Here is a 57,671-nt window from a genome sequence, read left to right as displayed (position 1 = left end):
CGGCGGAGTTCTGCCTCGTCGGTATAGGTGTAAAAGATATTCTGGAGCGGGAAATCCTCGTTGATGGGCACCGGGGCGATCACCGGTACGCCCAGGTCGGATGCGCGGGCTGCCACTTCCTGAATGGAGCGCGGCTCCAGCGGGCCGATAATGGCACTGACATTGCCCAGGTCTTCACTCAGGAGCATGTTCCGGACCCGGTCGGCGCTCAACTGGGTATCGAAGGTCCTGACGTCCACGGAGATCCCCATGTCCGCCACCGAGTCCAGGGCTACCAGCAGGCCGGAATAGAGGCCCAGGCTGTATTTGAGTGCATTGTTGTTGCGGATGCGTTCCCGGGTTTTTTCCTCGTCCTGCAGGTCCAGGCGGTCCAGGCGGAAGGGAAAAAGGACGAGCAGCCGGGGCCGGTTAGCCGTATTGATGCTGTCCCTCAGGTTGAATTCGTCCAGCACCAGGGCATTCTTTACTTCCAGGCCTTCGGCCCGGTCCCTGGGCAACTTCAGCACCATCCCGGCTTTCAGGCCGGTGGCCAGGTCCGGGTTCAGGGCGCGGAGTTCGGGCCAGCCGATTCCGAGTTTCCGGGTCAGGGAAAATTCCGTTTGTTTGGGCTTTACCTCATAAAAAATAAAATTCGAGGCATTCACGGCGCTGGTGTCCGCTTTCTTTTCCGGCAGGCGCAACCGCATACCCTCCTGCAGGTTGCCCCGCTCCAGGATTTCCGGGTTGAGCCGGATGATCTCTTCCCGGCTGATGCCGAATTCCTGGCTCAGGCTGTAGAGCGTTTTTTTGGGCGGCACCGTATAAGACCGGTAAACCTCGGATTCCTGCTCCTCGATCCCGGAACCTGCCAGCCTGGGTACCCGCAACTCCTGCCCCTCTGCCAGGTAGCTGGTACTGCTGGGCAATTCGGGGTTGAGTTGCAGCAGGCTGTCGATGGTGATGCCGAATTTATGGGCGATGCTCCAGCGCGTTTCCTTGGGTTGCACCATATAGGTATCTAGTAATTCCTCGAGTTCCTCGGCTTCCCGGTAGGCTTCCGAGAATCGGGGAACCCTCAGGACCATGCCCTTTTGAAGGGACCGGGAATAGAGGTCCGGATTGTATCGTTTGAGTTCTTCCTCGCTTACCCTGTAACGCTGGGTGATGCTGAACAAGGTTTCCTTTCGGCGGACCCTGTGGGTGAGGAAAGTTACCTGGGGTGCCCTGGCCGTAGAGTCCTGGGCACTACCCACGGCAGGGCGGTTGGCCAGGGTGTTGTTGCCCGATGAGGGGATGACCAGGATCGTATTCGGGCGCAGGGAACCGTCCGGGTCCACCTCCTTGTTGTATTTGAGCAGGTCCTGGGGGCTTACCTGGTATTCACTCGCTATGGAATAGAGGGTTTCCCCCCGTTTCACGGCGTGGGTACTGAATTGCTGTGCCTTGGCCTTGCATCCGATGGCCAGGCAGCATAGCAGCAGCAGCAGGTACTTTAAGACAACGTTCATGTTATTCCCATTCTATGGTCGCCGGGGGTTTGGAACTGATGTCGTACACCACCCGATTTACCCCGGGCACCTTATTGATAATGTCATTTGAGGTCTTCTGCAGAAATTCGTACGGCAAATTGACCCAGTCGGCCGTCATCCCGTCGGTGCTTTCCACTGCCCGTAAAGCTACGCATTTTTCATAAGTGCGTTCGTCCCCCATTACCCCGACGCTGTTCACCGGAAGCAGCATGGCGCCCGCCTGCCAGATCTTGTCATACAGCCCCCATTCGCGGAGCCCGCTGATAAAAATATGGTCTACCTCCTGCAGGATCGCAACCTTCTCCCGGGTGATGTCGCCGAGGATCCGAATGGCCAGGCCGGGGCCCGGGAAGGGGTGGCGGCCGAGGCGTTCCCCCGGGATGCCAAGGCTGGCACCCACGCGGCGCACCTCGTCCTTGAACAGCATCTTTAAGGGTTCCACCACTTTCAATTTCATAAAGTCCGGCAGCCCGCCCACGTTGTGGTGGCTTTTGATCGTTGCCGACGGCCCACCAGTGGCGGATACCGATTCGATGACATCGGGGTAGATGGTACCCTGACCGAGCCACCTGGCATCTTCCACCAGGTGGGCCTCGTCGTCGAACACCTCGATAAAGACGCGGCCGATGATTTTGCGTTTGGCCTCCGGGTCCGATTCCCCTTTGAGGGCATCCAAAAAGCGTGCCGAAGCGTCCACACCCTTGATGTTGAGCCCCATGTCCTCATATTGGTGGAGGACTTCCTCAAATTCGTTTTTTCGCAGCAGGCCATTGTTGACAAAAATACAGTGCAGGTGCTTCCCGATCGCTTTGTGCAGGAGCACGGCTGCCACGGTGGAATCCACCCCCCCGGAAAGGCCGAGGATCACCTTTTCGGTCCCGATTTTCTCCCGCAGTTCGTTGACGGTGGTCTCCACGAAGGCGGCCGGCGTCCAGCTCTGCTCCAGGCCGGCAATATCCACCAGGAAATTCTTGAGGATGATGCTCCCGGCAGTGGTGTGGTATACCTCGGGGTGGAATTGTATCCCGTATATCTTTTCCGAGGCGATCTTGTAGGCTGCGTTGGGCACGTCGTGGGTGCTCGCGAGCAGCTCCGCCCCTTCCGGCAGCTCCTGTATCGTATCGCTGTGGCTCATCCACACCTGACTGTTCCGCGGCACCTCCTTCAGGAATGGGTCCAGTGCCACGTGGGCCAGTTTGGCCCGGCCGTACTCCCGGGTATTGGACGGTGCCACATTGCCGCCGTTGAAATGGGCAATGTACTGGGCTCCGTAACAAATGGCCAGGATGGGTTTATGCCCTTTGATCCGGCTCAGGTCCGGATGGGGAGCGTCTTCCGCACGGGTCGAGAACGGGGAACCCGAAAGGATTACCGCCTTGTAGGGAGAGAGGTCCCCGGGCAGTTTGTTGTAGGGTTTGATTTCGCAGAAGATATTCAGTTCGCGCACCCGCCTTGCGATAAGCTGGGTATACTGGGAACCGAAATCGAGGATGAGAACGTTATTTTGCATGGGCAAAAATAGCAAAAACCCACAAGGTGCAACGGGGTTTTTACCGGAGAGTTTTCCCAAGGTTATCGACAGGCACAGCAGCCCGGCGGGTAGAAAGGGCGTTAAAACGCAGAAAAGTATACATTTAAACCAACACTATCATTTAAATTACATAATTATCTGGTTTAAATACAATTAAACCTTTTCCTACAAAATGATTTTGGTTCGTTTTGACGGGATTCGGCGGCCATTCCCGGCACCTCCGGGACCCGGAAACGAAAAACCCCGGCGGAATCCGCCGGGGTTTTCGTTCTCCCGGTCTCCCGGGACAAAACCAACCTAAACACATGAACTAATTATGACACAAAATATGCTAATTCAAAATTGCATTTCGCTGAGGAAATTACCCCCGCTGCAGCTTGTTGCAGCGGGAGGCAATTGACTCCTTTTTCATAGCAACTTTGATTATATAACAACCAAAGGGAACAATACCCTACCTCCCTCCCGAATTTTTTTTAATTTTAAGTAAAATCCTCCTGTCATGACCGAACGGTACTGGAATAAAATTACTGCGGAACTCCTGGCCGGGACCCGTGAATCTGACCATCCTTTCCGGTATGCCACCCTGGCGACGGTCGGCCTGGAGCAGGTCCCCCGACTCCGTACGGTCGTCATCCGGGAGTTCGACCCGGAGGAGGTTCAACTTATTTTCTACACGGATTCCCGCTCCAAAAAGATGCTGCACATCAAGGAGAACAACAAGGTAAGCCTGCTTTTTTACCATCCGGAGAAATTGTTGCAACTGCGTATGGAGGGGATTGCGATGAAGGAAAGGGACGGAGGGACCCTGGCAAGGCACTGGTCCGGGATCAAACCGGAATCCAGGAAGGACTACACCGTCAGCCAGACCCCCGGGACGGAGATAAAAGGGCCGGACCAGCTCGAATACGTGGAACGGGATGATTTTTTCACGGTGATCAATGTACACCCCTTCCGCATCGAGTACCTGCAACTGAAGCGCCCGAACCATATCCGGGTGCGGTTTTCCAAGGACGCCGACAACTGGCGGAGTGAATTCCTAGTCCCCTAGCGTATCCAGGATGATCCGGATGTCCTCCTCCGTGGTGTCCGGGTTGATAAAGCAAAAGCGGAGTACGGTCTCCACCCCCCCAACCCCCCGCCATTTGGTCGGGGTGACCAGGGAAATCCCTGCGCGGTGGTTCCGGTAGGTCCATTCGTAGTAGTCCTGTGGCTCCCATCCCTCGCGCCGGAACAAAACGCACGACAGGCTCGGCTCCCGGACGAGCTCCAGCCCGGGGTACTCCCGGATGAGTTCCCCGGCCCGCACCGCCAGCCGGATACCTTCTTCCACCGCCTCTTTGTACTTATCCGTACCGTGGGTCGCCAGGGAAAACCACAGGGGCAGCCCCCGCAGGCGACGGGTGAGTTGGATCTGGTAGTCGGCCGGATTAAACCCCCGGGCACCCTCGTCCTTGAATATATCCAGGTAGGATCCCTCCTGGGAGTGCACTTTCCGCGCCTGTTCCGGGTGCCGGTAAATGACTGCCCCGCAGTCGTATGGCGTAAACAGCCATTTATGCGGGTCAATGGTCACACTGTCGGCCGATTCAATGCCCTTGAAGAGGTGGCGAACCGAATCCGCTGCCAGTGCACCGCCCCCGTAGGCAGCATCCACATGGAACCACAGGCCCCGCTTCTTGCAAACCCCTGCAATCCCTTCCAGGTCGTCCACGATCCCCGCATTGGTAGTGCCCCCGGTTGCCACGACCCCGAAAAGCCGTCCGCGTTCCGATTCGGATAGGCCCGAAATGGCTGCGTCCAGGGCCTCCCCGCTCATCCGGTCTTCTGTGTCCACCAGGCAGACCTCGGCGTCGATGACCTTGGCCATGGCCTTGATGGAGCTGTGTGCCCCGATGGAGGCCATGACAATGCCCTTCCCGCTGCGCGTCCCCCCGCCATCGCGCCAGACTTCCCGGGCGGTGACCATGGCCGACAGGTTGGCTGCCGTCCCCCCGCTGGTAAAGACACCAAAGGCGCCTTCCGGCAGGCCGGTGAGGGAAACCAGCCAGTCCATGGCCCGGTTTTCGCAAAAGATCCCCCCGGCTCCTTCCATCCAGTAGGCCCCGTGAATAGAGGATGCGGATGTCACCAGGTCGAACATGATGGCGGCGCGGGTGGGTGCGGCTGGGACAAAGGCCAGGTGGCGCGGGTGGTCAATGGGAACTGTGGCCTTGACCAGCACGTCCCGGAACAGCTTGAATGCCTGTTCCCCCCCGATGCCCTTTTCGGTCACCGTCTCCCCCACCAGCTTCCGGAGGTCCTCTTCCTTGCGCGGGATCCCCAGTTCAGGATCCCGGACGGTGATCCGGTTGATCGCAAATTTCATGACGTCCAGGGTCATTTCGACCGTATCGATATCCAGCGTATGCATAAAACGGTTTTTGGCAAAGATAGGGTTCCCGGTTTCTCAGCCGGTGCCTCAGGGACGATAAATCAGTACTGTGAAATCGGGTTCGAGGGGTTCAAAGGCGTCGAGGAGGGAAGGGACCCACCGGTTGCCCAGTTCCATGTAGAAGTCCGAAAAATTCCGGGTCCGCTCCTGCAGGTTGCCATTCGGGAACAATGCTCCTTTGAGGGCAGTCAACCGGTTGACGTGGTCACGGAGTTTGCGTTTCTGGGCCTTCAAAAGGCGTTTTTCCAGGTGGTCCAGACCCTTGAGCTGTTTTACTTCCTGGGCCTTGACCGCCCCCAGGAAGGACGGGTCCGTCTTTTCGGCCAACCCGTACAAATCGCGGAATTGTTTTTTGAGGTGCTCCCGCTGCGGGCTGAAATCGATATCGATGTCCGAAATCTGCCGGATCTTCCGGTTGATCAACTCGTGCTCCTCCAGGAACAGTTCCGGGAGGGTCACCCCCAGCTTCGCCGCCTTGTCTGCCTGTTTCTCCGACAAAAGCAGGGCGGAATTCCGCAACATGAGTATCGGAAAGGGGATTCCTGCGGCCTTGAAATAGGCCCGGAGTTCCAGCCAGTAGGCGATTTCCCCTCCCCCGCCTATATAGCCGATATTGGGAAGGATCACCTCCTGGTACAGGGGCCGGGTAATGACATTGGGCGAGAACCGCCCCGGATGAGTATGCAGTTCCTCTTCCAGCTCCTCCCGGCTGAACCGCAGGTTCGTGCCAAGGACCCCGTAGGTCCCCTCCTCCTCCACGATCCTTTCCCGCAGGCCGTCCTCCATGTAAAACAGGTTGATTTCCCTGGGGTTCACCTGCACCGGATAGGCGTCCTTCACTGCCTGGAGTTGCTGTGTAGTCCCGGATACGCAGCGGTGGGCGAGGCCCTCAAACAGGTCCTTTTCCATTTGGGGCACAAAAAGGGCTTTCAGGCGGGGGTCGTCCGCATCCAGGATGACCAGGCCTTCCCGACCGAAAAGCCGGTTGACCAGAAAGCGCGTTGCCGCGGCCAGACTGGGCTGCTCCAGGTAGGCCGATTCGAATAATTCCCTGAGTTCCCGCGCATACTGCCCCGGCCCGAGGTCCTGGGCAAACTGCCCGGCGAGCTCCTCCAGGCCGTCTGTCGCCATCCGGCCAACGGGGCCCCCGGATTCCCGGTTCCACCGAAATTCCTTTCCCTTGAAATTAAAGTGGTTGATCTCCTCAAAATCGTGGTCCTCTGTGGCCATCCAGTAGACGGGGACGAAGATATGGTCTGGGTAGGCAGCCTGCAATTGCCGGCAAAGCGCAATGGTGCTTGCGATCTTGTAGTGAAAATAAAGCGGTCCGGTAAAGAGGTTCAGCTGGTGACCCGTCACCACGGTTACGGTTGCCGAATCGGCAAGGGCACCCAGGTGGCCGCGGGTGGCTTTGGAAAGTTCCATCCCACGGTATTGCTCTTCCAGCACATCGCACAGGATGCGCCGGTGGTCTTCCGGGTAGGCATCCAGTTTTTCCAGGAGCTGTTCACGGAATGAGGGCAATCCGGGGTACCGTCCGTAAAATGGCTCCAGGCCCGGGGATGCCTCCAGGTAGTCATTGATGAGTCCCGAGAAGAAGCCCGTATCTTTAAAGGGGATGCCTTCCTTGCGCATGAGTTGGTTTGTCGGACTCAAAGATACGGTTCACGGGTATTGGAATTCCTAAAAATTCGTTAAGAATCCCCGGCCCGGCTGGCAAAAAACCAGCCGACTCCGCCGGAAACCACAATGGGGGACTAGGAGGATTTGGGGAAGATTCCTTAGATTTGGGCACCCGGAAAAACCGGGGCCAAACCCATCCCTATGAAGCATTTTATCCTCATGGCTTTGTTCCTCCTGGCGTTGCCCGCCGGAGCCCAGGACCTGCAATCGCCGTCCGAATTCCTCGGCTATGAACTGGGAACCCAGTTTACCCGCCATCACCGGGTAATGGATTATTTCCGGTATGTAGCCGCAACCCGCAGCGGGGAGGTAACCCTCAGCCAGTACGGGGAGACCAATGAACGCAGGCCCCTGGTAACGGCCACCGTATCGTCGGCTGCCAACATGCAGCAGCTCGCGGAGATCCGGGAAAACCACCTGGCTGCGCTGGAAGGCGGTGGATCCGGGGGACCGGCCATCGTTTGGCTGAGCTACAACGTGCACGGTAATGAAAGCGTGAGTACTGAGGCTTCCATGCAGACGCTTTACGAACTGCTGACTTCGCGGAACAGCTACCTGGAAAACACCGTGGTCATCCTGGACCCCTGTATCAACCCGGACGGGCGCGACCGGTATGTCAACTGGTACAACCAGTTTAAAAACACGCCCTACCAGGCCGACCCGAACAGCAAGGAACACCACGAGGGCTGGCTGAGCGGAAGGAGCAACCATTACATGTTTGACCTCAACCGGGACTGGGCCTGGCTCACTCAGAAGGAGAGCCGGGAACGGCTGGCGGCCTATAACCTCTGGATGCCCCATGTGCATGTGGACTTCCACGAACAGGGGGTGGATTCCCCCTATTATTTTGCACCGGCCGCAGAACCGTACCACGAAGTGATCACCGATTTCCAGCGGAGCTTCCAGGAGACCATTGGCCGCAACCACGCAAAATACTTCGACGCCAACGGGTGGTTCTACTTCACCCGGGAAGTATTTGACCTGTTCTACCCGAGTTACGGGGATACCTACCCGACCTATAACGGGGCTGTCGGGATGACCTATGAACAGGGGGGCAGTGGCCGGGCCGGCCTCGGGATCCGCACTTCCATCGGGGATACCCTGACCCTCAGGGACCGGATTGACCACCACCTTACCACCGGCCTTTCCACAGTGGAAGTCGCTTCCGCCAATGCGGAAACCCTGAGCCGGGAATTCCGCAAGTTCTACAGCGAACCCGGAGATTTCACCTATAAGAGCTATGTACTGAAGGGGGACGCGGATAAGATACAGGCCCTCCGCACCCTGCTGGAGGCACACCGGATCCGCTCCGGCTTTGCCAGCGGGGGTACGGTACGCGGCTACGATTATCTATCGGGCGGGACCGGCAGCATGCGGACAGGGCAGAATGCCCTGGTGGTTTCCACCAACCAGCCCAAAGGCACCCTGGTCAAGGTCCTCTTTGAGCCCGATGCGCGCCTGAGCGATTCGCTCACCTACGACATTACGGCCTGGTCCCTCCCCTATGCCTACGGCCTGGAGGCCATCGCCTCCGAATCCCTGGTCCCATCCGGGGAGGCATCGATGCCCGGGGAAGCCCCCCGGACGATCCAGGCCGCAAAATCCTACGCCTACCTCACGGACTGGGACAGCATGAAGGACGCGCGTTTCCTGGCGGACCTCGTGGGTGAAGGCATCCGGGTGCGCCGCGCCTCGAAGCCCTTCCGCATCGAGGGAAACAATTGGGGGGCAGGCACCCTGATCATCACGGCGGGGGATAACCAGCATTTGCCCGGGTTTCAGAATACCCTTGAATCGGTCCGCAACCGGCACAACAAACACCTGACCCCGGTATCCACCGGGATGGTGGAATCCGGCAAGGACTTCGGGTCGGGTTATGTGGATGTTATCCGGAAGGCACGGGTCGCCGTGCTGTCGGGCGAGCCCACTTCCACGCTTTCCTTTGGCGAGATCTGGCACTTTTTTGAACAGCAACTGAATTACCCCCTCACGGTGGTGGATACAGACTATTTTGACCGGGTGGACCTGAGCACTTATGACGTACTGGTGCTTCCGGACGGGCGCGGATACAGGCGTTTCCTGACAGAAAGCCGGGTAAAATCGCTGAAGGAATGGGTGGCCGCAGGCGGCCGGCTCATCGCGATGGGCAATGCCCTGGATGCCATGGGCGGGGACAGCGGGTTCTCCATCAGCCGTAAGGAAAATGCATCCGTGAATGACGAAGAAGACACTGAGGAACCCCTGTCCTACGAGTCGGGTCAACGGGAACGTATCCGCAGTGCAATAACCGGGGCGATCTTCCGGACCCGCGTCGACCCCACCCACCCCATGGCCTTTGGATATGGCGATTCGTATTTCAGCCTGAAACTGGGCAGTGACGCCTATGAACTCCTGGATTCCGGCAATGTAGCCTACCTGCAGGACAAACCGGTTCCTTCCGCGGGCTTTGCAGGAAGCGAAGCCCTGAAACAAATCCCGAACAGCCTGGTGTTCGGCGTGGAAAACCACGGACGCGGACAGGTGGTGTATTTTGTGGACAACCCGCTATTCCGCGGGTTCTGGGAGAATGGCAAGCTGTTCTTCGCCAATGCACTTTTCATGCTCAACTAAGAACCTAAAAAAAACCGGCCCGAGGGCCGGTTTTTCTGTTTTATCCCACCAGGTCCGGGGCAAACTGCCCGATTCCCGGGGGACTGTAGCACAGGGCAGCATCCAGGTCCACCCCTTCGATGGGGACCACCCGTTGGGCTTCCCGGTCCCATTCGATCCGGCGTCCGAGTTTCCAGGAGAGCCCGGCCATATGGGCCGAAATTGCCTCTTCGAAGCCCTCCTGAATGCCACAGCTTACTTCTCCCCCGTTGCGGATGGCACTCAGCCACTCGCGCATATGCAGGAAGGTGGAATCCACACGTTTGCCGTCAATATACGTCCACATCAGGCCCTTGTCCGCAAAATACTGGGAAGTAGCCGAGGAGACCCCGTCAAGGGCTGTAGCTGCAGGGTTATAATGGTAAATGGGGGACTGAGGCTCCATCTTGCCCGATTCCAGCATCTCTGCATACCGGGTGGACCTGCCGTCCGGCCAGACGGTCAGCTGGTTCCCCAACTCCATGCTCCCGTCGTGGCCCATGAGCATGGTAGGCCGGCTCAACCCGTTGCCGAGCGTGGCGCTGTATACGAAAGTCATCCCTTTGGCCTTGCCCGAGGGTTGGCTGCCCCGTGTGTTGAAATCCGGGAATTCCATATTGGCCTGGAAAACATCCGGCACATTGCGACCGTCCCGGTGGGTATAGATCCCGCCGGAAGCCATGACCGAGGAGGGAATACCCATGCCCAGCACACAGTTAAGGCGGTCGTAATCATGGGTGAGCAGGTCGCCGGAAAGCCCGGATCCATATGCCCACCATTTCCTCCAGCGGAAGAAGTGATTTTTGTTGAATGGGATTTCCGGGGCGTTGCCCAGGAATTGGGACCAATCAATCGTATCCGGGCTGGCGTCGGGATGGATGTCGTAATTCCAGGCGCCATTATCGTCGTTCCGGTTGGTATTGGTCGTAATCAGGGAAACGTGTCCGAGGATCCCTTTATCCACTATATCCCGTGCCGTCTTAAAGCTCAGGGTCTGCCGGTGTTGGTGCCCTACCTGGAGGACGGCCCGGGAATTCCGGGCTACCTCCCGGAGCTCATAGGTCTCCGAGAGGGTATGGGTCATGGGTTTTTCCACGTACACATGGACATTGTTCCTGAGGGCTTCCATCGCCATGGGCGCGTGCCAGTGGTCCGGGGTCGCAATGACTACCGCCTCCACTTCCCCGCTGGCAATCATCTCCTGATGGGTAGCGTAGCGTTTTACCCTGACCTCCTCATCGGAGAACGACCGGATCGCTTTTTCCGCCCGGACGTCGAAAATATCGCAAACCCCGACAATCCGGATATTGAGCGGCTCCTGGTTGTGAAAATCCTCCAGGGCGGTAAAGGGCCTGCCTTCCTCCCTGGCCAGTGCAGCTTCTTCCTCCATTGCCGCAATCCATTCGTCGGTGGCATAGCCGAGGGACCGGCACAGCTGTTCGCCCCGTATGCCAAAGCCGATAATACCCAGTTTTACAGGTTCTCCGCCGATCCCCTGTACGGCGGCGGGAAGGCTGGGTTGAATATTCAGGGTTTCCAGGATCGCGTTTCGCGCCCGTTTTTTACCCACGGTCCCGGCGGCACCTGCCCACCATACGGCACCAAGGATGGGGATGCCCCCCAGCCCCAACAAGGCTTCTCTGCGTGTCCAGCTCATGATAATTCGGTTTTAGAAGTGGTTTTTACAAATACCCGGTTCAGGCCAAAAAGCTGGCCCGTGGGCTGCAGGAACAGGATCCAGCAAGCCGCAAGTTCAATCAGGTTTTTATTGACCAGCCAGTAGCTGCCCTCCGTGTTTAACTGTGTCAGACCCGGCAGGGAGGGATGCGCCAGATAATACAGGGCGAGCAGTCCCATCCCGGCAATGGCCCCGGCTTTCTCGAAAATCCCGAGTATCAAAGTGATCCCTACAAAGACCAGGGCCAGCCAGTTCAGCGTGTCTACCCAGGGCAGCAAGGAATCCGAAGCCAGGGAGGCAAAAACCTCCTTAAACGGCCCCTGGGCGGATGCCAGGTACCCGAAACTGGTCCAGTCCGGGTTGTAAAGCTTGACGATCCCCTCATAGAGGAAATGCCAGCCAATTAAAATCCGCAGGAGGACGAGTGCGCCGCCCAGCCTCCGGTTCATTTGAAGATGCGACATAATGGAAAGGGTTTAAGTGAATAGTCGGTTTTACAGCGGTCCGGAAGGGGTCCGATCTACAAATCTACCCCTCGTTACGGTCCAAAACTATGACAGGTGTCAGGTTTTAAGGGATTGGGAACCCCGAGGGTCAGCCGCGTGCAGCCAGGGTGGTGATTGCCTCTACAAGGTGTTCCATTTCCGCCTCCGTATTGAAGACGTTGGGGGTTATGCGGCAACCCCGGACCCCCGCCCCATCGATGGCTACCGTATAGATGCCGAATTCATCGAACAGGACGTCTGCCAGCCCGGCAGGGGTCAGGTGGTCGACCCCCACATTGGCGATGGCACAACTTCGCCTGGGTTCCTCCGGGGTATTGATGCGGACGCCTTTCACACCCCGGAGGGGCTCGGTCCAGGAGCGCTGCAAATGGCGGAGCCTATCCGATTTTCGCTCAAGGCCCAGTGCCTCGAGATAATCCAGGGCCGCATCGATGGCCAGGTCGGTGTGTACCGGGTGGGTCCCCGTATGGTTCAGCCTGCCGATGTCGGTCGGTTCCCGGTGGTGTTCGGCCAGCAACGGCCAGATCCTGGGGATGTGTTCTTTCCGGACATATAACATGCCTGCCCCGAGTGGGGCCGCCAGCCATTTGTGCAGGCTGGAACCGTAATAATCGCAATCCAGCGCTGGGATATCCACCGGGAAGTGCCCCACGCAATGGGCCCCGTCGACCAGTACTTCCACACCGTGGCTGTGGGCCATCTCGCATATTTTCCGGATCGGCAGGATCTGCCCGGTGATATTGACCATGTGGCATACCATCAGCAACCGGGTCCGTGGGGTAATGGCCGATTCATAGAGGTTGACGATTTCGGCATCGGAGGCCGGGTGCAAAGGAAGCGACACCACCCGGTTTACGACACCGAAGCGGGCGGCCACCTGCCCAAACTGCATTTGCATGGCCCCGTAGTCCTGTTCGGCGTAAACGGCCTCATCCCCGGCCTTCCAGGGATAACCCCCGATGATCATGTCCAGGGATTCGGTGGTGTTGCGCGTCAGGATCAGCTCATCGGCCCCGCAGCCCAGCAATCCGGCCAGGCGGGCAGCTATACGGGCCTTGTTCTCCCATTGGACGGTACGCATGTAATAGGCTCCCTCCCGGTTGACCATGCGGACCTTTTCCAGGAAGGCCTCCAGGGTTGGGCGGGGGATAATATTGTAATAACCGCTCTCCAGGTTGATGTATCCCTCCTTGAGTTCGTAGTCGGCGCGTACCCGTTCCCAGAGCTCGTTGCCCTGCAGCCCGCGCAGGGCAGCCGGGGACCCGGAGCGGGACCCCGTCACGAAAGGCTTTGGGGGGTGGACTCCGGTACCGGAAGGAAATGCCGGGCCAACTTCGTGGGCGGTCGCATCCAGGGAACGGGCCGCTGTTGCCCCCGGGTGCATCAAAAAGGGAGAGGCTGCAGCCAGCTGCCCCATGCGTTTCAGGAAGGTGCGTTTTTCCATCGGGAGGTAGTTTGAATTCCGGATAAGTTAAGAAATCTTTGGCTTCCGGATATGGCCGGAAAATGGTAACTTGGATAGGCATTCCGGGCCAAGGGTAAAAACCGGTCCCGGGGGTCGCCAGCGTAAGAAAAAAGACTTTTATAATAATTGCATCCCATGAAAATTTTAAGGCTCCCCATTTTACTGGGCATTTGTTTATCGATGGCACTGCCCCTGCTGAGCCAGGAAGCCCAGGGGGACGAAGCCGGTTTCAGGCAGTACAGGGGACAGGTCCTGGACGCGGAAACCAACGATCCGCTCGTTTTTGCAACCCTCACCCTCGACCAGTACAATATCAGTACGGTTACCAATTCGGAAGGCGGATTCCTGTTGAAGGTGCCCGAATCGGTCACCGATGCCATGGTGGAAATCTCCTTCCTGGGGTATAAGAGCCGGCAGGTTCCCCTGCTGCAATTCAGTCCGGAGGACAATGAATTGCTGCTCGAGGTGTCGGTGACCTCCCTGCCCGAGGTAGATGTGGTGGTACCCCGGGATGCGACCACCCTGGTCAAGGAAACCCTTCGCAAAGTGGGGGACAACTATTTTAACAACCCCACGAAGATGACGGCCTTCTACCGGGAAACCATCCGGAAGCGCAGGCGCAATGTCTCCCTTTCCGAAGCGGTGGTCACCATTTACAAAACCCCCTATATGTCTCCCCGCCAGGATGCCATGGAATTGTACAAGGCCCGCAAGAGCACTGATTACGACAAACTCGACACGGTCGCCCTGAAATTGCAGGGGGGTCCCTTCAACGCGCTGTTTGTCGATATCATGAAATATCCGGAATACATCTTTTCAGAGGACTATATAGATGATTACAATTTCTATTTTGAACGGAATACGCGGATAGACGACCGGCTGATCTTCGTAATCGGTTTTGAACAAAAAAAGGATGTGGCAGAACCCCTGTACCGGGGCCGGCTCTTTATCGACGGGGAAAAGAAGGTCCTGACCAGCGCCATCTTCTCTTTAAACATTACAGACCAGGATATGGCCAGCCGCATGTTTGTAAGGCGGAAACCTGCCAATGCCAGGGTGTATCCCACCGAGGTAGCCTACCGGGTGGACTACCGGGAGAAAGACGGACGATGGTATTACGGATACAGCAATGCCCTGCTCGAATTCAAGATAGACTGGGACCGGAAGCTTTTCAATTCGGTCTTCAGCCTGAGCTGTGAGATGGCCGTTACCGATTGGGAACTCAATGAAGCGGGTATGCCGAGGAATCGGGAGCGGGTGAAAACCTCCATTATCCTGAGCGATGAAGCCCTTGGGTTTGCCGACCCGGGCTTCTGGGGCGAATATAATATCATAGAGCCGGACAAGTCCATCGAATCCGCCATCCGCAAGATCCAGCGACAACTCAGGAGGGAAGACCGCAACAGCCCGGGCAAGCTTCCGTAGCCACCTCTCTCTACCTCTTTTGGATATCAACAATTGTTAATATCTAACGTTTATAACGTGTAAATTTTTTAAAGTGTTAATTTTTTGGAAATGAGAGGGTTTCGACCTATATTTATTCTGTGATCTAGTAGAAGTTGCCAGTCCATGGCAACGGCGAAAGGTCATTGCGAAGCCAGCGTTCTTTGTATTGTTGATTAACCTGAAGTTCGGAAGGCAGGTATGCCTGAAGGCTCAAAGGTGAGCCGCTCTAAGGAGGCTGTAGCTTCCGGAGTCGGTGGGGACTTATGCGTTACATGGAAAACCCAGGTTTGCCCTGTAAGTCAAAAGGACTAAGCAACAAAAAAGTAACGGCCAACGGACCTTGTTTTAGAAATAAGCCCCGGATGTCGTTGCAAACGTCAAACAGCTCAACGGCAACCCCGCGTTGCCTTGGAAGGCTTCAAGCCTGACAGAGAAAGTTGCAAGCTGTTTTAAAAAGCCATATCACTGTACCCGTTACGATGATATGGCTTTTGTTATTTATATAACCGGCCCGCCTTCACTTCCTCACAGGGCCCCCGGGGACATTCCCCAGAGCGGGGCTGTCTTTGCCCGCTTAAAATTGTATATTTGCTCCGCTTAAAAAAGATCGAAAATTCATGGCGACCATCCATTATACCAAGACCGACGAGGCTCCGGCCCTGGCAACCGCATCCTTTCTCCCTATCGTACAGTCATTTGCCCGTACCGCCGGGATCGAAGTAGCCACCAAGGACATCTCCCTTGCCGGTCGCATCCTGGCTGCCTTCCCGGATTTCCTGACCGAGGCCCAGCGCATCCCGAACGACCTCGAATTCCTGGGGAACCTGGCCAAAAAACCGGAAGCCAATATCATCAAACTGCCAAACATCAGCGCATCCATCCCCCAGCTGGAAGATGCAATCACCGAACTGCAGCGCCACGGATATGCCATCCCGGATTACCCGGCAGAGGCAACCACCCCGGAAGCCCGCGATATCAAGGGGCGCTACGACAAGATCAAGGGGAGTGCCGTGAACCCGGTCCTGCGGGAAGGAAACTCGGACCGGCGTGCACCGCGTCCGGTAAAGAACTTTGCCCGGAAGAACCCGCATACGATGGGCGCCTGGAGCGCCGACTCCAAAAGCCATGTGGCCACCATGTCCTCCGGGGATTTCAAGTCCAACGAGAAATCCGTCACCCTGGAAAAGGGGACCAAACTTCGGATTGAATGGGTTGGGGCCAACGGGGACAAACGGGTTTTGAAAGAAGATATTTCCACCCTGGACGGGGAAATCGTGGATGCCACCGTCATGGAAAAAGCGGCCCTTCTGAGGTTCCTGGACGAACAGGTTGCGAGCGCGAGGGAAAAAGGGGTGCTTTTTTCGGTGCACCTGAAAGCCACCATGATGAAGGTCTCCGACCCGATTATCTTCGGACACGTCCTGCACACGTACTTCAAAGAGGTATTTGACCGGTTTGGGGATACGTTCGAATCCCTGGGCATTGACGCGAACGACGGCCTGGAGAGCCTGCTGGACGACCTCGGAAAACTCCCGGAGGAAAAGGCGGCGGCCATCCGCGAAGCCATAGGGGCTGCCATGGAGAAGGGACCGGCCCTGGCCATGGTAAACTCCGACAAGGGGATCACCAACCTGCACGTCCCCAGCGATGTGATCATCGATGCCTCCATGCCAGCCATGATCCGGAACTCCGGACAGATGTGGAACGCCCAGGGCAAGCCACAGGACACCAAGGCCGTGATACCGGACAGCAGCTATGCGGGGGTCTACCAGGCGACCATAGAAGACTGCAAAAAAAACGGGGCGCTGGACCCCCGGACCATGGGAACCGTGCCCAACGTAGGCCTGATGGCCCAAAAAGCAGAGGAGTACGGCTCCCACGACAAGACTTTTGAAATTGCCGGCACCGGTACGGTACAGGTGGTGGACCAGGCCAGCGGGAAGGTGTTGCTGGCGCACCCCGTGCAGGCGGGCGACATCTGGCGGATGTGTCAGGTCAAGGACCTGCCGGTGCGCAACTGGGTGGAGCTCGCCGTTGAGCGGGCCCGGCTTTCCGGTACCCCTGCGGTTTTCTGGCTGGATCCCGAGCGTGCCCACGACCGGGAACTCACTAAAAAGGTCCATGCGTATCTGCCCGAAAAGACCATGGATGAACTGGACATCCGGATTATGTCGCCTGTTGAAGCAACCCACTATACCCTGGACCGGATCCGGGAAGGGAAGGATACCATCTCGGTAACGGGCAATGTGCTGCGCGACTACCTGACGGACCTCTTTCCGATCCTGGAGGTGGGCACCAGCGCCAAGATGCTCTCCATCGTGCCGTTGATGAACGGCGGGGGGCTCTTTGAAACGGGTGCCGGGGGTTCGGCCCCCAAGCACGTGGAGCAATTCCTGGAGGAAGGCCACCTTCGCTGGGACTCCCTGGGCGAATTCATGGCCCTGGCCGTGTCCCTGGAGCATTACGGGCAGAAAAACAAGAGTCCCCGGGCCAGTATCCTGGGGCGCACCCTGGACGAAGCCACGGAAAAATTCCTGGAGGAAAACCGGTCGCCTTCCCGCAAGGTGAACGAACTGGATACCCGGGGCAGCCATTACTACCTGGCGCGTTACTGGGCGAATGCGATCGCCTCCCAGGACCAGGATGCGGACCTGGCAGCAGCCTTCAAAAGTATTTCTAAGGACCTGGAATCCAAATCGGCGGACATCCTGCAGGAATTACTGGATGCCCAGGGGCTTCCCCAGGATATCGGGGGCTACTACCGTCCGGATCCCGCAAAAGTAAGCCGTGCCATGCGGCCGAGCGCTACCTTCAACACCATCCTGGAAAAGCTCTGAGGCTATCGGCACAACCCGACTGCAGGTACTTCCGGCAAATGGGCCCGCATCCATTTTTTACCTATTTTTAGGCAAAAGAAATTGCATGCGTTTTCCCTACCGGTTCCTGCCGGCCTGCCTCCTTATACTGCTGGCTGCATCCCCCCTCCTTGCCCAGGAGCAGCGCTATACCCTGAGCGGCACCATTTCAGATGCCGGATCCAATGAGAGCCTTATCGGGGTGAGCATCCTGGTCCCCGATTTAAGGACCGGGGCAACCACCAACGAATACGGGTTCTACTCCCTAACGCTGCCGGCCGGGACCTACGACATCGTTATCCGTTACCTCGGCTTCAGCGATATCCGGCAAACGGTTGACCTGACCACGGACCGCCGCCTGGATTTCAACATGGCGGAGGAAGCGGAACAACTGGACGAGGTGGTGGTTACCGAGCAGGCGGAACAACTGGACATCCGGCGTCCCCAGATGAGCGTTGCCACCCTCAAGACCGAGACGATCAAGCAGATCCCCGTGGTGCTCGGGGAAGCTGATGTAATCAAATCCATCCTGCTGCTGCCAGGGGTCACCAATGCCGGGGAATCCTCCTCTGGATTCAACGTACGGGGCGGTGCGGCCGACCAGAACCTCATCCTGCTCGACGAGGCCACTATTTTTAACTCCTCCCACCTTTTCGGTTTCTTTTCCGTTTTTAACCCGGACGCCATCAAGGATATCAAACTCTACAAGGGGGGGATACCCGCCCGTTACGGCGGCAGGGTTTCCTCCGTACTGGAAATCTACCAGAAGGAGGGGAACAGCCGGGAATTCCACATGAACGGTGGCATTGGGGCGGTGGCGAGCCGGCTGCTGGCCGAAGGACCCATTGTGAAGGACCGTGCCGCCTTCCTCGCCGGGGGACGTGCCTCCTATGCCCACCTGTTCCTCCCCCTGTTGGACATAGACAACAAGGCCTATTTCTACGATCTGAACACCAAACTGAATTACCGGGTGGACGACCGGAACAGCCTGTACCTGTCCGGCTACTTTGGCCGCGACCTCTTCAGCATCAACGACCTGTTTGTGAACACCTATGGCAACGCCGTGGTCAATTTCCGGTGGAACCACCTGTTTTCGGACAAGCTGTTCTCGAACCTGTCCCTGATCTATTCCGACTACTATTACGGACTGGAGCTCGATTTTGTCGGGTTTGAATGGGATTCGGGGATCCGGAATTTCAACCTGAAATACGACCTGAAGCATTACCTGAGGGACGGGTTACAGATCAACTACGGCCTGCACAACACCTATTATGTCTTCAATCCGGGGAAAATATCGCCCAACAGCCCAGAATCGGGTATTGTGGAAGAGCAGCTGACCAAAAAATACGCCAACGAAAATGCCTTGTATGTGGATGTTTCCCACGACATCTCCTCCAGGTTGAGCCTCGGGTACGGGCTTCGGATAAGCCAGTTCAACCGCCTGGGGCAGGACGAGTTCTACGTGTACGAAAATGACAACCCGGTGGCATTCGACGAATTCAGTCTGGTCTACCAGGAGGCGACCCCCATCGATACCCTGAGCACAGACCGCCTGGAAACCCTGGACAAGTTCCTGAACCTGGAGCCCAGGGTATCTCTGGCCTACGTACTGGGGGAAAACAGTTCCGTGAAGGCCAGTTATACGCGGATGGCCCAGTACCTCCACCTGTTGTCCAATACCAGCTCCCCCACCCCCCTGGATGTCTGGACCCCCAGCGGCCCCTATACGCGCCCGCAGCTCGTGGACCAATACGCCCTGGGCTACTTCCGGAACATCGCGGACCGGGACTACAGCCTGGAAACAGAAGTCTTCTACAAGGAAGTCCAGAACCGGATTGACTATATAGACGGGGCCAACCTGATCGCAAACAACGCCATCGAACAGGTCATCCTCAACGGGGAGGCCAGGGCCTACGGATGGGAAGTCCTGCTCCGGAAAAATACCGGTGCCCTGACCGGCTGGATTGCCTATACCCTGGCCAAATCGGAGCAGCGCACTCCCGGCAGGCAAACGGTAACCGGGACCGGGCGAACGGTTCAGGAACCCGGCATCAATTTTGGCGAGTGGTACAACACGCCATACGACAAACGGCACGACCTGGCCATTTTCGGCAGTTACGAGATCGACGACCGGTGGAGCCTGAATTCCAATTTCATCTTCCAGACCGGACAACCGACCAACTATCCCGTGGGGCAGTTCGAATTCGAGGGCCTGGTGGTCCCCTATTATGGGCTGAGAAACCAGGAACGCCTGCCTGCATACCACCGCCTGGATATTTCGGCAACCCTGCGGCCGCGCCGCTCCCGGGAGAAGAAAGTCCGGGGGGAATGGATCTTCAGCGTATACAATGTCTACAACCGCATGAACGCCGCTTCGATCAATTTCCGCCAGAACCAGGATACCGGCCGGAACGAGGCCGTACGTACCTCCATTTTCGGCATTGTCCCCTCGGTTACCTATAACTTCAGCTTCTGAAATGAAAAAGACCCGACACATCTTTGCCTTCTTTTTACCCGCACTGGCGGCCGGCTTATTGCTGGCACTGGCGGCCTGCGAGGAAGTCATCGAGGTGGAAACCCCGGTGGAGGACCCGCGGCTCGTGGTGGAGGGCCTGCTCCGCGTGGATACGACCCAGGAGTTTGTACCCGTCGAGATCCGGCTCACGCAAACGGCCGGCTTTTTTGATGAGGTGCAACCGGCCAGCGGGGCAGAAGTGATCATCATCCTCCAGATAATGGAAGATGGCATCCCGGTAAGTACGGGCACCAAAGCCCTGACCGAACTCGACCCGGGGAGCGGTATTTATTTCCCGGATCCGAGTTTCGATTCCGACCAGCGGCTTCGTGTGGACACAGTGGTGGAAAACGACATCCTCTACACCCTGGTCATTGCCTGGCAGGGCCGCAGGTATGCGGCCCAGACCCGTTATGTACCCGCAGTTCCCATTGATGCGGTTACCCAGGGCGATAAGACCCTCTTTGAAGAAGATGAAACCGAGGTGATCGTCAGCTACACCGACGCTGCAGACCGGGACGATTATTATGTGTTCGATTTTGGGTTCGGGGAATTCCTGCCCACGGAGGACACCTTCTACAAGGGGCAGGCCTTTTCTTTCTCCTATTTCTACGACCAGGGCTTCCCGCCCGGGACCGAGCTGGACATTGCCCTGCTGGGGGCCGACCAGCAGTTCTTCAATTATATGAACCTGCTCGTCCAACAGACCGAGGGGCTCAACAACCCCTTCCAGACACCGGTAGCCACGGTCCGGGGGAATGTCTTTGACGTCACCGGGATCGATAATATCGAACAGTTCGACAACACGGGCCAGCCCGGGGTTTTTGCACTGGGGTACTTTGCCATAGTTCAGGAATTCACAGCCAGCCTGATCCTTGAATGACATGCGCAAATCTTCCCAAATAGCGATTTATTTGCCGGCCTTTCTGCTGCTCCCTGTCCTGGGCCTCCTGCTTCTGGGAGCGTGCGAGGAGGTGGTGGAGGTGGAGACCCCGCAGGAGCCCCCCCGACTCGTAGTGGGCGGCCTGTTGCGGGTGGATGCGTCAGAACCCTTTGTGCCCGTCCGAATCCAGCTGTCGGAGACGGCCGGATTTTTCGGGGAACGCCCGGTCACCGATGCGGAAGCCGCAATCATCACCGTCAACCGTTTTGACGGGGAAACCCTGATTGAATCTTTCAACTCCAGCCTGGCCGAGGAGGCGCCCGGTACAGGCGTGTATATCCCTGACCCGGATGCGACCTCCGACCAGCGCATCCCTACTGTTTTCCTGAATGAGGAGGTACAGTTCATCCTGCAGATCCGCCATAAAGGGCGGCAGTACGTGGCCGAGACCTGGTATCAGCCGGTGGTGCAGATCGACTTTCTGGTTCAGGGCAGGCGCACGTTGCAGGAAGGGGACGAAACCGAGCTGATCGTCTCCTTTACGGATCCGGCCCGGGTGGACAACTTTTACCTCTTCGACTTTGGTTCGGCGGAATACCTGGTTACGGAGGATACGTTCTACCGCGGGCAGTTCTTCCAGTTCTCCTATTTCTACGAGGACCCGATCCCGGAAGGGACAGAGCTTCGGGTGAGCATCATGGGGGCCGACCAGCAATTTTACAATTACATGGACCTGCTCATAGAACAGAGCGCCCTTGAAGGCCCCTTCCAGACACCCGCAGCCACCGTAAGGGGCAACCTGGTGGACGCGACGGACATCGATAACCGGGACCGCTTCGACAACACGGACCGGCCCGATACCTTTCCCCTGGGCTATTTTGCCGTGGTCCAGGAACGCGTCCGCACCATCACGATCCGCTAGGGGGATTTTCCCTGAAATAACCCGCCATGGCTTCCTGCACCAGGTCATAGGCATTTGCCATGTTCCACTCCAGGCTGCGGGCTGGATCGGCAGCCTCGATCACCGCAGTCAGGCCCGCCCGGGCGAGGGCTTCCCGGTCGGCGGTACAACTCCCGCAAACGGCAATTACGGGGATGCCATGCCGGCGCCCCAGGTCGGTTACCCCCTGGATGAGTTTGCCCTGAAGGCTCTGGGAATCGATCCGCCCCTCGCCCGTAACCAGGTAGTCGACCGTTTCCCCTTTTAAATAATCCCGGATGCCGTTGAGGCGGAACACAAAGTCCGTCCCCCCCATAAACCGCGCCCCGAGGAATACCTGCAGACCAAAGGCCGTGCCCCCTGCCGCCCCGGCACCGGCCTCCTCCCCTGCCGAAATACCCAACTCATCGGCCACCCGGCGATCCAGGTGGCGAAGCCCCCGATCCAGGCGGGCCACCGCTTCGGGCGTGGCCCCCTTCTGGGGGGCATAGACATGGGCAGCGCCCTGTTCCCCCCACAGGGGATTGGAAACGTCGTTGATGGCCACCACTGCGGACCCCTCGGGAAGAACCTGTTCAGGTGCGATTATCCGGGCCACCCGTTCCAGGTTTTTGCCAACCGGTTCCAGCAACTCGCCGCTGCTGTCCCGGAATTCATAACCGAACTCAGAGGCAATCCCCATCCCCGCGTCGGTGGTGGCACTCCCGCCCAGGCCCACGTAGATCGTGCGTGCCCCCTGATCGAGCGCAGCCCGGATGAGGCGGCCGGTACCCCGGGTGGAGGTGGCAAGGGGATCCCTTTCCGATTCCGCAAGGAGTACCATCCCGGAAGCGAGCGCCATCTCGACGAAGGCCTCGCCGGACTTACCGTCGTAAAGGTATTCGGCGGTAATCTCCCGGCCCAGGGGGTCGGAGGTGGCCACGGTCCGCGTGGCTACCTCCCGTGTAGCCCGGACGGCAGACAGGAAGCCATCCCCCCCGTCAGAGGCGGCAAACCGCTTGAAGATTGCAGCCGGGCAGGACTGCCTCACCCCACCGGCAATGGCATCGCATACGGATTCGGCGCTCAGGGAGCCTTTGAATTTATCGGGTATCAGGACCAGCTTCATATTTGGGAGGATCGGTAACCGGAATATAACTATTCTGGTTATTTTTACCGCCGAATCCCCTTGAAAACCCGGCAATGGCAACGGATAAAAAGCTTCTGATCAAAGGCCTGCAACGGCTGGTTTACACCCTGGGCCTGATGTTTGCGGGCCCGGTTGTGCTCTACCAGGCCTTCAAAAACGAAGACCACCCCTTCTATATCCCCGTGCTGGTATTCGGAGCCATCCTGGCGATCGGGGCCGTGGCCATGGGCTTCTACAGTATCAAAACCCTCCTTGACGCCCTGTTCGGCTCTAAAAAATAGGGGGAGACCCCGGCGGTCCCCGCCGTTGGTTGCCCAGTAGCCCGGCAGGTAGTATCTTTGCGCTCTCAGAGTACCAGCGATATGATAGAAATTACGCTCCCGGACGGCAAGACCGTCGAATATCCCAAGGGATCCACCCCCCTGGACGTAGCCCGCGGCATCAGTGAAGGGCTTGCCAGGAACGTGATCAGCGCCCGATTCAACAACCGGAAGGTAGAGGCTTCCACCCCCCTGGAAACCGACGGGAAACTGATCCTCTACACCTGGAGCGACGAAGAAGGCAAAAAGGCCTTCTGGCACTCTTCTTCCCACGTGCTGGCGCAGGCCCTGGAAGAACTCTACCCGGGTATCAAGCTGACCATCGGCCCGGCCATCGACAGCGGATTTTACTACGATGTGGATTTCGGGGAGCACACCCTGTCCGAAAAGGATTTTCTGGCCATTGAGAAAAAGGCCCTTGAAATTGCACGGGGGAAACACGATTTCCGCATGCGGGAGGTTTCCAAAAAAGACGCCCTCGGCTATTACGAAAAAGAAGGCAACCCCTATAAGGTGGAGCTTATCGAAAACCTGGAGGACGGGGACATCACCTTTTGCGACCACGATACCTTTACGGACCTGTGCCGGGGTGGCCACATCCCGAATACAGGCCTGATCAAGGCCTTCAAGGTACTCAGCGTTGCCGGCGCCTACTGGAGGGGAGATGAGAACCGGCCGCAACTCACCCGGGTATACGGTATTTCCTTTCCGAAACAAAAGGAGCTGACCGAATACCTGGAAATGCTTGAGGAAGCCAAAAAGCGGGACCACCGCAAGCTCGGCAAGGAACTGGAACTCTTTACCTTTTCCCAAAAAGTCGGCCAGGGGCTGCCGCTCTGGCTGCCCAAGGGGGCTGCCCTGAGGGAGCGCCTGGAGCAATTCCTTAAAAAAGCCCAGAAAAAAGCGGGATACGAAATGGTGGTCACCCCCCACATCGGGCAGAAGGAACTCTACGTCACCTCCGGGCATTATGCAAAATATGGCGAGGACAGCTTCCAGCCCATCCATACCCCCAGGGAGGACGAAGAATTCCTGCTCAAACCCATGAATTGCCCGCACCATTGCGAGATTTACCGGGCCACCCCCTTCTCCTACCGGGAATTGCCCAAGCGCTATGCGGAATTCGGTACGGTCTACCGGTACGAACAAAGCGGGGAGCTCCACGGCCTGACCCGGGTCAGGGGCTTTACCCAGGACGATGCGCACATCTTTTGCACCCATGACCAGGTAGAATCCGAGTTCATGAATGTCATTGACCTGACGCTCTATGTCCTGGGATCCCTGGGCTTCGATAAATTTACCGCCCAGGTATCTATCCGCGACCCTGAAAACCCGGATAAATATATCGGGGATACGGCAAATTGGGAAAAGGCGGAAGCAGCCATCATCAACGCAGCTACCGAGAAAGGCCTGGACTTTGTCATCGAACCGGGGGAAGCCGCATTTTACGGGCCAAAACTGGACTTCATGATCAAGGATGCCCTGGGGCGCCAATGGCAATTGGGAACCATACAGGTAGATTACACTTTGCCGGAGCGCTTTGACCTGACCTATAAGGGGAGCGACAACGAACTGCACCGGCCGGTCATGATCCACCGGGCCCCGTTTGGCAGTATGGAGCGCTTTGTGGCCCTGCTCCTGGAGCATACGGGAGGGAATTTCCCGCTCTGGCTCACGCCCCAGCAGGCTATCGTTCTGCCAGTCAGTGAAAAGCATGAAAAATATGCCCAAAAAGTTTTAAATTCCCTGGAAAATCACGAAATTCGCGCCCTCCTAGATGCCCGCAGCGAGACCGTAGGCAGGAAAATACGGGAAGCAGAAATGGGAAAATACCCGTTTATGATCATCGTGGGGGATCAGGAACAGGCAGACGGTACGATTTCCGTGCGCCGGCACGGGGGCGAGGACCTCGGGTCCATTACGGTGGAAGCCCTGTCCGGCTTGGTAAACGCGGAAATAAATAGTACCTTAAAGTCGTTTTGAATTACGTTTAATTAAAATTTGTAGCCATAGCAATACGCAGAAGATTCAGGCCCAGGCCGCAGAGGGAAAACAAGACCCCTCACAATATAAATGAAAAGATTAAGGCGCCTCAAGTGCGCCTTGTGGGAGATAATGTCGAAATGGGGGTATACCCGATACGGGAAGCCCTTGCCAAGTCAGACGAAATAGGCCTCGACCTGGTGGAAATCTCCCCTACCGCAGATCCACCGGTCTGCAAGATCATGGATTACAAAAAGTTCCTTTACGAGCAGAAAAAGCGCGAAAAGGCAATGAAGGCCAAAGCCAGCAAGGTGGTGGTCAAGGAAATACGGTTCGGCCCGAATACGGACGACCACGATTACGATTTTAAGAAGAAGCACGCGGAGAAATTCCTCAAGGAAGGGGCCAAATTAAAGGCCTACGTATTTTTCAAAGGCCGCTCCATCGTGTACAAGGACAAAGGAGAAATCCTGTTGCTCCGCCTGGCCCAGGATCTGGAAGATTACGGGAAGGTGGAACAAATGCCGAAACTGGAGGGCAAGCGGATGACCATGTTCATCGCCCCGAAGGGAGGCAAAAAATAAAGTGAGAAAGTAACCCTAATACGTAACAAGCGAGACAATGCCCAAGATGAAGACAAAGTCCAGTGCCAAGAAGCGGTTTAAGCTGACCGGCACCGGAAAGATCAAGAGAAAGCACGCTTACAAGAGCCACATCTTGACCAAGAAGTCGAAGAAACGCAAGCTGAAGCTTACGCATTCTACGCTGGTGCATCCTTCAGACGAGGATAACATCAAGGAACAACTGCGGTTGAAATAACATCCCGCAAAGGTATCGGTTTAACCATGGAGTCAGGCCCTGAAAAGTCCCCGCACAACCGGGGCGCCTGCTACAAAAAAACAAAAAGAATATGCCAAGATCAGTAAATTCAGTTGCCTCAAGAGCCCGCCGCAAAAAAGTGATGAAGCAGGCCAAGGGGTATTTCGGCCGGCGTAAGAACGTCTGGACCGTAGCCAAGAACGCAGTGGAAAAGGCGATGCTTTATGCATACCGCGACCGCCGCAACAAAAAACGCAGTTTCCGCTCCCTGTGGATTGCCCGTATCAACGCCGGGGCCCGCATGCATGGGATGTCTTATTCCCAGTTCATGGGGCGGGTAAAAGCAAACAATATCGAACTCAACCGGAAAGTCCTGGCCGACCTGGCCATGAACCACCCGGATGCCTTCAAGGCAATTGTCGATAAGGTAAAATAGATATACGGAAACTTTCTCACCGGACCCCGTCGCCCTGCGACGGGGTTTTTTTATGCCTTTTTCCGGGGGACCATTCCCCTCAGATACCCTGACAGTTGATCATTCCCCGCTCAGGGTCAGCACCAACCAGCGCCCGGATGCGGCATCCCGGTGCTCACACAGGTAGATCCCCTGCCAGGTCCCAAGATTGAGGCGCCCCCCCGAGACGGGCAGGTGGACGGAGACACCCATCAGGGAGGCCTTGATGTGGGCGGGCATGTCGTCCGGTCCCTCCAGGGTGTGGCGGTAGTAGGGCGCATTCTCTGGCACCATCTGGTTCATGTGCTGCTCAAAATCTTCCCGTACCGTGGGGTCCGCATTCTCATTGACCGTAAGGCTGGCCGAAGTGTGCTTAATAAATAGGTGCAACAGGCCGGTTTCCACGGAATGGATTTCCGGCAGGGCATCGAGGATTTCTGAGGTGATCAGGTGGAACCCGCGCGGGCGGGCCTTCAGTCTTATTTCGCGTTGCGTCCACATCGGCTTAAGGTTATTTTAGATATTGTAGGACCCATTCTGCCGGGTAGGCCTCCGGACCCATCACCCTTGCTTGGGTGTGAAAAGTATGTCAAAGTAGTTTTTTAGGTGCGTCAGGTGATCCGCTGTCTGGTCCCGTCCCGCGAGCGCTTTGGATACGATGAAGGCCCCTTCAAAAATGACGAAGGTATGATCGGAGAGGGACTTGAGGTCAACTTGTGAGGTGGTGTCGTATTTCTCAAGCACCTCGGTGATCAGCTTATTCATGGTGGTACGCCAGGTCAGGATGGTATCCCGTATCGTGTCCAGGGTTTCCTTGTCGAATTGCTGGGGCTCGTAGAGATATGAGGCATACAGGCAACTATAGGGTTCACCTTGCCCGGACATCATGTCGATAAACTCCTGGATAAATTGCAACAAACGCACCTTGGGATCTTCCCTAAGGGCCGCAGTTTTTTCCAGCGCCAGGTTCATGTGGTGAATATCCTCCTCTGCAAACACATCAATTAGCGCCTTGGCCAGGGCATTCTTGGTTTTAAAATGGTAAAAGAAAGCTCCTTTGGTGATCCCGGTACGCTCCAGGATCTGATCGATACTGGTTCCCGAAAAGCCGTATTCAAATACCAGCGCTTTGGACTCGGCCAGAATCTTGTCTCGTGTTGGTTTTCCATCTCTTGGCATGGTGTAAAGATAAAAATTTAAACAAACTAGTTGGTACAATTAAAAATTATTTTATATTTGCACCAACTAGTCTGTATAACTAACAGATAGCTGTTATTCATCAATCAAATAAAATTTTTAAAAATGGAACAGTTCATTTCACAATTACCCTCGCCTTACGAGTTGATTTTCAACCCCATATCCTATTTCGTCTTTGCGATTTATGGAGGGTTGATGCTTTGGGAGGCAGTTAGGCCCGCAAGGAAACTTCCCCATGTAAAATTTTGGAAACTGCGCGGGATCAGCGCCTTTGTACTTTTCTTTTTCCTCTCCTCCTACCTGCCTTTTGTATGGGATGGATTCTTTGCAGAATATCAACTATTCGACCTGACCGGACTCGGTACGTTGGGAGGGGCCTTTGTTGGTGTGATGCTGTACGAATTGGGGGAGTACGTTTGGCACCGCACCATGCACAACAGTGACTTCCTGTGGAAAAGTATGCACCAGATGCATCACAGTGCGGAACGGTTGGATAGTTACGGGGCGTTTTACTTCAGCCCCCTTGATATGGCCGGATGGGTAGCCGTAAGCAGTATCTGCCTGGTCCTGGTGGCCGGTTTTACCCCTGAGGCCACCTCCCTGATTATACTGGCAACTACCTTTCTGACCATCTTCCAGCACAGCAACATCCGCACGCCGAGATGGGTTGGTTACTTCATCCAGCGCCCGGAAGCCCATACCGTACACCATGCCAAGGGGATCCACGCTTATAATTATGCGGGCATCACCCTGTATGATATCCTGTTCGGAACCTTCAAAAACCCAAAGGGATATGAGCACGAAACGGGCTTCTATCACGGGGCTTCGGCCAAAATAAAGGATATGTTGCTTTTTCGGGATATTTCCAGACCTGAAAAATGATACGTACTGACAGATTCCGCTACCTGATTTGGTTTGGGTGGGGTGGCGGAATCCACGACCAATCCGGCCGATAAATCATCGGGGAGGACTCCTCCCCGATTTTTAATGTACATTGAGGTATGAAGTCCATCCATTTGAAGATCCTAATACTCACCGTGGTAACAACTTCCGGTTTTTTACAGGAATTTTCCCGGGATGCCTCCCAAACCCTGCAGGTCAACGACCTGCCTATACACTTTGAAGTTTACGGGGAGGGAGCGCCTTTGCTGCTCCTGCACGGGTGGACCCAGTCCTCCAGATTCTGGCGCCCGTATATTCCGGCATTGGAGGAACACTTCAGAGTGTATGTCCTCGACCTCCCTGGGCATGGCAGGAGCGGCGGGTTGGGAGATGATTTCTCGATTCAGAAAACCGCCCGGGACCTGGATGCCTTCCTGAAATTGCTGGAATTAGGCCCTGTCCGGGCGATCGGATTGAGTTATGGGGGGCTCGCCCTTTTGGAACTGGCCCACCTCCGGGACACTGCTGTGGAGGCTATGGTCCTTATCGGTGTATCCCAGGCCTATAATGGATCGGAGAACGCCGATGTCCAAGCCGCCTTTACCTATGAGGACCTGCCAGCAGCCTTCGTGGAAGAACTCAAGCGGAATCACCCGAGGGGCGAAGGCCAGATTCGCGCCTTATTCAACCCGCACCTGGACTACCAAATCGATCTGAGCGATGAGGAAGTAGCCCAAATTCAGGCGCGGTGCCTGATCGTTCAGGGCGACCGGGATGAAGTCGTCGGGGTGGAACCGGCCTTCCGGCTCCACAGGCACCTGCCCCATTCGCAATTATGGATTGTCCCGGACACCGGGCACCTGGCCATAGGTTCGGATCCAACAGCGGCATTTCTCACCACCTCTATCCGATTCCTCCGGGACGGGGAATAGCTGCGGGTCGAATTTCCCTTAGCCGGCTTGCCCATCTGCCTGGTGGCTTACAGGAAACCGGCATGCGCATACCCGAATTCCGGATATAACAAATACCTTTGCACCTTAAATCCGGCCCAATGGACTTACGCAACATACGCATGGTGGTTACCGACATGGACGGGACGCTTCTCGACCCCGACCACCGGGTAAGCGATCGATTTTTTGAACTGTTCCATGAGCTCCGGGGCAAGGGGATCCGCTTTGTAGCCGCCAGCGGGCGTCAGTACAACAGCATGGTCGACAAGCTGGAGCGGATTGCGGACGATATTTTATTCATCGCCGAAAACGGGGCACTGGTGCGGGAAGGCGACCAGACGTTGCTCAGCACCCCCCTGCCCGGTGAACGCCTGCAGGAAATCATGGCCCGGGCGATGAGGATCGAAAATGCCCATCCGGTACTCTGTGCGGCCAACAACGCCTATGTGCGAGGAAATTCGGAGGCATTCCTGCGCGTTCTCGGGGAGTACTATTCGGAGTTTTCGGTTGTGGACCGCCTGGAAACCGTGGAGGACCCGGCCCTCAAAGTCGCCATCTACCATTTTGAGAGTTCCGAGAAATTTATCTACCCCCCGATGCAGGACCTGGAATCGGAACTGCAGGTAAAGGTGTCGGGTTCCAACTGGGTGGATGTATCCCACCCGGATGCCCACAAGGGTTTTGCTCTCTCCCGGGTCATGCGGGATGCCGGCATTACCTCGGACCAGCTCATGGTCTTCGGGGATTACAATAACGATCTGGAGATGCTGGAGCTATCGGAGTTCAGTTTTGCCATGGCCAATTCCCACCCGAATGTCCTGGCCAAAGCGCGCTTCCGCACCGGCAGCAATTCGGAACAGGGGGTAGAAAAAATTCTTGAAAAACTGGCGCGCCAGCTCTGAGGGGCCGGTAGCGGGACCCGCAGGCCGCTTCGGGTTTGCCGTTTCAGGCCAGCTGTTTCAGGTCTTTTGCTTCTTTTTCCGGGCGGCCGGAAACAATACGTTGTTGAGGATCAGCCGGTAGCCCGGGGAATTCGGGTGAAGTTCCAGCTCGGTTTTGGGATCCCCGACACGGTGCTGGTAATCCTCCGGATCGTGCCCCCCGTAGAAGGTGAAAAAACCGCGGCCCTTGATCCCGTGGATATACCGGGCTTCACCATTCAACCGGTTCTCCCCCAGCACCAGCACGGTAGGTTTTACCTGCGAACGCGTAAAGGAAGTGGTCTGCCCCATAAAGCCCTTGACCAGTGCCGTATGGTTCTGGCAGAGCATCGTGGGGACGGGGTCCCACTTGGCCGAGAAATCCATCAGGGAAAAATAGTCCGAGTCCCTGGGGATATTCTCCCGTTTGCTGGTCATGTCGATGGACGAGAATTCGTAGCGCAGCGGGTTGCGCTCCAGGGTAAAGCCCGAAAAGGCAAAGGTATTCCCGAAATCGAGTTTTTCCTGGTAGTTGGGCTCGGACGGGTCCCCGTCAAACATGGGCTCGCAGATGTCCACGCCCTGGGCTGCCAGGGCAATGTCAAAGCTGTCGGTGGCGGAGCACATGGCAAACATAAATCCACCGCCAATCACGTAGTTGCGGATTTTCAGGGCCACGGCCCCCTTCTCTTCGGATACCTTTTCGTACCCGAGCTTCCGGGCCAGGGTCTCGGCCTCCCGCTTGCCTTCGATATACCAGGGGGCAGCCCGGTAGGCCCCATAAAACTTGCCGTACTGCCCGGTGAAGTCTTCGTGGTGCAGGTGGAGCCAGTCGTACAGGGGCAACTTGTCCTCCAGTACCTCCTGGTCGTACACCGTTACATAGGGGATTTCCGCATAGGTCAGCACCATGGTAACCGCGTCGTCCCAGGGCGGGTTGTCCTTGGGGGAATACACGGCAATCTTCGGAGCCTTCTCAAGGATCACGGCTTCCTGGTTCTGGGAAGGGCTTGCAATCCCGTCCAAAATTTCCTGGGCCTGGGCATCGCTGAGCACCTCAAAGGACACCCCGCGGATCCGGCATTCGTTGCGGATGGGCTCCCCGTCCGGCAACAGGAAGGAACCGCCCCGGTAATTGAGCAGCCACTGCACCTTCTGTTGCTTGCTGAGCACCCAGTAGGTGATGCCGTAGGCCTTCAGGTGGTTTTCCTGGCTGTTGGCATCCATGGGCAGCAGGATCATGGAGGCACTGGCCGCCACGCTGCTGAGCAGGAAGACCAGCAAAAGCACGGGTCGCTTGATTCGTTCGGGGATTCTTAAAAGGGAAAAGCTATCAAAAAGGTACGTCATCATCTTCCGGGTGTCTGCCCTGGGAAGGATCGTTCATGGAACTGCCAAAAGCCTGGTCGGCGCTCGGGAATTCTTTGGCCTGGAACGGGTTCTCCCCCTCGGCATTCATCTTGGATTGAAACTCGAATGGAGAATCAAAGTCATCCAAATTATCAAATTTACCCAGTTGCGCAATGAACTTTAACCTAATATTATCGAGGCCACCGTTCCGGTGCTTGGCCACAATGAACTCGGCCTGGCCCTGGGTGGGGGTGCGTTCCTCGTCGTCCCACTCGTCAATTTTGTAGTATTCGGGCCGGTAGATGAAGGACACGATATCCGCATCCTGCTCGATGGCCCCCGACTCCCGGAGGTCGGAAAGGATGGGACGCTTGCTGCCGCCCCTCGTCTCCACGGCACGGGATAGCTGGGAAAGTGCAATCACCGGCACGTCCAGTTCCTTGGCCAGCGCCTTCAAATTCCGGGAAATGGTAGAAATCTCCTGCTCCCTGTTCCCGCCTTTCTGGCTGGCTCCGCCGGTCATCAGCTGGAGGTAATCGATCACGATCAGCCGGATCTTGTGCTGGGAGGCCAGCCTGCGCGCCTTGGCGCGGAGGTCAAAAATGGAGAGGGACGGGGTATCGTCTATAAACAAGGGGGCCTTTTCCAGGGACTTGACCTTTACGTTGAGCTGTTCCCATTCGTGTTTCTCCAGACGGCCGGTGCGCAATTTTTCGGAGGACAGGCCGGTCTCGGAGGAAATCAGGCGGGTAATAAGTTGTACGGAGGACATCTCCAGGGAGAAAAAAGCCACGGGGATGTTGGAATTCACGGCAATATTGCGGGCCATGGAAAGGGTCAGGGCGGTTTTTCCCATCCCCGGGCGGGCCGCGATGATCACCAGGTCGCTGGGCTGCCACCCGGAGGTGAGCCTGTCCACCTTATCAAAACCCGAAGGGATGCCGCTGAGCCCCTCCTTGTTGGAGATCTCCTCAATTTTTTTCTTGGCCTGCATCACCAGGTTCTGGGCGGTTTCTGCCGACCGCTTCAGGTTGCCCTGGGTGACGTCGTACAGGCGTGATTCCGCATTGTCCAGCAGGTCAAAGACATCCGTCGCCTCATCGTAGGCCTCCTCGATGATCTCGTTGGAAATCTTGATGAGCTGCCGCTGAATGTACTTCTGCAGGATGATGCGGGCATGGAACTCGATGTGGGCCGAAGAGGCCACTTTCTGGGTGAGTTTGATCAGGTAAAAATCCCCCCCGGCGAGCTCCAGGCGCTCGTCCTGCTTGAGCTGGGCAGAAACGGTTAATAAATCCACCGGTTCGGAGGATTCGAAGAGTTTGAAGATCGCCTCGTAGATGTAGCGGTGGGCGTCCTTATAGAAGACATCCGGGTGCAAAATATCGATTACCTCATCCACCCCCTTTTTGTCAATCATCATGGCGCCAAGCACAACCTCCTCTAAATCAACTGCTTGAGGCGGTATTTTCCCCTTCTCCAGCGGAATAATGGATGGGTTTCCAATTTTGCGACCGGCAATAGGGCTCGATTTTTCCATGGGCGTAAAAGTAGGGAATTAACCTTGAGTTAACCCGGCGGCCCGTTTTGGGATATTCACCGCCTGTTCACAATCAGGTTGTTAATAAGTTACGATTTTCTGTTCATAACCTAAAATTCCGGCAGCCCGGAAGGAAGGATTTCCCGTAAACTGCGGGATGCCAACTGCTAGCCCTTGAAAACACCCATGGAGCTGTATTTGTCCATGCGGGAATCGACCAGCGCTTTTGGTGATAACTTTTTGAGCTCCTGATATTGCTTTGCAATCTTGTTGCTGACGATTTCAAAGGTCTTCTCCCGGTTGCTGTGGGCACCCCCGGCAGGCTCCTTCACGATCTCGTCGATGAGCTTGAGGCGCTTCATATCCGCAGCCGTAAGTTTCAGGGCGGCAGCCGCCTGCTCCTTATATTCCCAGCTGCGCCATAGGATGGACGAGCAGGATTCAGGTGAAATTACCGAATACCACGTGTTTTCAAGCATGAGCACGCGGTCTCCGACCCCGATGCCCAGGGCGCCTCCCGAAGCCCCTTCCCCGATGATCACCACGATGATGGGGACCTTCAGGCGGGTCATCTCCAGGATGTTCCGGGCTATGGCCTCCCCCTGCCCGCGTTCCTCTGCCTCGATGCCGGGGTATGCCCCAGGGGTATCGATAAAGGAAACGACCGGCAGGCCGAATTTCTCGGCCGATTTCATCAGGCGGAGCGCCTTCCGGTAGCCCTCCGGGTTGGCCATGCCGAAGTTGCGGTACTGGCGGGTTTTGGTATTGTACCCCTTTTGCTGTCCGATAAACATATAACTCTGGTTCCCGATCTTGCCGAGGCCACCGATCATCGCCTTGTCGTCCTTGACGGTGCGGTCCCCGTGGAGCTCCAGGAAGGTGTCCCCGCAAATGGCCTTGATGTAGTCCATGGTGTAGGGGCGGTTCGGGTGGCGGGAAAGCTGCACCCGCTGCCAGGGGCTGAGGTTTTTGAAGATCTCCTTCCGGGTCTCATCGAGCTTTTTTTCGATTTGCTTGCAGGTCTCGGTGACGTCGACATCGCTTTCCTCACCAATGATCTGGCACTTCTCCAGTTGCTCTTCGAGTTCTTTGATCGGGAGTTCAAAATCCAGGTATTCCATGAAGTGTTCCGTTAGGGGGTTAACCGGGGCAAAGATAAATGATATTCATCAAACTGCACAGGAAGTGCGGGGCCGCTGCCGAGAGGTTTGAATCCGGCCCCTTTTCCAGTACCGGGTACTGACGGGCACGATCGCAACGGCTTCAGCGCTTGGCCTGCTGCAGCATGTAGTAGCCGAGGATGCCGAAGAAAACGTTGGGGATCACAACCGCCAGAAGGGGCGGGAATCCGGATTGCTCGGCGAGGGTGCCAAAAACCTTATCCATGAAAATGTAGATAAAGGCCACCCCGATCCCGAAGGCCAGGTTGACCCCCATCCCGCCCCGCCGCTTGATGGAGGATACGGCCACGCCGATAATGGTCAGCACAAAGGCCGTGACGGGCAGTGCCCACCGCTTGTATTTCACCATCACATAGGTGTTTACATTGGAGGCGCCTTTGCGTTTCTGGTCGCGGATGAATTCGTTGAGTTCGAAGAGGTTTTTGGTCTCGGCGATATAGGAAACCGGGGTGAGGTCGTCGATCTGGAAGGTAAACAAAGTATCCAGGCGGCGCTTGGTCTCAACCTGTTCGGTGGCCCCCCGGAGGTTGCGGCGCGTATAGCTGGTGAGGCGATAGAGGCTGTCTTCCTCCAGCCAGCGGATGTTGGCCGAGGAAATCTTGTATTCCAGCTCCCCGTCCTCCCCGAAGTGCTCGTAGGTAAAGTTGTAGCCAATCTGCCGGGCCGGGTCAAAACTGCTGACATAGATATAATCCCCGTCGCCCAGCTGGTTGAAGATGTTGCTCGTCACCCGGTCCTTTGTGCCCTTTTTCAGGTACTTGAACTTGAATTCGTTGAAGCCTTTGCTGGCCGAGGGCACGATGAACATCCCCATAAGGAACATCATCACGGCAATGATGCTGGCGCCGATCCAGTAGGGCCTCAGGAACCGCCGGAAGGATACCCCTGAACTGAGGATGGCCACGATTTCCGTGTTGTTGGCCATTTTAGAGGTAAAGAATATAATGGATAAAAACAGGAAGATCGGGAAGAGCAGGCTGCCGATATAGATGGTGAAATTCCCGTAATAGATGAGTATTTCCACCAGGGGGGCCTCGTTGTCGATCATCTTGCCGATCTGTTCGGCCAGGTTCAGCATGATGCCGATAGGGACAAACAGCAGCAGCATCAGCCCGAAAGTGGACAGGTATTTCTTCAGGATGTACCGGTCGATGATCGTCAGCATATCACAAGCGCTTATCCAGTTTTTGCACCATCTGGTCCTTCCAGGCCGGAAAACTCCCGTCGAAGATCCGGCGGCGCGCCTCCCGGACCAGCCAGAGGTAGAACCCCAGGTTGTGCAGGGTGGCAATCTGTTTGCCAAGATACTCATTGGCGGCGAAAAGGTGGCGCAGATAGGCCCGGGTGTATTCCGTATCCACAAAGGTATGTCCCATGGGATCGAGGGGCGAAAAATCCGCCTCCCATTTCTTGTTTTTGATGTTGATGGTCCCTTCAGATGTGAACAACATGCCGTTGCGCGCATTGCGGGTGGGCATGACGCAATCAAACATGTCCACGCCCAGGGAAATGCATTCCAGCAGGTTCACGGGTGTCCCCACCCCCATCAGGTAGCGCGGCTTTTCAGCCGGCAGGATGTCGCAGACTACTTCGGCCATTCCGTAGAGTTCCTCGGCCGGCTCCCCGACGGACAGCCCGCCTATGGCATTTCCAGGGGCATCCGAGTTGGCGATATACTCGGCTGATGCCTCCCGCAGGTCCCGGTATACCGAACCCTGCACGATCGGGAAGAACAACTGCTCATACCCGTACAGTGGGGGCGCCACTTGCAGGTGGGCCATGCACCGGTCCAGCCAGCGGTGGGTCATTTCCATGGAACGGCGCGCATAACGGTAGTCGCAGGGATAGGGCGTGCACTCGTCAAAGGCCATGATGATGTCCGCCCCAATGCTCCGCTGCAATTCCATGACCCGCTCCGGGGTGAAGAGGTGGCGGGACCCGTCGATATGCGACTGGAACCTGACCCCTTCCTCTTTGATTTTCCGGCTGCCTGAGAGGGAATACACCTGATAGCCCCCGCTATCGGTAAGGATGGGACGGTCCCATCCCATGAATGGGTGGAGCCCTCCGGCTGCCTCGAGGATGTCCATGCCGGGCCTCAGGAAAAGGTGGTAGGTGTTGCCGAGGATCACATCAGGGTCGATATCGTCCCGGAGTTCCCGCTGGTGGACCCCCTTGACCGAGGCCACGGTTCCCACCGGCATGAAAATGGGCGTGCGGATATCCCCGTGGGCCGTGCGGAGTACCCCTGCCCGGGCTTTGCTGCCGGGGTCGGTATGTTCGAGTGTGAATGCCACTGGCTGCTCGTTATCTGGGGCCAAAAATACACAACCCCTCCCGCATTCGGCCTTAATAAAAAAATAAAGTTCCGGATAGGGTCCCAAACGGATCGGCCTGTTTGTTCTTCCCGTTCATAAGTAATGGCAAAAGAAGTTGTTTAGCCGGTCGAATGCCATTATTTTTGGGGCTCAGAAAACCAATCAACATGGCTGAAACCAAGGATTTAGAAGCATTGGCAACCCAGGTGCGCCGGGATATCCTGCGCATGGTGCACCAGTGCAACTCCGGCCACCCCGGGGGCTCCCTGGGCTGTACGGAATTTTTCGTGGCCCTCTACAACGAAATCATGGAACTCAAGGACGGATTTGACATGGACGGGAAGGGGGAAGACCTTTTCTTCCTCTCCAACGGTCACATATCGCCGGTCTGGTACAGTATCCTGGCGCGCAAGGGCTACTTCCCCCTGGAAGAACTCAGCACCTTCCGCATGATCAATTCGCGCCTGCAGGGCCACCCGACGACCCATGAGGGGCTGCCCGGCGTCCGCGTCGCATCCGGTTCCCTTGGGCAGGGGATGTCGGTGGCCATCGGTGCCGCCCTTGCTAAAAAACTGAACAAGGACCCGCACCTCGTCTTCAGCCTGCACGGGGACGGGGAACTGCAGGAGGGCCAGAACTGGGAAGCCATCATGTATGCGGGCAGCAAGGGGGTGGACAACCTCATCTCCACCATCGACCGGAACGGGCAGCAGATCGACGGCCCCACTGAAGAAGTCATGGCCCTGGGCAATGTGGGGGCCAAACTGGCCACCTTCGGCTGGGACGTCCTGGAACTGGAAGACGGGAACGACCTGAAGGCCGTTATCGGGGCGCTGAAAGAAGCGAAATCCCGCACCGGCAAGGGCAAACCTGTTGCCATTGTCATGGACACGGTCATGGGCCACGGAGTGGACTTCATGATGCACACCCACGCCTGGCACGGAAAAGCCCCGAACGATGAACAACTGGCCAATGCCCTGGCCCAGAACCCGGAAACACTGGGCGATTACTAACCGCAACCCACCGCAGATGAAAACATATACGGATCAAGGAAAACAGGATACACGAAGCGGCTTTGGCGCGGGAATGACCGAACTCGGTCGCACCAACCCCAGGGTGGTGTCCCTCTGCGCCGACCTGGTCGGTTCGCTCAAGATTGAAACCTTTATCGAGGAAAACCCAGAGCGGTTCTTCCAGACCGGGATTGCAGAGGCCAATATGATGGGAATCGCCGCCGGCCTGACCATTGGCGGGTACATCCCCTTTGCCAGCACCTTCGCCAACTTCGCCACCGGGAGGGTATACGACCAGATACGCCAGTCCATTGCCTACTCCGGCAAAAACGTAAAGATATGCGCCTCCCACGCGGGCATTACCCTTGGGGAGGACGGGGCCACCCACCAGATCCTCGAAGACCTCGGGCTCATGAAAATGCTGCCGGGCATGGTGGTGATCAACCCCTGCGATTTTAACCAGACCAAGGCGGCCACCCTGGCCATCGCCGAATACGAAGGCCCGGTTTACCTGCGCTTTGGCCGGCCGAAGGTAGCCAACTTCACCCCGGTGGACCAATCCTTTGAAATCGGGAAAGCAGTGCAGCTGCAGGAAGGCTCGGATGTGACCATCATCGCCACCGGCCACCTCGTATGGGAATCCCTGCAGGCCGCCGAAAGGCTCCATCAACAGGGGATCACCGCAGACGTTATAGACATCCACACCATCAAGCCCCTGGATGAGGAAGCCATCCTGGCCTCCGTGGCCAAGACGGGTTGCGTGGTCACGGCGGAGGAACACAATTACCTCGGGGGCCTTGGGGAAAGCGTATCCGGCCTGCTGGCCCGCAGATACCCGGTACCCCAGGAATTCGTGGCCGTCCAGGATACCTTCGGGGAGAGCGGTACGCCCGAGGACCTGATGGAGAAATACGGCATTAACAATAAAGCAGTGGAAAAGGCCGTTCTTAAGGTTTTAGAACGCAAGGCGGGATAATTTGGTATCCTTTTTGCTCCTGTCCGGGAAACCGGCGGGAAACCGGAAACCAGATTTCACGCCATAAAAACGAACACCTTATGAAACGCACATTGCTTTGCTGCCTGCTGGCCTTTTTCAGCCTGGCAGCCTTTTCACAGAAAGATCCCGGGTTTGGAATCAAGGCCGGGTTGAACTTCAACTCCAACGGCGATTACAAATTCGATTCTGCCCCCGACCTCAACTCGGACACCAAGATGGGATACCACCTGGGAGTCTTCGGGCAAATTGGCGACAAGTGGTTTTTCCGGCCGGAGTTGATCTATACGAAGACCAAATCCGAATACGACGGGGCCGACTTTGACATGAGCAAGCTGGACCTGCCCCTGCTGGTGGGCGTACGCATCCTGGGCATCGCCAAGGTATTTGCGGGCCCGGACCTGCAGTACATCCTCAACACGGATTTTGACCAGATCACCCTCGGGGACGTGGAAAACGATTTCACCATTGGCCTGCATATCGGGGCCGGGGTAGACCTGGGGAATATCGGCATTGACCTGCGCTACGAGCGGGGGTTGAGCAGCAACGAGGCGGAATTTGTCAACCTGCCCGACCAGCGCCTCGATACGCGGCCCAGCCAGTTTATCCTGGGACTGTCGGTGAAGCTGTAGACGGGATAATCATCCGGAGGCAATTACCGCTTCCGGCCATGCATTCCCGGCCACAAACACAAAAGAAAATCCCCGCTGATGCGGGGATTTTTCGTTTATATGTCCTGATGCGGTATGCTTCCCAGCATTAATTGGTATCCGGGTCCAGGTAATCCGGGATGCCGTTGTTGTTGGAGTCCGGGAAGGTTATCGTGCCGTCCCCGTTGATGACGATTTCCTCCCGGGTGGGCGTACCGTCCCCGTCGTCGTCCGCATCCAGGAAGTTGGACCGGAGCAGCGTGCCAAATGCACTGCGCTCCGACTCTTCGTCCGTATTGTCGTTGTAGAGGTAGCCGTCACCATCCAGGTCCTCGTCAATGGAGGGAATACCATCCCCGTCGTGGTCCGTACGCTCCACGGCAAATAACCGCACACTGAAAACAAGCGGGCTGTAGGAAGGTATTTCCCCGGCGGCGTTGTTGAAGAACCCGAGGCCCGAAGGCAGGATCATCAATCCCACCCCGGCATTATCGGCGGAAAGGGTCCCATCCGGGTTAGCCGTTATATCTGTTGCTGCCTTGAGAAAAGGCATGGCTTCTGCGAACCCCCGGGCACCGGAAAGGGGGCCCTGCAAACCCGCCAGGTCAAACCAGACCGGTTCCACAAAACTACCGTCGAAGGTGTCCCCGTTGAGGAGGCTCCCCTCGTAGGTGACCAAAACGGAGTCCGCTACAGTAGGGACCACCGGATCGACCGGCTCCCCTCCTACCACGGCTTCCAGATAATAAAAGGTATGGACCACCTCTTCTTCATCCTCGAGGCCGAATTCGCTGGCAAAGACGGTAATCTGCTGGCTGGATACCTGCGTGCTGAGCGGTTCCTTGTCCGCATTGTCCCCGGCGATGGTGTCGATCACGATCCGGTAGTTGAATCCCGCGGGAGGCGAGGCAAATTCCTCGTAATTGTAGAAATGCGTCTGCAGGAATTCCTGTATGGCCGCCTGGTCCTCGGGCAAAACCTCGGCCAGGGTCCTGGGGGGGACCCTTACAATCCCGCCGTCATCATCGTTGCTGCATCCGAAAATTCCCGCTGCCGCCAGCAGGCAAAGTCCGTATCTTTTCCAGGTCATAGCCACTTTTCTTAAAGCCCGCAAGATACAATTTTCCCCTATTTTTGCCGGGAACCTTAACAAAGAATTTCAACCATGCGCATCGACAAATACCTATGGTGCACCCGATATTACAAGACGCGCAACAAGGCCACGGAGGCTTGCCGAAAGGGCCAGGTACGGATCAATGGCGAGGTTTGCAAACCCTCCCGGGAGGTGCTCCCGGCCGATAAGATCACTGTCCGGAAAAACCAGCTGGACATGCAGCTGACGGTACTGGATACCCCGCCCCAGCGGGTCGGGGCCAAATGGGTGGACATCTACCGGCAGGACACCACCCCGGCGGAGGACCTGGAGCAGCACAAACTCATCCGGGCCTCCAAGGAATACTACCGCCAAAAAGGAACCGGACGCCCTACCAAAAAGGATCGCCGGGACCTGGAAGACTACCTGGATGAGCCTGAGTAGGGAATTCTGGGAGAATCGGTACCGGGAAGGCACTACCCGCTGGGACCTCGGGGGGGTCACCCCTCCCCTGGCAGCCTACATGGACGGGCTCACCGACAAGGAAATCCGCATCCTGGTCCCCGGGTCCGGGAGGGGCTACGAGGCGGAATACGCCTACCGATCGGGCTTCCGGAACCTGACTGTCCTGGACCTGGCCAAGCAACCGCTGCAGGACTTACACCAGCGCCTGCCGGAACTCCCGGAGGCCTCCCTGGTGCAATCGGATTTTTTCGACTATGACGGCGGCCCCTTTGACCTGGTCCTCGAACACACCTTTTTCTGTGCCCTGCCCCCGGGGCGGCGACCCGATTACTCCTCGGCCATGCACGGGCTGCTGGCCCCGGGTGGGAAACTGGTGGGATTGCTTTTCGACTTTCCGCTGACCAATGACGGCCCCCCGTTCGGCGGGTCGGAAGCCGAATACCGGGAATTGTTCTCTCCCTTGTTCCGAATCCGCAAACTGGAGCGTGCACGGAATTCCATTCCGCCCCGTGCCGGAAGCGAACTCTTTTTTATCTTTGAGAAGAAATAGCCCGGCCCATGGAAAACCAGATCCTCTCCCACGAACAAATCCGCCACAAAATCCGGCGGATCGCCTACCAGATCTACGAGAGCAACGTGGAGGAAAAACAGATCGTCCTGGCCGGTATCGAAGGGGGCGGGCTGGAATTTGCCAAAAAGCTCAAGGCCGTACTCGAGGAGATTACCGGGGCTGAAATCCTGCTTTGCAAGGTGCGGATGGACAAGTCCGACCCGCTTAAAAGCGGCGTCTCCACTTCCCTGAAACCGGAGGAATACGAAAACCGTTCCGTTGTACTCGTCGACGACGTGCTCAATTCGGGCAGCACGCTGATCTACGGGGTGCACCACTTCCTGAAAACCCCGACCCGCCAGCTGAAAACGGCGGTACTGATCAACCGCAACCACAAGCGGTACCCCGTCAAAGCAGACTTCAAGGGGCTTTCCCTTTCCACCTCCCTGCAGATGCACGTTCGGGTGGATTTCACCCCCCGCAAGCACGGGGTATTTTTAGACTAAAACACCGTTCAAATTCCGGATTGCCATAGGTCACGGCCCATTTGATAAAATGGATTACCCTGGGACTTGAACAAAGCCCCGGGGCCTGCCCGCCAGAATAAAGCATCGCCCTGGAAAGATGAATCCTATATCAGGCAACTACCTCCAGGATGCGGTCCACCAACTCTTCCGGGGCCATCGTACCGGCCGGCAACACATGCATGGCCTGCGCATAAAAAGGTGCCCGTTCAAACAGGTGCTTCCCGATAAAGTCCGGCAACTCCGAAGGGTCCAGGTGGGCAATCAGCGGGCGGCTTTCCTGCCCCTTGCGCAACCTGCGGGCCAGTTCCGGAACAGCCACCTGCAGGTAGCAGACCGCATCGGCCTGGGCCAGCAACAACTCCATATTCCCCGCATAACAAGGTGTGCCCCCGCCGACAGCGAGTACACCGGATTCCCCGGACTGCAGCCATTCCTTCAACAGCCGGTGTTCCTGCTGTCTGAAATAGATCTCCCCTTTTTCGGCAAAGACTTCAGGGATGGACTTCCCAAGCCTGGATACGATATAATCGTCCAGGTCCGTGAAGGGGACCCCGAGCCGTTCCGCCAGGAGCCGACCTACCGTCGATTTCCCGCTGCCCATGTATCCTACCAGTGCAATCCGCATGCCTTGCTTCGTATATCTTTTGGCCCCATGGCCCCAATGAAATCCCAAATATCCGGCTTTTCGGGCAAACCCGAAATTCTTTCCCCATTCACTTGAAAAATGAATAATAGATATTATATTTGCAGCCCAAAACCGCTTCACAGGCGGTTCATTTTTTGAAATAATGACTTGGTAGCTCAGTTGGTAGAGCATCTCCCTTTTAAGGAGAGGGTCCTGGGTTCGAGCCCCAGCCAAGTCACAATCAAGCAAATCCAGTCGCTTCGTTGTGGCTGGATTTTTTGGTTTAATGCATTGCATAACAGCATTATAAGTGCATTGCCTGCATTAACTGCATTTTCAGCTCGCCGTCAACTTGTCAACTTTTTAGAGCAAAATAGGTATGCAATTAGGTATACCATCCCTTTAATTAGGTATGCAATTTTTAAGTCCGGGTTGTGTGTCAATCGTTTAACCAAAATCAATTGTCATGCATCAAAAAGGAATTTCAATTCTATTCTATCTGATTAAAGCAAGAATCAACAAAAAAGGTGTTTGTGCCATTTATTGCAGAATCACCTTTTTGGGCAAACGCAAGCAATTCGCAACAGGCGAATTCATAGATCCAAGCGAATGGTCATCAAAAAATCAAGTTGCGATTGAATCAAAAAAGCAGAACATTCAAGTTAACGCTCAATTAGAAATCATCCGAACCAGAATAAAGTCCAGTTATCTAAAGCTTAGACTTGAGGATGAGGCTTTCACTGTTGATGATATATTCCGGGATTATTTGGGTAAGGAAGCCCCTAAAGAAGAACAATACCTAATAGCTTATTTCAATGCATTTCTGAGTAAACTGAAGAAGCTGATCGGCATTGAAATTCAAGAGGCCACCTGGATCAAATATCAATACGTACGGGACTACACAGCTGATTTTATTAAATGGAAGTTCAAAAAACAGGATTATTTACTCACTGATATTACACTGCAGTTCGTAAAGGATTTTGAGTACTTCTTAAAGACACAAAGAAGCCAGGACCAGGTCACCATCAATAAATGCATACAACGCCTTAGAAGGCCTATCAGAGAGGCTTACGCGGAACAGCTACTCCCATCAGATCCTTTCATTCTCTATAAACCCAGAAGGGTTAAGAAGGAGGTTGTATTTCTCACTAAAGAGGAGCTTCAACTTTTTGAGAAGCACTCCTTTTCCCAGCCCCGTCTTCAAACCGTAAAGAACCTCTTCATTTTCTGCTGTTATACTGGATTGGCCTATAATGAAATGAAGGCTTTAAAAAGGGAGCATATTCAATTGGGGTTCGATGGCGCAGAGTGGATCAAATTAAAACGGTCCAAAACGGGTAAATTGATTTCTTTACCGTTGCTTCCCAAAGCCAAGGAACTTATTCAGTTTTATGATTCAGAATCGGAGTACTTGTTACCTCAAATGAGCAATCAAAAGATTAATTCGTATCTGAAGGAGATTGCAGGAATACTTGGGATTAAAAAGCGAATTACCCATCATACGGCACGCAAAACATTTGCGTCTACAGTGCTTTTAAATAATGATGTGCCGATGGAAATAGTGAGCGAATTGTTGGGACATTCCAGCATTAAGATTACCCAGGAGTACTATGGGAAAATTGTTCAAAAGCGGATAAGTGATGAAATGAAAAGGATTTCCAAGATACTATAACATATTCTTTCCCACTACTCGGCAAACGATCTGATTTCCTAATCAATTAGTGTCTAAATAGCACTGATTCCAGGGCTGTATGTCCGAAAATTTGCTTCCCTCAAAATACCGGACACCTAAAAGCTGTCTCCTATCTATCTTTCCTTTAACAAAAACCAGCAACATGAATCCAATATCAAAGAACCTTAGAATTTGTGCCCTCCTAATGACCGCACTGATCCTTTTTCAGAGTTGTGTGGTTTACCACAAAACTCCTGTATCGCTGAATAAAGCCGTAGATGCTGGATCGAAAAGCAAGGTCGTAAATGAGCTTGGTGTTGATTTTGAATTTGAGCAAATCGTAGAAGAAGATGGCAGTTATTATGGCTTTCAAAAGAAATCGGGGCAGCGGGTCAAGACCTTAATAGATAATGGGCCTGAAACCAGCGTATTTCTTAAGAATAAGCGGGCTTCTAACTGGGCAACCCTACTCGTTGTGGGATTGCCCGTAGTAGGCTTATGGTGGGGGTTCGTGGATTTTATTTCTGATTACAACTAAACAGCAGGATAAGTTACTCGAATGCCCTTTTCTTGATGAATTAGCCAGTTTTCAGTTAGGAGGCGGCGGCGTAATGTGCGGAAGAAGCGGAGCATGGCTGAGGTTGGTTGTTGCTCCTTTCAAGACAGGGAAATATTTGGTTGTCAGTGAGCTGCTTGGGCATTCCAGCATTAAAATCACTCAGGAATACTACGGAAAGATAGTTCAAAGAAGGATTTGTGAGGAGAAGAAAAGTATTTTAAAAAAATTAGACAATATTCCAATTTAAAGATCGTCTTCTTAAATATATTTGGGCCGAGATCAATGAATTTGATACAAATCACCATCTATTTCTTCCCTTGCTAACTTTTCTATTTTAGAATAATTAGATAGGTGACTTTTTGATATTGATTTCTGTAAACTAATCAAAGTTACCCAATCGGAATTCATAATTAATTTTGCCTGGATTGGCCATGTATAAGGATGATGGTAAAAAGATAATGAATGTTTACTAGAAATTAATTCAATCAATTTTTCTAATTCAATCTTGGATAAATCTTCATTTGATTTTATCTCATTCTCAATCAGAAAGTCTTTGATTTGATCTCCAATACCTTCAATCAGTTTTAAATCTAATTTTTTTTCGTCTGCCCATTCCAAGAATTTATATTCAAGAATAGAGTTAGCAAATGATTTCAGAACATCTTGTGTATCATAATGAGCAATACAGACTTTTTTGTCGAGACCTATTTCATAGATTTTTCGAAGAGTTTTAAGCTCTAAATCCGTTTTGTGATTTTCTACTTTTGAAATGTATTGTTTATCCGTTCCTATCTTTTCTCCCAGCTCTTCTTGAGATATTTTTACTAGATGCCGTCTTATTTGTTTGATAGATTTTCCATAGTTTAAAAAATTGGTTGGATTTGAATCAAATTCTGAGTTTTGAATAGTAACTATAGGATCTAAATGAAAGTACAAGTCAATGAATTCGCCATTAGGTAATTCCATTTTTTGCGATACATTCTTCCATGCTAAAGATTTATCTATCAATTCAACAGAATTAAACATATCCTTATCCACAAGGATGCTATAACCAAAATCGCCTTCTCTGAGTTCTATTTTTTTGAAAAGTTTTTTAATGTCAATTACCCGATAATCTCCATTATTAGATATGAAGTAAATCTTCGGGAATTTAACTTCCGTAATCTTCAATATTCTATTATTTGTTCTCATTTCTTGCGAGTTGAGGATTTAAGAAAAGAAATGTTCTTAAAAGAAATTCCTTGTTCTCCGCCACATACGCAATGGCTAATTTCCTTTTTCTAATAGGCAAATCACCCTCGTAAATATCTGCCGAATTAATAATAATCAGGTCTTCATGTTCTCCATAAGAAACATGAACATGTGGTGGCGGGTGATCACCAGAAAAACATTCAACTTTAATTCCATTCTCTATATGTAACGTAGGCAATATAATAAAGTTGTTTAATTAAACGACATTTTTTATAAATAATTAACTTACTCCTATATTGGGCAGCATTATTTCTTAAAAATCTTTGATCAATATTATGTTTTCTCAGTATTCGACCATGGATAGGTAGTCCTTTTCAATCATATCTTCAATCAAAATAGAATTTAATATGTTAAAACAATTGTGCATGCCTTGAAACTTCATTCCACTCAAGTATTAATTGGTAAGTATGTCCTTTTAATCTTGTATCCCAACACTTCTAAGTAATGCGGAATATTGATCTTCGTCCTCACTCACTTTTTCGATAATTAACTTTGCTGCTCTATTCATCTCTGGGACTTCTACCACAGAAGCCCCTCTTTCGAATATTCCAGTTAGATGAGAATACTCGTTATTTATTCTATTTATTAGGACAGTAGGAATATCTTTATCACCAAAGAATTTTCTCATTTTTTCAATATCGTCAGAAGAATCAGGGTACTTGTAGTACAAATAAATTTCTAAAAATTTTCTTGCATTGTTCCCAAAATTGTAGAAAGCCGTATAGTTTTCATCATTAACAGATTCCATTTTAGAACAAACCAGAATTTGATTAAATAAGTAATTAAATTCTGTTACATAATCCTTGATGTATTTTGGCATCTCAGAAATTGTCGAAGTACTATCATTTCTCTCTATTATTAGATATTTGGATTGTGATTTATTCAAAGCTCCAGGAAGTCTCTTGAGGTATTTAAGAAAGTTTAGATTATGTGTTGAAACGAATAATTGTTCAAAATCTTGATCTTTGAAAATTTGGGTATTGATTAATGTATAAATAAAAAAAATGTGGTTACTATCAAGGCTCGATATGGGATCATCGATCCAAATAATTGGATTTTTCGTCTTTGTATCAACATCTTGAAGTTTTGCCATGAAATAACATATCGCAATTAAACTTTTCTCTCCTTCGCTCAAATGAAATGCTTTCTTATTCTCACGGTGGATTTCAAAACGATACTTTTTATTCCCTGTATCCTCTTCATCAAATTCAATTGCCTTGAGTGAGAGGAAACTATGGCCGAAATAATCATTTAGATATTTATTTACTAGTTCTGCTCCCTTACTTTCATCTTTTAATTCTCTTTGTAATGCTGAAACTTGATCTAATAATTCATCTATTTCTTTTGCTTTTTCATTCTTAAATTGTTCTGCAGAATTCACTTTAGCATGTAAGTCAGAAATATTTGATATCTGTTCATCATATTTTATATCTTGAATAAAATCATATATCTCCTGTAGTCTTAGACTATCCATAGCCTTTTCTTTCTCCTCCTTAAGGTTTTTAGAAAAATCATTGGACAAAATTCTTACTTCATCATATTTTGATCTTATCTTTTCCAATTCTGATGAATAATCATTTACTGAGTTAAATGATTGGACGTTAAGTATATCTTTTCTCCTTTGTTGAAGTTGTGTTTCTAAAGAAATTAGGGATTCCTCATAGTTTTTTAATATAGATTTATACTTCTCAGAAAGACTATCAATCTCGTCGTGAAATCTTGAGTAAAAAGCATTTTTACTTATAAGACTTGCCAATGAAATCAATTCTTTTTCTGCTTCCAGTTCATTTAGTAGTTGATTAATATCATTTTCTAAATAATCTGACTCTTCATCAAAATGTTTATCCAATTCCTTCCATCTATTCTCACTTATTTTGTTGTCACAGAAAGAACAGGTTTCCAGTTTGTCCTGATGAAGATCTTTTCCTTCTTTAACCCATCTGTTCAATACAGCGTTCTTGACTAGACTTTGAATTTTGTCAGATTGACTAATTTCCCGAGTAACAATTTCCTTGGTTTTATTCTTAAAATTTGGAAAACTTAGTGTCAATTCACTTAATTCTGAAATAGTGTCTTTGGATTGCTCTTTAAGTACTCCTTCAAATTGCATCTTTTCATTATCCGTTATTGGTGAAAAACCAACTTTTTTAACGACTTCGATATCCGAATTAAGTTTTGTGATATTATAATTTTGATCGCCAAATTTATCGGACTGGTATTTTATTCCATTTGGTCTACTAGTTGCCTTGGAGCTAAGTTGACTTTTTAAACTAGATTGAGCGCCTTCAAAACTTTTTTTTGCTGCTTGATATATTGTGTCTAAGGATTTAAGTTCCTTATAAATTCCGGTTTCTTTACCATCTTCATTGGAACCAAGCTTTTCCTTGAAATCAGATATCTTCTTTTCAATTGTTGTGTTATCCCCACCTAATATTGCAAATGGTTCAATATTCTCATCAGGGTTGACAATGAACTTGAGATTGTCCTCAATGAAATCCTCATTAAAAACTCTAATTACTTTATTGTGGTCTTCAAAATCTGATTCCTGAACATCTCGACTTCCTTCAATACAAATACAGCACTCAGGGTCATCGAACTTATCTGAGATTTTTCCTATTTCTAAAGCTCTAATCACTCTTGACAACGTTGTCTTACCGGAATAGTTTCGTCCATAAATAATATTGACCTTTTTGAAAAGGACCACATTATTACCTTTATCTCTAACTTCCGAATCCCAGTCAAAGCTTCTGAAAACCGCTAAATTTCTTAAGTGCTTGATCTTAGTAATCATCCTTCGTTAAATGCTAAAAATGAATCTTAGTTGTTTATCTACCAGTGTTTTTATGTAAAAGGTGTGTTTAAAGTAGGTCTGCAAAATAATTAAGACTATAAAAGGTTCTGGAAATGTTAGGGTAATATCACAATTCACTAAAAATTAGCTTTTCACTGCTTCCCAATCGTAACATCTCAAAAGGTAGGGCAGGAATCTTAGTGGTTGGTATTTAAAGTACACGAAACAGGCCTATGATCGCTCGACCTTGTACTACTGTTTGAACCTGCATTTGCCCTTTCAAAAGCCTGGTGTTCTACCGAACCATTGCCAGCATTTACTTTCAAGGGAAGGCTTCCATTACAGAGTGGCTGACTCATTAAAATGTGATCCAGTAATAACGGATTCTGGGAGGTCGGAATTTCTTTTATTGGATTCCTAAACTTAGCTGTCCACCTTAGATCTCCCGGGAAGTCAAAAAGTGCATGATTGAAATAGCGCTCCGCTAATAAAACTTCTCCTTGGAGATTCTGAATCAGATCAAAGAATAGGTACTGGTATTCAAATAAATCATTGCCAGGTCCATCATTGCAATCCCCTAAAACAATAATTCCTGGATTGGGTAATTGATTGAATTTGACATCAATATAGTTGCGGATATTCCGAGCTTCTGTTGCCAACTTGACTCGAGCCTTTAAAGCTGTTTCCAGGTACGCTCCTGTGAGATTCCCCTGTGCATCGCGGGTTATGCTTTCCCGATTGATTTTGGACTTTAAATGAACCCCTATGAGTTCCATTTCATGACCTCCTCCCATATCATAGATAAGGACCTGCGGCATTCTATAATGGTCATGATCCTCAGCCTGTATTTGCCCCCAATAATTAACGCTCCAGGTTGAATCTCCGATAAAAGAGCGCCAGACACTTGCCGGTTGAATGCGGCACTTGGAAAGTATCCCTGGCTTTACCACAAACCACATCCACTGCGTTCCGCGCATATCATGGCCATAGTCCCGATCCAGATCCCCCAATGCATCATTAGTGCCTTTAAGCAATACCGGTACCCATTGATCATTTAAAACTACATGGCAGAAATCAGAGATCGCCTTCTCCCCTTTTGGCCCTTCCACAATAAGTAATATATCTGGATCTATTTCCGTAATAGTTTCCTCTATTCGCCTGATACGATCCGTTATATTGCTCGAAGGGTTGTCATCCAAAAGTTCAGAGGCATGTTCAATGTTCCAGGTAGATACTTTTAAAGCCATTTTGATAGTCTTTAAGGGAGGGAACATTGTGAATTCAGAATATACCAAAAATGGCCGTTAAGGCTCTATATAGAAACCATAGGATTTTTATGGTTTTCGTTGAATCATTCCATCAAAGACCAACTCTTTTAGGTCAGTTATAACATGAATTTCTAAGCATTACTATGATCGGACGATTAACAAAAGGAGGATTTTGTAAGCAGATATGAAAAATAACTCGAATCAATTAAGGAAATAACCTGTTGGCGAAAGGCATAGAATCCTAGTATATAAATGGATGCTAGGGTAATAGCTTGATTTAAGCTGCTTTCCAATATTGTGTAATAATCCTTTCTGTGAATGTCAATATTAAACTGCTTAGTAGCGCAAAGCGGCAATTGGGCCTATGGTAAACATAGGATCTCATTTCTCTCAATTTAAAACTAATTGGGATTGCAGTTAATGAAATTTGGTTTGGGTAAAATCCAATTTGGAGTATTATCACTAAATGTATTACAGGTAGTCACGTTGGTTACGTTCCAGCTACTAAGATCTTGATTGAATGCGGTAGCTCCAATAAACATCTGCTGCATGTCAGTTATGTTTGAAACATCCCAGCTGGAAATATCCTGATTAAATGAAGACGCTCCAGAGAACATAGCAATCATATCAACAGCAGAAGATAAGTCCCAATTGTCTAGAGGTTGATTGAAGGACGTTGCTTGTCCAAAAATTGCCTCCATCGATCGTGCTTTGGAAGTATCCCAATTATTTACTGGCTGATTAAAGGATGAGGCTGACGCAAATATGGCCCAAAGAGAGGTGACATTCGAAGTATCCCAAATACCTATTGGCTGATTAAAAGATGACGCCCTATAGAACATTAAATGCATATCTGTCACATTCGAAACGTCCCAGCTGGAGATATCTTGATTGAAATTCGAATTGTCTGCAAATAGCTCACCCATATTGTTTATCAGTGTTGTTACGGCTACTGAAACATCCTCACCAGAATTGATCATCGCGACTAACATAGGCCTGTCAACAACAATATATTCCTTTCCGTTTAGGACTTTCCTGTCCCCAACTACTGCATTCTGACTCGCCTTTACAGTTATACCATTTGCATCAATAAAAATAAAGTCCTTACATCCCAAGGCACCAACAGTTTCACCTTGTGGGGTGTTTGGACAGACATCTACTTCATTATTAACACCATCCTGGTCAGAGTCGAGCTGATTAAGTGCACAGCCTTCCAGATTCACTTCTTTTCCAGGATCCGTATTGGGACATTGATCATTTGAATCCAACACCCCATCATTATCTGTATCCCTTTCATTAGCTGCACATCCCAATTCATTGACTTCAAGTCCTTCAGTCGTTTCAGGGCACTGATCGAGAGAATCCACAACTCCATCTCCATCAGTATCAAGTTGGTTTGTTGCACAGCCATCTGCATTTACCGGATCACCTTCACTAGTGTTGGGACAAAGATCAAGATCATCTGCAACCCCATCATTATCTGTATCCCTTTCATTAGCTGCACATCCCAATTCATTGACTTCAAGTCCTTCAGTCGTTTCAGGGCACTGATCGAGAGAATCCACAACTCCATCTCCATCAGTATCAAGTTGGTTTGTTGCACAGCCATCTGCATTTACCGGATCACCTTCACTAGTGTTGGGACAAAGATCAAGATCATCTGCAACCCCATCATTATCTGTATCCAATTGTGAATCCGCACAACCAAGAGAATTTACTTCAGTACCTTCCTCAGTATCTAGACATTGATCAATATCATCAGTCACTCCGTCGAAATCCAAGTCGACTAAGAACTTTCCATTTGGTTTCCTTATACTATCCAGGTAATTACTTCTGAATGATTCCTCTGTTAATTCTGGATACGCCTGAGAGTACTTATTAAGCACATTGCGAATGAGTATATCCATGTCAAGGATTTGCAAATCGCTGGCTAATTCAGCAATCAAATCTACATCTTCAATATTGCCGTTATTTTTAAACTCTAAGGAAAGCTCACTGAGCAAAACAGAAACTTCACTAACAGTTCTATTTCCTTGTATTACAGCTGAAAGAACTAAAAGTATCTTGCTAGTCTCATCCCCTTTACTAAATGAAAATTCTTCTGCATTTTTGAGTCTAATTGACGGGGTTATATCGAATGCAGCTAAAATTTCATTCAAGGCCTGTTCCTTGGCCTGATCAAAAGTTAATCCTTCCTCTGTATATAAATATCTCACCCTATCAGCTTCTAAATGCGTTAGTATATTAACATTTATTGAGCTATTAAACTTTGATAAAGCAACAAGCGATATACGATTTTGAGTATTTTCATTTGAAACTTCGTTCCAATAAAAGCCTTCTCCTGTTACTCGAGTATAGGGCTGTGAAACCCCTGTTGCACTTAGTTCATAATTCCCAAGGTCGTCTTCAATATTGGAAGTAAAACTCCTTCCTGTTTGCTTCAGTTCGTCGTCAAGTTCAAAAAAGGTTAAAGATGAACCTGCAACGAAACTTCCTTTAGATACAGATCCGGAAATCTCAAAGGACTGGCTATTATCAGGAGTGTTTGAATTAGTTGTGGGTTCGTCAGAATCCTTGCTGCAGCCTGCTGTGGCTAAGATTCCCAAGGCCATTAATACCAACCGGAACCTTATCAATATTAAGGGTGTATGTATAATGCTCTTTATGATAGTTGCGCTTTGTTATTTAAGAACGAAACAATAGACACCTTATTTCATTAGGATCCACAATCCTCAGAATAACTAGATGTATCATCAATAATCCACTGGAGTTTATCTTGGGATAAGGCATAAAAAAGATCATCTACCTGAATACATCTTAACAAAGGATTGTTGTAGGCGCTAAATAGAGCGAGATTAGTATTATTATTATTATTAATATTCAAGCTGGTAAGTTGATTGTTTTGAATATAAAGATGACCTAAAGAAGAAAGGCTACTAAAATCAGCACTTGTAATTAAATTATCCGAACAATCAACCCCTTGCAAATTAATATTTGAACTAACATCAATGCTGGTTAGTTGATTTTTTTCACAATATAATAGGACCAAATTTGGATTGTTGCTAACATTTATTGAAGTAATCTGATTTTGACCACAAACGAACTGCTCCAATAATTGATTGTTACTAACATCAATATTAGTCAGGTTATTTTCACTACAACTCAGGGTATTTAAATTTACATTTCTGCTTACATCAATATTTGTCAAGTTGTTCTTGTCGATTCTCAGCTGTACCAAGGAGACATTATTACTCAGGTCGATTGATGATATTTGATTATCGGCAAAGTTTAAAGATTCCAAATAAATTGTCTTGCTTACATCTAGTTGTGTCAGTTGATTTCTAACACAGTTAAGTGTGGTTAAACTACCATTTGTACCTAATTGTAATTCAGATAAGTTGTTATCATTGCAATCTAAAGTTTCAAGGAATCGATTTTGAGAGACATCCAATTTGGTAAGGTTATTATTCCGAACTTCAAGGGTAGTTAGATTTTCAAAATCTTCAATTCCAGTTAAATCATGGATATTTAAACCCCTAAGGTAAAGTAGAGTGACATACCGGATCTCAGAAGTCTTCACATAATTATTCATCACGTCATCATAACCAGAATCAATCAAATATTTTTCAAAATTATCATCCGGCACAAAAGTTTGGGAGGTTAGAGAGCATCCATTAGAGTCTACTTCTTCCCCTATTGGGGTGTCATTGCAAAGATCAATGTCATTATTTATTCCATCTCCATCCGAGTCCTTTTGGCTATCCGAACAACCATTGGAATCTACAATTTCACCTTGAGGAGTATTTGAACAATTATCAAGATCATCTGAAACCCCATCACCATCAGAGTCCTTCTGACTGACGGAACAACCATTCTCGTCAACAGTCTCAACTGTTGGTGAATTCGGACATAGGTCGATATCATCAGCAATTCCATCATTATCTGAGTCTTTCTGACTACCTGAACATCCTACTGAATCGGCCACTTCATTTGTAGGCGTTCCAGGACATTGGTCAACATTATCAGTCACTCCATCTCCATCTGTATCCTGCTGAGAAGATGCGCATCCCAGAGAATCAACACCCTGTCCACTAGGAGTATTGGGACACTGGTCAATATCATCGTTTATACCATCCCCATCAGAATCTTTTTGACCATTTGAACATCCACTGGAGTCTACAGTTTCTCCTACAGGTGTACTTGGACACTGATCCACATTGTCATTCACTCCATCTTCGTCGGAATCATACTCAGAACCAGGATCACAATTTGTGAAAATTGGTTTAGGCTGTATCCACTGAGGCGTGTTTTCAGCAAAAAGTGAGCAATTAATGACTTGGGCAACATTCCAATTACCTAAATCTTGATTAAATGAACCGGCGCTCCCAAACATTCCTAACATGCTTTCAACATTACTGACGTCCCAGTTCTCAAGAGGCTGATTAAATGAGGTAGTTACCTCGAACATATAATTCATATTGGTCACGTTACTGACATCCCATTCTCCCAAAGGCTGATTGAAGTTGGAACTTTCGAACATTAATGACATATCAGTTACACCACTTACGTTCCAATTACCGATAGGTTGATTAAATGATTCAGCGCCCAAAAACATGGCATTCATACTTGTCACATTACTAACATTCCAATTTCCAATGGGTTGATTAAATGAGTTGGCACCATCAAACATACTCCCCATATGATAAACATTACTAACATCCCAATTGCTTAAATCCTGATTAAAGGAGTGTGCCTCATTAAACATGGCACTCATTGAAGTAACATTACTCACATCCCAACCACCAATCGGTTGGTTAAAGGAGATGGCAAGGCTAAACATCGAAGTTATGTCAGTAACCTTACTCATATTCCAATTTCCAATAGGTTGATTAAATGAAAGAGCAGAACCAAACATAGCTACCATGTTAGTTACACTACCAACATCCCAATCTCCAATAGGCTGATTAAATGATTGTGCTCCCAAAAACATTGCGTTCATACTTGTCACATTACTAACGTCCCAACTTCCTATAGGTTGATCAAATGAAGTTAAATCAAGAAATAACTCCCGCATATTTGTGACTTTAGTAGTACAAAGCCTTGTGACATCCTCCCCATTTTCGATCATTTCTCGCAGCATAACTTCATCTACTATGGTATAGACTACCCCATCAATTACCCCTTGCTGACCAACTTCTGCCCAATCGTAGGATTTGATGGTAACACCATTTTGGTCCAAGTAAATTGGAGATGGGATAGGACACCCATTTTGATCCACTTCTGCTCCCGGAGTAGTATTAATGCATAAATCAGTATCATCGCTTATCCCATCGCCATCGGTGTCAACCTGCGATAGAGAACATCCATTATCATCCACATCTTCTCCAGGCTGGGTATTGGGACATTCATCTTGGTCATTGGCAACCCCATCTGCGTCCAAATCCTCAGCAAGAAACTCTGCGGTAAGTTCAGTATCCTTAGTTAAAGTTAGCTCCAACGGATTAGAGGTACTCGTAACATCCCCAGACCAACGGTGAAAATTAAATCCATCAGCCGGTATGGCTGATATGGTTATTTGTTTGTCCTCCTCGAAGGTGCCTGAGGATGGACTAGTTGATCCGCCTTCTTTGGGGGAAATACTTATCGTTAGAGTAAATGTCTCCGGATCGGCTTCCTTGGTACATCCCCAATATATAGTGGGGGTGACAAGAAAAACAAGAACGAGAAGAAAGAATCGCTTCTTCATCCTGGATAGTTTTAAAGTAGGAAATGGGGGTATATTCTAAAAGTAAGGCCGTGGGAATGGATAAGATATGATAATAATCAGTTAGTTACAAAAGAACTTTTGTAATCGGTAACTATTAATTTATCAATGAATTATTCTTTTAGGAATTTAAATCTTGATTACCTATCCCTAAGTGGGAAACAATAAAAAAAGAGTTCTGAAATGGCTTAATGAAATAATTAGAAGAGTTGCTTTTTGCCCATTTAAGGCCTAAGAATAATTCCCAACCATGAAAGCAGATCGATTTTAATTCACTAATTGGTTACACAAAAAATACGTTTGAAACGATACTTTGGCAAAAAATTTGAGCAATAAACAATAGCAGTTAATCGCCGATCTTGTAACGAGTGTAAATCTTCAATCTTATTATTATAGATCATTTTGAAGACGGAAAATATGATCTTCGGCTTTTAAGTGATTTTATAGTTTAATCGGCGTATTGGAATGTGATGGAAATACTTCGCGAACCACCTTCTTGAGGAGACAAGGCTATAACCGAAGCTGATACAGGATAGTCGCCATCATAATTGTAATCCACATTTACGGTGAAGACAATTTCTCCTGCCTCATTTTTATACACCAATTGGGAAGGGTTGTTCAGAGGGAATAGCAAGCGAGCCCTAATCAATTCTTGCGGCTGCGGTGGAATACCAAAGTCTAACTGTATACGATCTAAAACATCTATTAAGCCTGCTGATTCTAGGGTGAAATAGAATGGATTGGGTTTATTGTCATAAGAGATCTCTAAGGTATATTGCTCCTGAACGTCAGTGCCCAAATTGTAATCATAATAGGTTTCTAAAAAGGAAAGCAGCCTAGGATTACCATTATTGTCATACTCCTCTACTTGTCCCGTATTATAGGCGTCGTAAGGAGAAGCATATAATTCTTCCACACTAATACTGCCATAGGAGTCAGCAAGATTACTGAGTTTATCATCCTGGTAAAGAAGTAAAGCTGTTTCTTCTCCATCAGTAAATGAGGTAAGTCTGTCCTTACTATCATAGGTGAACAAAAAGAATTTATCGTCATCAGGATATCCTGCGGATATAGCAGAAATAGACTGTAGTCTACGGTTCTCAACGTTACCATTTACTTCTTTAAAGTCGTCGGATACAGAATCGCTACAACTAGCGAGAATTCCAAAAATTGACAAAATTGAAATTGTAATTCTCTTCATGATAAAAAATTTAGAGTGACAATTTTTAATGCAGACTGTAATGTTACTGGATTTATATCCAAAATTGAAACCACTTCTAAACCAGCGATTTATTTTGAGATATTAGCGTTCTACGATAGAGAAGATAAGCATATTA

The 57,671-nt window shown here is 51.7% G+C and carries 47 protein-coding genes and 1 tRNA gene (1 of these 48 cut by a window edge); 24 read left to right on the top strand and 24 right to left on the bottom strand.

What is annotated here, in order from left to right; genetic code table 11:
* Both H7F20_RS12510 and guaA read right to left on the bottom strand, forming a co-directional pair.
* Nucleotides 1-1,487, bottom strand: the 5' portion of a protein-coding gene (locus H7F20_RS12510; protein ID WP_185786512.1) for a LysM peptidoglycan-binding domain-containing protein. 661 nt of this gene lie to the left of the window's left edge; 1,487 of the gene's 2,148 nt are visible here — the first part of the coding sequence; its start codon is at nt 1,485-1,487; its stop codon lies off the left edge, out of view.
* Between the two features lies 1 nt (nt 1,488).
* Complete coding sequence (gene guaA / locus H7F20_RS12505; protein WP_185786511.1) at nt 1,489-3,018, bottom strand: glutamine-hydrolyzing GMP synthase; 1,530 nt, start codon at nt 3,016-3,018, stop codon at nt 1,489-1,491.
* Nucleotides 3,019-3,538: 520 nt separating this feature from the next.
* Here guaA and H7F20_RS12500 point away from each other — a divergent pair.
* Nucleotides 3,539-4,087 carry a pyridoxamine 5'-phosphate oxidase family protein gene (locus H7F20_RS12500; RefSeq protein WP_185786510.1) on the top strand — a complete coding sequence of 183 codons (549 nt, stop codon included), beginning with the start codon at nt 3,539-3,541 and terminating at the stop codon, nt 4,085-4,087.
* On the opposite strand, the gene H7F20_RS12495 is transcribed toward H7F20_RS12500, so the two are convergent.
* Nucleotides 4,076-5,449: an aminotransferase class V-fold PLP-dependent enzyme gene (locus H7F20_RS12495; protein WP_185786509.1), complete on the bottom strand. Its 1,374-nt coding sequence runs from the start codon at nt 5,447-5,449 to the stop codon at nt 4,076-4,078. The two genes, H7F20_RS12500 and H7F20_RS12495, sit on opposite strands and share 12 nt — an antisense overlap.
* 48 nt (nt 5,450-5,497) lie before the next feature.
* Nucleotides 5,498-7,105 carry a bacillithiol biosynthesis cysteine-adding enzyme BshC gene (gene bshC / locus H7F20_RS12490; protein ID WP_185787158.1) on the bottom strand — a complete coding sequence of 536 codons (1,608 nt, stop codon included), beginning with the start codon at nt 7,103-7,105 and terminating at the stop codon, nt 5,498-5,500.
* Nucleotides 7,106-7,294: 189 nt separating this feature from the next.
* On the opposite strand from bshC, the gene H7F20_RS12485 reads away from it, so the two are divergent.
* Nucleotides 7,295-9,763 carry a M14 family metallopeptidase gene (locus H7F20_RS12485; protein WP_185786508.1) on the top strand — a complete coding sequence of 823 codons (2,469 nt, stop codon included), beginning with the start codon at nt 7,295-7,297 and terminating at the stop codon, nt 9,761-9,763.
* A gap of 40 nt (nt 9,764-9,803) precedes the next feature.
* On the opposite strand, the gene H7F20_RS12480 is transcribed toward H7F20_RS12485, so the two are convergent.
* From H7F20_RS12480 to H7F20_RS12470, 3 genes are all read right to left on the bottom strand, one after another.
* Nucleotides 9,804-11,438, bottom strand: coding sequence for a Gfo/Idh/MocA family oxidoreductase (locus H7F20_RS12480; RefSeq protein ID WP_185786507.1), 1,635 nt, complete (start codon nt 11,436-11,438; stop codon nt 9,804-9,806).
* The gene (locus H7F20_RS12475; RefSeq protein WP_255444090.1) at nt 11,435-11,923 is read right to left on the bottom strand and encodes a DoxX family membrane protein; all 489 of its coding nucleotides are present in this window, start codon (nt 11,921-11,923) and stop codon (nt 11,435-11,437) included. Before H7F20_RS12475 ends, H7F20_RS12480 begins: the two co-directional genes overlap by 4 nt.
* Before the next feature lie 130 nt (nt 11,924-12,053).
* Nucleotides 12,054-13,409: an aminotransferase class V-fold PLP-dependent enzyme gene (locus H7F20_RS12470; protein WP_185786506.1), complete on the bottom strand. Its 1,356-nt coding sequence runs from the start codon at nt 13,407-13,409 to the stop codon at nt 12,054-12,056.
* A gap of 156 nt (nt 13,410-13,565) precedes the next feature.
* On the opposite strand from H7F20_RS12470, the gene H7F20_RS12465 reads away from it, so the two are divergent.
* From H7F20_RS12465 to H7F20_RS12445, 5 genes are all read left to right on the top strand, one after another.
* On the top strand, nt 13,566-14,855 hold the full coding sequence (locus H7F20_RS12465) for a carboxypeptidase-like regulatory domain-containing protein (RefSeq protein WP_185786505.1): 1,290 nt from the start codon (nt 13,566-13,568) through the stop codon (nt 14,853-14,855).
* 638 nt (nt 14,856-15,493) lie between these two features.
* Nucleotides 15,494-17,713, top strand: coding sequence for an NADP-dependent isocitrate dehydrogenase (locus H7F20_RS12460; RefSeq protein ID WP_185786504.1), 2,220 nt, complete (start codon nt 15,494-15,496; stop codon nt 17,711-17,713).
* Nucleotides 17,714-17,798: 85 nt separating this feature from the next.
* Nucleotides 17,799-20,207, top strand: coding sequence for a TonB-dependent receptor (locus H7F20_RS12455; protein ID WP_255444088.1), 2,409 nt, complete (start codon nt 17,799-17,801; stop codon nt 20,205-20,207).
* A gap of 1 nt (nt 20,208) precedes the next feature.
* Nucleotides 20,209-21,129: a DUF4249 family protein gene (locus tag H7F20_RS12450; RefSeq protein WP_185786503.1), complete on the top strand. Its 921-nt coding sequence runs from the start codon at nt 20,209-20,211 to the stop codon at nt 21,127-21,129.
* Between the two features lie 31 nt (nt 21,130-21,160).
* On the top strand, nt 21,161-22,051 hold the full coding sequence (locus H7F20_RS12445) for a DUF4249 family protein (protein WP_255444087.1): 891 nt from the start codon (nt 21,161-21,163) through the stop codon (nt 22,049-22,051).
* Here the strand turns inward: H7F20_RS12445 and H7F20_RS12440 are convergent.
* Complete coding sequence (locus H7F20_RS12440; RefSeq protein ID WP_185786501.1) at nt 22,038-23,177, bottom strand: glycerate kinase; 1,140 nt, start codon at nt 23,175-23,177, stop codon at nt 22,038-22,040. The genes H7F20_RS12445 and H7F20_RS12440 overlap by 14 nt on opposite strands.
* A 74-nt stretch (nt 23,178-23,251) precedes the next feature.
* Between H7F20_RS12440 and H7F20_RS12435 the strand changes: the two genes are divergently transcribed.
* The 5 genes from H7F20_RS12435 to rplT all read left to right on the top strand — a co-directional run bounded on the left by H7F20_RS12435 (nt 23,252) and on the right by rplT (nt 26,756).
* Nucleotides 23,252-23,479, top strand: a complete 228-nt coding sequence (locus H7F20_RS12435; protein WP_185786500.1) for a DUF6095 family protein — start codon at nt 23,252-23,254, stop codon at nt 23,477-23,479.
* Nucleotides 23,480-23,560: 81 nt separating this feature from the next.
* Nucleotides 23,561-25,501, top strand: coding sequence for a threonine--tRNA ligase (thrS, locus tag H7F20_RS12430; RefSeq protein WP_185786499.1), 1,941 nt, complete (start codon nt 23,561-23,563; stop codon nt 25,499-25,501).
* An 86-nt stretch (nt 25,502-25,587) separates the two neighbouring features.
* Complete coding sequence (gene infC, locus H7F20_RS12425; protein ID WP_370588529.1) at nt 25,588-26,085, top strand: translation initiation factor IF-3; 498 nt, start codon at nt 25,588-25,590, stop codon at nt 26,083-26,085.
* Nucleotides 26,086-26,122: 37 nt separating this feature from the next.
* Nucleotides 26,123-26,320, top strand: a complete 198-nt coding sequence (gene rpmI, locus H7F20_RS12420) for a 50S ribosomal protein L35 (protein ID WP_185786498.1) — start codon at nt 26,123-26,125, stop codon at nt 26,318-26,320.
* A 91-nt stretch (nt 26,321-26,411) separates the two neighbouring features.
* Entirely contained in the window at nt 26,412-26,756 is a 345-nt protein-coding gene (gene rplT / locus H7F20_RS12415; RefSeq protein ID WP_185786497.1) for a 50S ribosomal protein L20, read from the top strand.
* Nucleotides 26,757-26,855: 99 nt separating this feature from the next.
* Here the strand turns inward: rplT and H7F20_RS12410 are convergent, their stop codons facing one another.
* Both H7F20_RS12410 and H7F20_RS12405 read right to left on the bottom strand, forming a co-directional pair.
* Entirely contained in the window at nt 26,856-27,275 is a 420-nt protein-coding gene (locus H7F20_RS12410) for a secondary thiamine-phosphate synthase enzyme YjbQ (protein ID WP_185786496.1), read from the bottom strand.
* 60 nt (nt 27,276-27,335) lie between these two features.
* Complete coding sequence (locus tag H7F20_RS12405; RefSeq protein ID WP_185786495.1) at nt 27,336-27,953, bottom strand: TetR/AcrR family transcriptional regulator; 618 nt, start codon at nt 27,951-27,953, stop codon at nt 27,336-27,338.
* A 123-nt stretch (nt 27,954-28,076) separates the two neighbouring features.
* Between H7F20_RS12405 and H7F20_RS12400 the strand changes: the two genes are divergently transcribed.
* The 3 genes from H7F20_RS12400 (at nt 28,077) to H7F20_RS12390 (ending at nt 30,705) form a co-directional block, all read left to right on the top strand.
* Entirely contained in the window at nt 28,077-28,853 is a 777-nt protein-coding gene (locus H7F20_RS12400; protein ID WP_185786494.1) for a sterol desaturase family protein, read from the top strand.
* Between the two features lie 119 nt (nt 28,854-28,972).
* A complete protein-coding gene (locus H7F20_RS12395; RefSeq protein ID WP_185786493.1) occupies nt 28,973-29,785 on the top strand; it encodes an alpha/beta fold hydrolase in 813 nt (270 codons plus the stop codon).
* Between the two features lie 119 nt (nt 29,786-29,904).
* Nucleotides 29,905-30,705, top strand: coding sequence for an HAD family hydrolase (locus H7F20_RS12390; RefSeq protein ID WP_185786492.1), 801 nt, complete (start codon nt 29,905-29,907; stop codon nt 30,703-30,705).
* A 57-nt stretch (nt 30,706-30,762) separates the two neighbouring features.
* Here H7F20_RS12390 and H7F20_RS12385 read toward each other — a convergent pair whose 3' ends face one another.
* From H7F20_RS12385 to tgt, 5 genes are all read right to left on the bottom strand, one after another.
* On the bottom strand, nt 30,763-31,965 hold the full coding sequence (locus H7F20_RS12385) for an asparagine synthetase B (protein WP_370588528.1): 1,203 nt from the start codon (nt 31,963-31,965) through the stop codon (nt 30,763-30,765).
* 91 nt (nt 31,966-32,056) lie between these two features.
* A complete protein-coding gene (gene dnaB / locus H7F20_RS12380; RefSeq protein WP_185786491.1) occupies nt 32,057-33,613 on the bottom strand; it encodes a replicative DNA helicase in 1,557 nt (518 codons plus the stop codon).
* 167 nt (nt 33,614-33,780) lie between these two features.
* A complete protein-coding gene (locus tag H7F20_RS12375; RefSeq protein WP_185786490.1) occupies nt 33,781-34,734 on the bottom strand; it encodes an acetyl-CoA carboxylase carboxyltransferase subunit alpha in 954 nt (317 codons plus the stop codon).
* A gap of 142 nt (nt 34,735-34,876) precedes the next feature.
* Nucleotides 34,877-35,959 carry an LptF/LptG family permease gene (locus tag H7F20_RS12370; protein ID WP_185786489.1) on the bottom strand — a complete coding sequence of 361 codons (1,083 nt, stop codon included), beginning with the start codon at nt 35,957-35,959 and terminating at the stop codon, nt 34,877-34,879.
* A gap of 1 nt (nt 35,960) precedes the next feature.
* The gene (gene tgt, locus H7F20_RS12365) at nt 35,961-37,091 is read right to left on the bottom strand and encodes a tRNA guanosine(34) transglycosylase Tgt (RefSeq protein WP_185786488.1); all 1,131 of its coding nucleotides are present in this window, start codon (nt 37,089-37,091) and stop codon (nt 35,961-35,963) included.
* A gap of 188 nt (nt 37,092-37,279) precedes the next feature.
* Between tgt and H7F20_RS12360 the strand changes: the two genes are divergently transcribed.
* The 3 genes from H7F20_RS12360 to H7F20_RS12350 all read left to right on the top strand — a co-directional run bounded on the left by H7F20_RS12360 (nt 37,280) and on the right by H7F20_RS12350 (nt 39,751).
* Entirely contained in the window at nt 37,280-38,125 is an 846-nt protein-coding gene (locus H7F20_RS12360) for a transketolase (protein WP_185786487.1), read from the top strand.
* 16 nt (nt 38,126-38,141) lie between these two features.
* A complete protein-coding gene (locus H7F20_RS12355; RefSeq protein WP_185786486.1) occupies nt 38,142-39,101 on the top strand; it encodes a transketolase family protein in 960 nt (319 codons plus the stop codon).
* An 80-nt stretch (nt 39,102-39,181) separates the two neighbouring features.
* A complete protein-coding gene (locus tag H7F20_RS12350) occupies nt 39,182-39,751 on the top strand; it encodes a porin family protein (RefSeq protein ID WP_185786485.1) in 570 nt (189 codons plus the stop codon).
* Nucleotides 39,752-39,878: 127 nt separating this feature from the next.
* On the opposite strand, the gene H7F20_RS12345 is transcribed toward H7F20_RS12350, so the two are convergent.
* Entirely contained in the window at nt 39,879-40,859 is a 981-nt protein-coding gene (locus H7F20_RS12345) for an FKBP-type peptidyl-prolyl cis-trans isomerase (RefSeq protein WP_185786484.1), read from the bottom strand.
* A 75-nt stretch (nt 40,860-40,934) separates the two neighbouring features.
* On the opposite strand from H7F20_RS12345, the gene H7F20_RS12340 reads away from it, so the two are divergent.
* From H7F20_RS12340 to H7F20_RS12330, 3 genes are read left to right on the top strand one after another with little or no spacing between them, the layout of a single operon-like run.
* Entirely contained in the window at nt 40,935-41,306 is a 372-nt protein-coding gene (locus tag H7F20_RS12340; protein WP_185786483.1) for an RNA-binding S4 domain-containing protein, read from the top strand.
* Nucleotides 41,293-41,877 (top strand): methyltransferase domain-containing protein, encoded by a 585-nt coding sequence (locus tag H7F20_RS12335; protein WP_185786482.1) that lies wholly within the window; start codon nt 41,293-41,295, stop codon nt 41,875-41,877. The genes H7F20_RS12340 and H7F20_RS12335 overlap by 14 nt, the downstream gene beginning before the upstream one ends.
* A gap of 8 nt (nt 41,878-41,885) precedes the next feature.
* Complete coding sequence (locus tag H7F20_RS12330) at nt 41,886-42,383, top strand: phosphoribosyltransferase family protein (RefSeq protein ID WP_185786481.1); 498 nt, start codon at nt 41,886-41,888, stop codon at nt 42,381-42,383.
* Between the two features lie 130 nt (nt 42,384-42,513).
* Here the strand turns inward: H7F20_RS12330 and H7F20_RS12325 are convergent, their stop codons facing one another.
* Nucleotides 42,514-43,029, bottom strand: coding sequence for a shikimate kinase (locus H7F20_RS12325; RefSeq protein WP_185786480.1), 516 nt, complete (start codon nt 43,027-43,029; stop codon nt 42,514-42,516).
* A gap of 165 nt (nt 43,030-43,194) precedes the next feature.
* On the opposite strand from H7F20_RS12325, the gene H7F20_RS12320 reads away from it, so the two are divergent.
* The 3 genes from H7F20_RS12320 to H7F20_RS12310 all read left to right on the top strand — a co-directional run bounded on the left by H7F20_RS12320 (nt 43,195) and on the right by H7F20_RS12310 (nt 45,239).
* Nucleotides 43,195-43,267 (top strand) — tRNA-Lys (locus H7F20_RS12320).
* Nucleotides 43,268-43,495: 228 nt separating this feature from the next.
* Nucleotides 43,496-44,701 carry a site-specific integrase gene (locus tag H7F20_RS12315; protein ID WP_185786479.1) on the top strand — a complete coding sequence of 402 codons (1,206 nt, stop codon included), beginning with the start codon at nt 43,496-43,498 and terminating at the stop codon, nt 44,699-44,701.
* A 205-nt stretch (nt 44,702-44,906) separates the two neighbouring features.
* A complete protein-coding gene (locus tag H7F20_RS12310) occupies nt 44,907-45,239 on the top strand; it encodes a hypothetical protein (protein ID WP_185786478.1) in 333 nt (110 codons plus the stop codon).
* 300 nt (nt 45,240-45,539) lie between these two features.
* On the opposite strand, the gene H7F20_RS12305 is transcribed toward H7F20_RS12310, so the two are convergent.
* From H7F20_RS12305 to H7F20_RS12275, 7 genes are all read right to left on the bottom strand, one after another.
* Nucleotides 45,540-46,430 (bottom strand): helix-turn-helix transcriptional regulator, encoded by an 891-nt coding sequence (locus H7F20_RS12305; RefSeq protein WP_221898774.1) that lies wholly within the window; start codon nt 46,428-46,430, stop codon nt 45,540-45,542.
* Between the two features lie 7 nt (nt 46,431-46,437).
* On the bottom strand, nt 46,438-46,689 hold the full coding sequence (locus H7F20_RS16035) for a DUF4160 domain-containing protein (RefSeq protein ID WP_185786477.1): 252 nt from the start codon (nt 46,687-46,689) through the stop codon (nt 46,438-46,440).
* A 237-nt stretch (nt 46,690-46,926) separates the two neighbouring features.
* Nucleotides 46,927-49,302 (bottom strand): AAA family ATPase, encoded by a 2,376-nt coding sequence (locus H7F20_RS12295; protein ID WP_185786476.1) that lies wholly within the window; start codon nt 49,300-49,302, stop codon nt 46,927-46,929.
* A 197-nt stretch (nt 49,303-49,499) separates the two neighbouring features.
* On the bottom strand, nt 49,500-50,549 hold the full coding sequence (locus tag H7F20_RS12290) for an endonuclease/exonuclease/phosphatase family protein (RefSeq protein ID WP_185786475.1): 1,050 nt from the start codon (nt 50,547-50,549) through the stop codon (nt 49,500-49,502).
* A 422-nt stretch (nt 50,550-50,971) separates the two neighbouring features.
* Nucleotides 50,972-53,176, bottom strand: coding sequence for a BspA family leucine-rich repeat surface protein (locus H7F20_RS12285; protein ID WP_221898773.1), 2,205 nt, complete (start codon nt 53,174-53,176; stop codon nt 50,972-50,974).
* A 110-nt stretch (nt 53,177-53,286) separates the two neighbouring features.
* The gene (locus tag H7F20_RS12280; RefSeq protein ID WP_185786473.1) at nt 53,287-56,316 is read right to left on the bottom strand and encodes a BspA family leucine-rich repeat surface protein; all 3,030 of its coding nucleotides are present in this window, start codon (nt 56,314-56,316) and stop codon (nt 53,287-53,289) included.
* 466 nt (nt 56,317-56,782) lie between these two features.
* On the bottom strand, nt 56,783-57,535 hold the full coding sequence (locus H7F20_RS12275; protein ID WP_185786472.1) for a hypothetical protein: 753 nt from the start codon (nt 57,533-57,535) through the stop codon (nt 56,783-56,785).
* Between the last annotated feature and the right edge of the window lie 136 nt (nt 57,536-57,671).

The sequence above is a fragment of the Robiginitalea sp. SC105 genome, assembly GCF_014243345.1.
GTDB lineage: Bacteria > Bacteroidota > Bacteroidia > Flavobacteriales > Flavobacteriaceae > Robiginitalea.
This window is presented reverse-complemented; position numbering and strand designations above follow the sequence as displayed.

Bases quoted from the DNA above. Each gene is read 5' to 3' on its own strand.
- guaA (WP_185786511.1), bottom strand. From the start codon at position 3,018: ATGCAAAATAACGTTCTCATCCTCGATTTCGGTTCCCAGTATACCCAG.
- H7F20_RS12500 (WP_185786510.1), top strand. From the start codon at position 3,539: ATGACCGAACGGTACTGGAATAAAATTACTGCGGAACTCCTGGCCGGG.
- H7F20_RS12495 (WP_185786509.1), bottom strand. From the start codon at position 5,449: ATGCATACGCTGGATATCGATACGGTCGAAATGACCCTGGACGTCATG.
- bshC (WP_185787158.1), bottom strand. From the start codon at position 7,105: ATGCGCAAGGAAGGCATCCCCTTTAAAGATACGGGCTTCTTCTCGGGA.
- H7F20_RS12485 (WP_185786508.1), top strand. From the start codon at position 7,295: ATGAAGCATTTTATCCTCATGGCTTTGTTCCTCCTGGCGTTGCCCGCC.
- H7F20_RS12480 (WP_185786507.1), bottom strand. From the start codon at position 11,438: ATGAGCTGGACACGCAGAGAAGCCTTGTTGGGGCTGGGGGGCATCCCC.
- H7F20_RS12475 (WP_255444090.1), bottom strand. From the start codon at position 11,923: ATGTCGCATCTTCAAATGAACCGGAGGCTGGGCGGCGCACTCGTCCTC.
- H7F20_RS12470 (WP_185786506.1), bottom strand. From the start codon at position 13,409: ATGGAAAAACGCACCTTCCTGAAACGCATGGGGCAGCTGGCTGCAGCC.
- H7F20_RS12465 (WP_185786505.1), top strand. From the start codon at position 13,566: ATGAAAATTTTAAGGCTCCCCATTTTACTGGGCATTTGTTTATCGATG.
- H7F20_RS12460 (WP_185786504.1), top strand. From the start codon at position 15,494: ATGGCGACCATCCATTATACCAAGACCGACGAGGCTCCGGCCCTGGCA.
- H7F20_RS12455 (WP_255444088.1), top strand. From the start codon at position 17,799: ATGCGTTTTCCCTACCGGTTCCTGCCGGCCTGCCTCCTTATACTGCTG.
- H7F20_RS12450 (WP_185786503.1), top strand. From the start codon at position 20,209: ATGAAAAAGACCCGACACATCTTTGCCTTCTTTTTACCCGCACTGGCG.
- H7F20_RS12440 (WP_185786501.1), bottom strand. From the start codon at position 23,177: ATGAAGCTGGTCCTGATACCCGATAAATTCAAAGGCTCCCTGAGCGCC.
- H7F20_RS12435 (WP_185786500.1), top strand. From the start codon at position 23,252: ATGGCAACGGATAAAAAGCTTCTGATCAAAGGCCTGCAACGGCTGGTT.
- thrS (WP_185786499.1), top strand. From the start codon at position 23,561: ATGATAGAAATTACGCTCCCGGACGGCAAGACCGTCGAATATCCCAAG.
- rpmI (WP_185786498.1), top strand. From the start codon at position 26,123: ATGCCCAAGATGAAGACAAAGTCCAGTGCCAAGAAGCGGTTTAAGCTG.
- rplT (WP_185786497.1), top strand. From the start codon at position 26,412: ATGCCAAGATCAGTAAATTCAGTTGCCTCAAGAGCCCGCCGCAAAAAA.
- H7F20_RS12410 (WP_185786496.1), bottom strand. From the start codon at position 27,275: ATGTGGACGCAACGCGAAATAAGACTGAAGGCCCGCCCGCGCGGGTTC.
- H7F20_RS12405 (WP_185786495.1), bottom strand. From the start codon at position 27,953: ATGCCAAGAGATGGAAAACCAACACGAGACAAGATTCTGGCCGAGTCC.
- H7F20_RS12400 (WP_185786494.1), top strand. From the start codon at position 28,077: ATGGAACAGTTCATTTCACAATTACCCTCGCCTTACGAGTTGATTTTC.
- H7F20_RS12395 (WP_185786493.1), top strand. From the start codon at position 28,973: ATGAAGTCCATCCATTTGAAGATCCTAATACTCACCGTGGTAACAACT.
- H7F20_RS12390 (WP_185786492.1), top strand. From the start codon at position 29,905: ATGGACTTACGCAACATACGCATGGTGGTTACCGACATGGACGGGACG.
- H7F20_RS12385 (WP_370588528.1), bottom strand. From the start codon at position 31,965: ATGATCCTGCTGCCCATGGATGCCAACAGCCAGGAAAACCACCTGAAG.
- dnaB (WP_185786491.1), bottom strand. From the start codon at position 33,613: ATGGAAAAATCGAGCCCTATTGCCGGTCGCAAAATTGGAAACCCATCC.
- H7F20_RS12375 (WP_185786490.1), bottom strand. From the start codon at position 34,734: ATGGAATACCTGGATTTTGAACTCCCGATCAAAGAACTCGAAGAGCAA.
- H7F20_RS12370 (WP_185786489.1), bottom strand. From the start codon at position 35,959: ATGCTGACGATCATCGACCGGTACATCCTGAAGAAATACCTGTCCACT.
- H7F20_RS12360 (WP_185786487.1), top strand. From the start codon at position 37,280: ATGGCTGAAACCAAGGATTTAGAAGCATTGGCAACCCAGGTGCGCCGG.
- H7F20_RS12355 (WP_185786486.1), top strand. From the start codon at position 38,142: ATGAAAACATATACGGATCAAGGAAAACAGGATACACGAAGCGGCTTT.
- H7F20_RS12350 (WP_185786485.1), top strand. From the start codon at position 39,182: ATGAAACGCACATTGCTTTGCTGCCTGCTGGCCTTTTTCAGCCTGGCA.
- H7F20_RS12345 (WP_185786484.1), bottom strand. From the start codon at position 40,859: ATGACCTGGAAAAGATACGGACTTTGCCTGCTGGCGGCAGCGGGAATT.
- H7F20_RS12340 (WP_185786483.1), top strand. From the start codon at position 40,935: ATGCGCATCGACAAATACCTATGGTGCACCCGATATTACAAGACGCGC.
- H7F20_RS12335 (WP_185786482.1), top strand. From the start codon at position 41,293: ATGAGCCTGAGTAGGGAATTCTGGGAGAATCGGTACCGGGAAGGCACT.
- H7F20_RS12330 (WP_185786481.1), top strand. From the start codon at position 41,886: ATGGAAAACCAGATCCTCTCCCACGAACAAATCCGCCACAAAATCCGG.
- H7F20_RS12325 (WP_185786480.1), bottom strand. From the start codon at position 43,029: ATGCGGATTGCACTGGTAGGATACATGGGCAGCGGGAAATCGACGGTA.
- H7F20_RS12315 (WP_185786479.1), top strand. From the start codon at position 43,496: ATGCATCAAAAAGGAATTTCAATTCTATTCTATCTGATTAAAGCAAGA.
- H7F20_RS12310 (WP_185786478.1), top strand. From the start codon at position 44,907: ATGACCGCACTGATCCTTTTTCAGAGTTGTGTGGTTTACCACAAAACT.
- H7F20_RS12295 (WP_185786476.1), bottom strand. From the start codon at position 49,302: ATGATTACTAAGATCAAGCACTTAAGAAATTTAGCGGTTTTCAGAAGC.
- H7F20_RS12290 (WP_185786475.1), bottom strand. From the start codon at position 50,549: ATGGCTTTAAAAGTATCTACCTGGAACATTGAACATGCCTCTGAACTT.
- H7F20_RS12280 (WP_185786473.1), bottom strand. From the start codon at position 56,316: ATGAAGAAGCGATTCTTTCTTCTCGTTCTTGTTTTTCTTGTCACCCCC.
- H7F20_RS12275 (WP_185786472.1), bottom strand. From the start codon at position 57,535: ATGAAGAGAATTACAATTTCAATTTTGTCAATTTTTGGAATTCTCGCT.